This window comes from Bacillus cereus group sp. BfR-BA-01349, assembly GCF_022663795.1.
Lineage (GTDB): Bacteria > Bacillota > Bacilli > Bacillales > Bacillaceae_G > Bacillus_A > Bacillus_A cereus.
Window position 1 is genome coordinate 1 of record NZ_JAKUGE010000043.1, and the last position, 46,488, is coordinate 46,488.

The following is a 46,488-nucleotide window of genomic DNA, read 5'->3' on the forward strand; positions in this document are numbered from 1 at the left end:
AAAACTAAAAGGATTGTCCCCTGTGCAATACAGAGTTCAATCCTTAGTAGCTGCTTAATATATTTGTCTAATTTTTTGGGTTCAGTTCAATCGGAAGAGGTCTTTTGTTATTCATTAGAAAAAGGTTGAAACTAGGGAGAGATGGTACTTTGAAAGAAACGAGAGAAAATGGTTTAGCTTTATTACCACTTGGGATATTTTTGGCGCTATTTATTGGTTCTGGAATTATTACAGGTGATTTCTATAAATTGCCGATACTTGTAGCGATTTCAATTGCTGTAGGAGTCGCTTTAGTGATGAATCGTAAAGAAAGTTTTAATGTGAAAGTAGAGCGGTTCGCTAAAGGTGCAGGAAATCCGGATATTATGATTATGGTATTAATTTTTGTGCTTGCAGGTGCATTTTCTGAAACTGCTAAAGGAATGGGCGGAGTAGACTCAACTGTTAATTTAGCGTTAACTATTTTACCGCCAGGATTTATCGTAGCTGGAATCTTTGTTATTGGTGCATTTATTTCATTAGCGATGGGAACTTCAATGGGAACAATTGCAGCATTAGCGCCGATTGCTGTAGGTATTAGTGGTCAAACTGATATCTCAATTGCGCTTGCAATGGCTACTGTTGTTGGCGGAGCGATGTTTGGTGATAATTTATCATTTATTTCAGATACAACAATTGCAGCTGTTCGTTCACAAGGAACAGAAATGAAAGATAAGTTTAAAACGAACTTTTTAATTGTGTTACCAGCGGCTATTATTACAATTGTACTATTAGTAATAGTTACTTCAGGAAGTGACACGCACATTAAAGCACATAACTTTGATTGGATAAAGATTTTACCGTACGCAGGAGTACTTATTACAGCGCTACTTGGCTGGAATGTACTTATTGTATTAACTGGTGGAACTGTACTATCTGGTGTTATCGGTCTTATAGATGGAAGTTACACGTTAGAAAGTTTCTTTAAAAGTGTAACGACTGGAATGGGCGGTATGATGGAGTTAGTATTACTTGCTATATTAATTGGCGGTATGGTTGAATTAATCCAATATAATGGTGGTATTCAATATTTGATGAATGTATTAACACGTAATATTCGTTCGAAAAAAGGAGCGGAATTTGGTATTGCTGGTTTAGTGAGTATGACGAATATGTGTACAGCGAATAATACGATTTCAATTATCTTTACAGGACCCCTTGCAAAAAATATTGCAGATCAATATGAAATAGACCCTCGTAAATCAGCGAGTGTATTAGATCTTTTCTCATGTTGTGTGCAAGGATTAATTCCGTACGGTGCCCAAATGTTAACGGCAGCAGGATTTGCAGCGTTATCTCCGGTTGAATTGTTGCCATATGCATTTTATCCAATGTTAGTTGGAGTATGTGGGATTGTTTCTATTTTAATTGGGTTTCCAAGGTTTTCGAAAGTAGCTGAGAAAAAAGAGTATCATAAAACAGCTTAATTTAATATGAATGTTAGTAATTAAAAAACGTGCAGAGAATAAATTCTGCACGTTTTTTTGCGTAAAGGGCTGAATATGACTCGGTCTTAAGTCTGAGTTAAAAACGGTTCTTAAGCTCGTTATGGGAAGACGAAAAATTAGTTAAGATAAGAGTATCAAATCGAAGGGAGGCAAGCACAAGATGAAACAATTTCTAGCGTTTATCGCAGCCGGTATTTTGGCTTTAATTGCTCTTGGTAGTCTTGCTGGTATTGTAGGATTCGCAATCGGAGCAGGAGTTGTATATTGGAGCTATAAATCATTTGTGCGAGCTAAATCATTTTTTGGAAAGTTAGCTTGGGGTATTGTTGGTTTAATCGGTTTATCCATTGCACTTTCTCATTCACCAGCATTAATCGGTATCGCTGCTTTAGTGGTTTTATACTACGGATACCGTGAGTGGAAAAAAGAAAAAGATGTAGTTGTTGAATCTGCTCCAGAAAGTTCTAAACCATATAGCAACTTTGAAGATGAGTGGAACAAATTAATGAAAAACTAAAACAATAAATCAAATTATAAATAAAGTAGAAGAGAGGAAGATTTATAATGAAACAATCTTTATTCGGACGTGTACGCGATGCAATTTTAGCTGATTTTCATAACGTGTTAGATGAGAAGGAAAGAAAAAATCCAATTGCGATGTTAAACCAATATTTACGTGATAGTGAGCGTGAAATAACAAAAATTGAGAAGTTAATTGGGCGTCATAAAACATTAAAATCTAATTTTGCTCGTGAGCTTGAGCAAGCACGTTATTTCGTTAATAAAAGATCAAAGCAAGCTATCATTGCTCAAGAAGCAGGCGAATTACAATTGCACGAACGTGCGTTAGAAGAGGTAGCTTATTATGAAGGGCAAGTAACTCGATTAGAAGAAATGTATGCAGGTGTTGTAGAGCAAATTGATGAGTTAGAGCGTCGTCTTTCTGAAATGAAAAATAAATTAAAAGAAATGCACGCAAAACGAATGGAACTAATGGCACGTGAAAATATGGCACATGCAAATCGTCGTATGAATACTGCGATGCATAAAATGGATGAAAATAATCCGTTCTTACGATTTGAAGAGATTGAAGATCATATTCGTGACTTAGAAACTCGTATGAATGAAGAGCATGAGCGTGACACGTTTGATATGAAAATTGCAAAACTTGAGCGTGAAATGAAAGAAAAGAATGATGTATCGTTAACGAAAGAGTTAACAAAATAATAGTGGTATATTATAAAACAGGCTTATGATATAGTGATAGGAGAAAAGGTGTTGGAAAGCAATGCCTTTTCTTCTATGTATATGTGACAAGAAGGGGGGAGCTGAAATGAAGAAACATTTTTCAAAGACACAATTAATGGGGATGCTCCTCATCATATTTGGATTCGGTCTTTTTCTTGATATGATACTTGGACATTTTGAACCAGGTGGTCTCATTTTTGCATTTATTATGCTTATGTTTGGAAGGCATTATCGTAAAAAGAATCGTTATGTACGGGGAAATGTATTTTTATTTGTTGGTGGTATCGTATTTTTATTCTTCTTATTTTCATCAGCAGCATTTGTTCTTGTCGTATTTGCTTGTTTAGCTTTAATAGGTTATCAATTGATTCAACAAGGACATCAGCAAAAAGCAATGAAGGTTGAAATTAAAGAAAAAGGGATTATAGACGAAGAGAAGCAAATATATCGTACAGAAACATATTTAAAAAATATGTTTGTAGGCAATGTACGAATGATGGATCATATTTATGAACTTGAGGATATTAATGTTCAATATGGTGCCTGTGATGTGGAAATAGATTTAACGACTGCTATGATTCCAGAAGGGGAAACGGTAATTGTTATTCGGGGTGTCGTTGGCAATATTCGTTTATATGTGCCATATGATATTGAACTTTCTTTAAATCATTCTGTTATTGTCGGACGTGTGCTCTTGCCAGGTCATGAAGAGACAGGGTTTAACCGCAATGTTATATTTAGAACAGAGCAGTATAAAGAGGCTCCTCGTCGTATTAAAATTATTTCTTCGCTTGTCGTAGGCGACACGGAAGTGAGGAAAGTATAATGAAGAAACAAAAAAATATTTCGTGGATGTATATTCGTTATTCTATGTTGTCCTCTGTTAGTATCGCACTCATTTGTACAATTGTATATGTATGGAAAAGCGAGCAACAAGTGTATGATTTATTATGGAAGGAATCCATCGCTTCTGTTCCAATTGGCTTGTTTATTATGACTACAAGTTTACTTATCGGGGGAATTGTAGGATATGCAATCGGTTACTATATAGAGCAGCGTATACAAGGATTAAATACGTTTCTATTTGAAGTAGAGCGAGGGAATTTTCCGAGCGATGTTTCGTTTACTGCAGATGATGAATTTCATGAAGTGGAACGAAAAGTAATCGTTCTGGCTCGTCGATTAGAGGAGCAAGCTGGACTCTTTCAAAAAGTAACGAATGAACGAGCTCATTGGAATGAAGAGATGAGACAAGAAGCGATTTCTCAAGAAAGGCATCGTTTAGCAAGGGAGTTGCATGATTCAGTAAGTCAGCAGCTTTTCGCAATGTCGATGATGATGTCAGCTATTAATGAACAAGTAGCTGAAATTCCAGAAACGACAAAAAAGCAGTTGCAGCTCGTTGAAAATATGGTTGTAAATGCACAATCAGAAATGAGAGCGTTGCTTCTTCATTTACGGCCTGTACAATTAGAAGGTAAGAAACTGACACAAGGTATAGAGGAATTATTGACGGAATTATCGCGAAAGCAACATATGAAAATTGAATGGCTTATTGAGCCAATAGAATTAAAAAAAGGTGTAGAAGATCATTTATTCCGTATTGTGCAAGAAGCGCTATCAAACACGTTGCGACACGCGAAGGCAAAGAAAACAGAAGTGCGCCTTCGAAAAATTGATCAATATGCGATTTTAAAAATCATTGATGACGGCGTTGGGTTTGAAGTAGGGGTTAATAAGGCTGGTTCATATGGCCTAAGATCGATGCAAGAGCGTGTTCATGAAATTGGTGGGACACTCAAGGTACTTAGTTTCCCAGCAAAAGGTACACAAATAGAAGTAAAAGTACCGATTATGATTGAGAGAGGGGGAGAAGTATGATAAAAGTATTGCTTGTCGATGATCATGAAATGGTTCGTATGGGTGTATCGGCATATTTATCTACACAGCCAGATATTGAAGTAGTAGGAGAAGCTGAGAATGGAAGAAAAGGATCAGAATTAGCATTGCAATTAAGACCGGATATTATTTTAATGGACCTTGTTATGGATGAGATGGATGGTGTCGAAGCAACACGTGCTATTATTCAAGAATGGCCAGAAGCAAAAATTGTAGTTGTAACAAGCTTTTTAGATGACGAAAAATTGTATCCTGTTATTGAGGCTGGGGCGACCAGTTACTTATTAAAAACATCAAGGGCAAGTGATATTGCTGATGCTGTACGAGCTACTTATGATGGAGAAACAGTATTAGAGGCAAAAGTTACCGGGAAAATGATGTCCCGTATGCGTCAAAAGAAAGAGCAACCTTTGCATGATGATTTAACGGAAAGAGAGTTTGAGATTTTGTTATTAATTGCAGAGGGGAAAAGTAATCAAGAGATTGCGGACGAGTTATTTATTGCACTGAAAACGGTAAAGACACATGTGAGTAATATATTAAATAAATTGAATGTAAGTGATCGTACTCAGGCGGTTATTTATGCATTTAGGCATCAATTAACGAAGTGATAAAGTGAAACTTTAATCAGTGGGAGGGATTCATCCCCCACTGATTATCAGCTCTCACCAATCGGGTTTTTACGGGCAGTTAATGCGGGATAAAGTGAAGCTTTAATTGGCGGGGAATTCCTCGCTGATTATTGGCTCGATACAATATAGATTTGGCGTTAAAACAATTGAATGTTTTTATTGACGATAAATAATGTAAACGTTATCATTGAGGTGTTAACAGTACATATAAAGGGGAGAATGTATATGTTAGTTCAAACTATATTCGGAATGGATAAGTCTAAAAAATTAGGGGATTATGTGAACGCATTACAAGCGCTTTGTGAACAATATAATGTTGAAACAGATAAAATTGCGATTATTGAGGCAACAGAGGAATACTATTTATTTTTAGTAAAGCAAGAAGAGCACTATGATGTTGTCAAGGTAGAAACAGTTGATACGAATATTGAATATTATACGAAAGCTTATAAAATAAGCAGTTTTAATCATGCTGCGTATCAAATGTAAAAAAACTCCCTTTTGGGAGTTTTTTTAGGAGGCTTTTACTTCGTGAGAGTCGGTTACTAATGGAACTTTTTTCGTACCGCTTAGCTTAGCCATTGCAAGACCAATAAGAGCTCCTACTAATGCTGGTATTAGCCAGCCGATTCCTTCATTATATAAAGGGATAAATTCAAAATATGGTGTGATAAATGAAACTGAAATACCACCTTGTTTTAATCCATCAAATACGCTTACTACAGCTGCTCCGATTAAAGCACCTACATAAACAGAGCGATATCCACCGAAGTATTTATGAAGCAATGATAGTAGTACGAGTACAATTGCAATTGGATACACAACAAGCAGAATTGGAACAGAGATTGCGATAATTTTCGTTAAACCTAAGTTGGCAACTAGTAATCCTAATGCGCAAATGATACTCGCGAACGTTTTGTATGAAAATGTAGTCAATAATGTTGAAAAATATTGGCTGCACGCAGAGACGAGTCCAACGCATGTCGTTAAACAAGCGAGTGTAACGATAAGAGATAATAGGAGCAAACCATATGGACCGAATAATTGTTGTACGATAACAGTAAGTAGCTGTCCGCCATTTTTTGCATATCCGAGCGAGACGCTAGTTGCCCCAAGCCAGCCGAGTGCACCGTATACAAGTACGAGCCCTGTAGCGGCAATAAGCCCTGCTTTTGCTGTGGCGATGGCAATGGACTTACGATCATTCACACCTTTAGAGCGAATTGCATTTACAACGATAATTCCGAATGCAAGTGCTGAAATGGTGTCCATTGTTAAGTAGCCTTCCATAAAGCCTTTGAAGATTGGAGAAGTTTGATACTCTTGCATTGCTGGTCCTGATTGTCCAAGTGGTGTAAATACACTTTTAACAAACAATAAGAAAATAGAGAGTAATAAAATAGGTGTTAATACATTTCCAATACGATCAACAAGTTTAGATGGATTCAAACTCAGCCAAAATACGATAGTAAAGAAGATGATTGTATATACAAATAGTACTAGGCTGCTAGAGCGGATTGTTTCTGGCAAGAAAGAACTAACACCCATTTCATAAGCGACATTTGCAACACGTGGGATGCCCATGGATGGACCGATGGCAATGTATACAACCACTGTAAAGAAAATTCCGAATAATGGATGAACATGACTTGCAAGTTGTTGCATTCCATTTCCTGATAGAGAAATTGCGATAACAGTAAGTAGTGGTAAGCCAACTCCTGTTAGTAAAAATCCAATCATTGCTGGCCAAAAGTTTTCACCTGCGTTTTGCCCAAGCATGGGAGGGAAAATTAAATTACCTGCCCCAAAAAATAAAGAAAATAGCATAAGACCCGTGAAAAAAATATGTTTTTTTGATACAGTGTTCATTGTTTTTCCTCCTTTTTCATTCATTTGTAAGAACACAAAAAACTCGTCCCTAAAGAAAGGGACGAGTTATATTTACCCGCGATACCACCCTAATTTACACATGTAGAAATAAATCTATATGTATACGGCTTTGCAACGTACAACATGATACGTGTTCCTTGTAACGGGGGACGGCCGGTAAGAACTTACTGTAACATTCGGTTCTACTTCTCGGAGATGATTTTCGGTTACGCGCTGAACGTTGGCTTTCAGCAAATCGCCAACTCTCTGGGGAACAGTTCTATAACGTACTCGTTCTCGTCAATGAATTTTTATTCAAGTATTCTGACAGTATTGTTGCATGTTTTTTTTAGAAAGTCAATATGTTTTTTGAAAGATATATTTATATACGGAAATATCGAAAGTGATATTCGTTGTTGCAAAAGGAATAATGAATTGTAAAATGGAAGTAAAAATTTGCGGAGAATTGTAAAATTTATAGAGAAAGTTGATATTTATAGGAGTAAAGAAGGGATTGTTTGAATTTACAGAGAATAATACAACAATCCACTTGCTGGAAAGAACAAACCAAAAGAGGTGACTGAAATGCTTGCGATGGGAGTATTATTTGGCATTATTGCTATAATTGGTTTTATGTGGTTATATTATTCGCGTTCGTTTAAACAAGCAGAAGTTTTACTCTTTCAAAAAGGTAGTTTGTTGACAAATCAGTCTAGATATTTAGTATGTCCGAAGTGTGGAAGTGCACAGGCCAGAAGTGGAGGATATCAAGAGTGTTGCAAAATTAGGTTATGAAAAAAGGAAGCCTCACATTATTTTGTGAGGCTTCCTTCCTTACAACTTCATCGCGCTCCAAATTGTCCATCGATCTCTTTCAATAATAGGAGAGACGTTTTGTAATGCGGTCTGTATATGTTGTAGAAGTTGAGAAAGTTCATCATCTGTTAACTCATATAGAATGGATCGACCTGTTCGAGGAGATAAATCTTGCAATAATGCTTCTACAGAATCATGTATTTTTCGTATTTCCCATTGTGTTTGTGTGGGAAGTACATGAAGAGAATGTTTTTGCAATTCAGTCTGTATAGTGTTGGTTTTTGGACGTCTTTTTGACTCTATTTCAATAAGTTTTGGAAATAAAGAGAAAAAATATCCGCGAATATGTTCGGGGCTTCCTGGAATTGTACAATCTTCAATTGTTCGATCTTGTAAAATAAGTACACCGTTTTTATTTAATATACGAGAAGCTTCACGTAAAAATGTAGGAATGTCTTGTAAATGATGAATAACTGCACGCGAAATAACTATGTCAAATGTTTCATTAGGGTATGGGATATTATGTGCATCACCGTGGATGAATGAAATGTTTGGAAAGTTGTTACAATTTTCTTTTGCAGCTTGTAATATTTCTTTTGAAAAATCAAGTCCCACAACATTATTGGCTCCCATAAGAGCGAGTTCTTTCGTATAAATCCCACCACCACAGCCGATATCAATTATTTGCTTGTTTTGTATTTCTGTAATGTTTTTTACCATTTCAGCCCAAGAAATATGAGCGTTTCTTGTTGCATATGTGTACTTATTATTTTCATCATGAAAATTAATGGACATGATAAAGACCTCCTTTCAATGATTAGTATAGCGTATTTAATAGGATGTCACGTTTTTGTTTTATGTATGAAGGTTATAAGGATTTCTTATCGTAAGAGGAGGATTAATTTGAAAGGGAAATATGTATTGGTGTTGTTGTTTGTTATGTTACTAGCAGCTTGTGGTCAAGTTGAGCCGAAAAAAGAAACAAAAAAAGTAGAAGAGACGGTGAATGAAGTGAAAGAAACAATAGGGGTAACCGTTATACAAAAAAAACATAAAGAGAAAAAGTTGCAGGAATCAGAAGCGAAGTTAGTAATAGACATTTTGAGTAAAGCTGAGAAACAAGAAATAACAGGAAGCTTCGGTGAACCTGAATATGAAATACAAATTAGTAGAGATGGAAAAAAAGAAACTTATTATGCATGGTTAAGGGGAGAAGATAGACGAGGATGGGTGCAATATAAGAAAGCTATGTATATGTTGAATGAAAAAGATACGGAAAAGCTTTTGGATATATTTCCAAATGTCTCAGAACAAAAAGAAGATGAGATGCAGGTAAGCCCTTTAACGGAAGTAACAAAAAAAGATTTGCAGATTACCGCGTTTCATATTAAAACAGGCGATCAAAACGTGAATTATACGGTACGGTATACGATTTCACAATCACTATACAATAAGTTAGTGAAGGAGCAAGAATATTATTTGCAACTCAATTTTCCAGAAAAAGTTCAAAAATTAATTGGAGCAAAAGAGAGTGAAATGATTTTAGGTGAAAAAGTAAAGGAAGGGTATAAGCAATATGAATTACATGCTACTGTTCCGATAAAAAGCGCTTCAGAATCACAATTAAAATCATTAGAAACATATTACGAAAATTATGATTTGAAAATATTAAACAGTGAAAAAGAAAAAATAGGTGTGTTTCAAAATATAATTCAGATTGTTAAAGATTATGGTGAAAAAATGAATTTTCAAAGATAAAGTGAGACTTTAATTAGCCCTTACGGATTGGAATGAATGTAAACTCGTCAAATCTATATGACCTTTCCTAGGAAATGATAATAGAGAGGGGAAAGCACCCCTCTCTATTACTTTGCTTTTGTAGATGGCTCATTCATTGATTTTCGTGTAATAAGAAAAGAAATCATAAGAGCGGAAAGGATGACAAGGGCAATAAATACGTGATTGGGCAACAAATCTAATAATAATACGTAACTAACGGTATAAAAAATAAGAGTTGAAGCTAAAAACGATAGAGCACCTATTATAAGAGATTGTAAATTCATTTGTGTACACCTCCTTTTATTTATATTTTTGGCTGAAAATGGATTATATAAACATTATTTCTAACAATAGAAAAAAATATGTCATAATAGAGAAAAGAACAAGCTTTGATGAATGATATGATTCATTAATGAGAGATAAAGGAGAGGAATATGAAAAATAATAAAAAAGGATTATGGGGAATTATTGTTGCGATAGGTCTATTTTTACTGTCTAAGTTAAAGTGGGTATTTGCAATTTTTAAATTAGCAAAGTTTTCAACGGTATTTAGTATGTTTCTATCGCTTGGCGCATACGCAGTTCTATATGGTTGGAAATTTGGAGTGGCGCTCATTTATTTGTTGTTTGTTCATGAAATGGGCCATTTATGGGCTGCGAAAAGAAAGGGGATCCCAACATCGCCAGCAATCTTTATTCCATTTATGGGGGCTCTTATTGGAATGAAAGAGATGCCGAAAAATGCGAAAGATGAAGCTTACATTGCATATATGGGTCCGCTTTTCGGACTTCTGTCATTTTTACCAGCGATACCGCTTTATATAATGACGAAAGAGCCATTTTGGGCGCTTGTTATTTTGCTTGGAAGTATGATTAATTTCTTTAATTTAATTCCCGTTTCGCCGCTAGATGGTGGGCGAATTATTTCAGTTGTCAGTACTAAAATTTGGGGAGCAGGCCTTATTTTATTACTTGGCTATTCAATTTACTTTAAAAGTATTTTGGGAGGATTTATTGTTATTATCGGTTGTATGGAGTTATATAGAGTAATAAAGAGAGATGAGCCGATTAAGGAATTAGGGCATAAAATTGATGGAATGAAAGAATATGTTACTAGGCTTGAAGAGGAATTAAAAGAAACGGGTGCTGTACATCGGACTATATACGTGATGCATCATGAGATGAATGCATTAAGACAAAGAAAACGGGAAAAAGAGTTACAAATAGGTGAACTTCAAAAAATGGAAGTGTTAGAGTATCTTTTACCGAAGTTCGAACCGTTAGATTATGTTCCATATGAAGATGAAAAAGATGAGTATACAATTCACATAAGGGAAGCATTTGAAGCGTCAGAAAGAAAATTAAATGAATGGAAAACAGAAAAGGAACAACAAGAAAACTATTATAAAGTGGATGCGAAAACGAAATGGACAGTATTTGCTTGTTATATTGGATTAATGGCTATACTCGGTTACACAGCTTATGAAGGATATATTGTTTTACAAGAACATTTGCCAACGAGAAATGTATAGAAAAATATTGTCGAAATGATAGGAAGAATTAATACAGGAATTATATTTCTACAAGAGAATGTTACAAGTATAGTCATACGTTGTAATATTTTTAGTAGAGAAGGAGTTCTGTATATGAAGAAATTGTTAAATGTATTAGGTATTATTATCGTGATGATTATTGCGAGTTATAGTCTTATGAATGTGCTGTTACATTATGCGAATAAGCCTGCTGAGGTAAATACAATAGCTCAAATAGAAGATGTGCAAGAAGAGACAAAAGTGCTAGATTTTATTCGAATGACACATGAAAGCTATAATAATTTCTTAAATTACGGTAAAGCAGAGAATTATACAGATGGGGATTGGAATCAATTTAAGCAATGGTTTCAACAGCAAGAACAATCTTTAAAAAATATACATATGGAAATAAAGAATGAAAAAATAAAACGCGATGTAAATAGAAGCTATGAAATTGTAAAAAAAGGTGTGGAACTTCAAAATATTGAGTATGTAGTGTATGCCCACCGTGTATATCATGACTTGGATATCATCGTAAATAAATATAGAGGTGAAACGAATATCTGGGGGTATACGGAGTTTGGCGATGGGAAAGATATAAAAGTAATTGAACAAGCTATACAAACAAAATAATAAGCTAGCTAGAATTCTAGTTAGCTTATTTTCTTTTGTAAATATAATGTTCATATATTATTCACAAAAACACCGTGTTAATAGTGATTAAAATCACAATCTGCATTATAAGATTCAGCTAAACTAAAAATAGTTAAGGAAATAGAGGAGTGGGATACAATGTTAAGTGCAAAAACAATTGAAATCGTAAAGTCAACAGTACCATTATTACAAGAAAAAGGCGTTGAAATTACAACGAGATTTTACGAAATTTTATTTTCGGAACATCCGGAGTTATTGAATATTTTCAACCATACAAATCAGAAAAAGGGAAGACAACAACAAGCGTTAGCGAATGCTGTTTATGCAGCTGCAACGTACATTGATAATTTAGAAGCTATTATTCCAGTTGTAAAACAAATTGGTCATAAGCATAGAAGTTTAGGTATTAAAGCAGAGCATTACCCGATTGTAGGTACATGTTTACTGCGTGCCATTAAAGAGGTCGCAGGTGCACCTGATGAAGTTTTAAACGCATGGGGAGAAGCATATGGTGTCATTGCTGATGCATTCATTAGCATTGAAGCAGAGATGTATGAAGAAGCTGCACATAAAGAAGGTGGATGGAAAGACTTCCGCAACTTTGTGATTGTTAAAAAAGTGAAGGAAAGCGATGTTATTACGTCATTTTATTTGAAACCTGAAGATGGAGGGAAAGTTTCTTCATTCATCCCAGGTCAATATGTAACGGTTCAAATCAATATTGAAGGTGAGACATATACACATAATCGTCAATACAGTTTATCCGATGCTCCTGGGAAAGAATATTATCGTATTAGTGTAAAAAAAGAAAAAGGTGTAGATACACCAGACGGTAAAGTGTCTAATTACTTACATGAACATGTAAAAGAAGGAGATGTTTTACCAGTAAGTGCACCAGCGGGAGATTTCGTGTTAAATATGGATTCAACATTACCAGTTGTACTAATTAGTGGTGGAGTAGGGATTACACCGATGATGAGTATGTTAAATACGTTAATTGAACAAGATTCAAAACGTAATGTATATTTTGTTCATGCAGCAATAAATAGTAATACACATGCAATGAAAGAAGACGTTAAGGCAGTAGAAAATGAATATGAACAAGTTAAAGCATATACTTGTTATTCTGCACCGACTGAAAAAGATTTAGAAATGAAGAACTTTGATAAAGAAGGTTTCATTGAAAGTGAATGGTTAAAAACTATTATTCCGACAACTGAAGCAGAGTTTTATTTCTGTGGTCCAGTAGCATTTATGAAGCATATAAATGCTGCACTAACTGATTTAGATGTAAAACAAGAGCATATTCATTATGAATTTTTCGGCCCAGCAACAAGCTTACAATAAGCAAAAAAACGAGGTATTTATTTTACCTCGTTTTTTATTTGTTCTCGTAATAAACGGTTTACTGTTTCACGGCGTATACCTATCAGTTGACCAATTTCGGTTTGTGTTAATATTTCATATATAGGAATGTCACCTAAATATAGGGTGAACCATTCTTGTAAACGATGAAGACGTTCTTTCGGAGAGACGGTTGTCAATTGATCAATTCGTTGTTGCATCATTCTTAATTTAGATTGTAATTGCATAGCGATGTTAGCATACGATTCGGGATTTGCTTGAAGTCTCTCGTACCATTCACTACTAGTGATCGGTTCCACTTCTGTTTTTATTAAAGCGATAGCTGTACCGTGATATTCTTTCGGTGAAATTAAAGAATGATGAGGTATCGTTTCACCTGGAACGATAATGTTGAATAAAAATGGTGTTCCGTCTTCTTCTAGCCGAACTACTTTTAATAAGCCTGTTTTTATAAAGTATAAAGGACCGTCCTCGCCTTGACGGAATAGTACATCTCCTTTGTGTAGAATCAATGTTAGCCCCCCATTAATATGTTTCTATTTCTTCTATTTTAGCGTATATGTATATAGACAATATGCTATTTCAACAGCAATTTCATTGACGAAATGTATGCTATTACAGTAGTATACTATTTAGTGTGTAATAGTACTAGCAATGAATACGCTGTAGGGGGTTTAGTATATTGTTAGATGCGATGAGAATGACGGATATGAGAATTCCGGCGAATGCTATCATTCATGTAGAAGAGATGAAAGGTGGAGTCGTTTTATCCGTTGAAGTAGACGGCCAAATTATTTATACGATGGCTTATGATGAAGAAACAGATAGCTATGCTGAATTATATGATCGAAACGATAAGAGGGCGTGCCAAGTACATGAAGACTTCATGGGGTGGTCACTTCTTCATTAAAAAAGATGTCAATATGACATCTTTTTTTATTAAATCGATAGAATATACAAAGAAATGAAATATAAGGATAAAATTTGTAATAATTGATTTTGCATTGTTAGCACTCTGTAACTGCAAGTGAACTATTTTTTCGCTATCATAAAGATAACAGTCGCAGTTATAGGAGTGGTCAACTTGAAGAAAGTACATATTTCAAATTATATGTTATTATGTGTTTGTTTAATTTTATTTGTTCTCCTCGGAGGATTTTTATATTCATGTGTATAAGAAAAACGCATTCTAAAAAGAATACGTTATAAAAGGGAAATAATGATTAATCTAGTTCCAAGAATAATCAACGTAATACGTAATAAATTAATTACGGCGTTACCACTTAGTTTTGTATTAATGTAAGCCCCGATTTTTCCGCCAATCCATGCACCCGGAATCAGGATTAATGCATAAATCCAGCTGACATTTCCAAGTGAGATGTGAGTTGCAGAACTTACAATTGCTGATAGAAATACGATGAACATTGAAGTTGCTACTGCAATATGTGCTGGGAATGCAAAAAGAAGCATCATTGCTGGAACAAGTAAGGCACCGCCACCAATTCCAAATAATCCAGATATAAACCCAACTATAAAGGCGATAAAGATAGCAAGAAACGGTGGGAATTGGTAGTGTACAGTATTTCCATCATTATCTGTAAAAGAACGCTTAATTACAGACGTATTTGAGAGGGAAAGAGGTTTTAATTTGTCTCGGAGCATAAGTAGAATTGAGACGAATATAAGGAAAATCCCAAAGTATAAAGAAAATGTGTCTTGGTTTAAAAATTTATTTGCCCATGATCCGATAATACCACCAGGGCCGCTTCCGATAAATAAAATAAGTCCACTTTTATAATCTACTCGCTTATGCTTCATGTAAGTAAGGGTGGAAGATAGTCCTGTGAAAACGACTGTTACCATAGAAGTCCCTACTGCAAGTTGTGGTGATAAACTGTGTAATCCAATTAATAACGGAACAATAATAATTCCGCCTCCAAGCCCAACTAGGCTGCCGACTGTTCCGGCGATTAGTCCGATGAAAAGTAACATGATGTATTCCAAAATTGCCAACTCCTCTAAATAACTTATCCATCAATTATTATACACGCTTTTTAATGAGAAATAGGCTTGTTCACAAAAAAGTCGTCTTCCTAGAAAAATAAGGAAGACGACTTTTGATTAGAAAACAAAATGTAATAGGTAGTAAAACAGAGCAGCTAAAGAAGCTGAAATAGGAAGTGTAATAACCCATGTAATTAACATACGTTTTGCAGTTCCCCATTTTACTCCTTTCACACGGTGAGAAGCACCAACCCCTAAAATAGAAGAAGAGATAACGTGCGTCGTACTAACCGGTAAGTGAATGAATGTTGCACCGAAAATAACAAGTGATGATGATAAATCGGCAGCTACACCATTTACAGGACGAATTTTCATAATTTGTCCACCGACAGTTTTAATAATTTTCCATCCACCGACAGAAGTACCAAGCCCCATTGCGACAGCACAAGATAATTGTACCCAGAACGGGATATCGCTAGAAGTATGATAGTTATTAGCCATAAGTGCCATCGTAATGATCCCCATTGCTTTTTGTGCATCATTCGTACCGTGTGTGTAGGCTTGTAATGCTGCAGTGAAAATCTGGAATATACGGAAGTTCTTATTCGTTTTCGTTAAGTTAAAGTTTTTAAATACTACTTTAAAAATACTGTATACGATATAACCAATAACAAAAGCGATAATCGGTGAAATGATTAAAGCTTCAATAATTTTAATGAATCCTTTAAGATTTAGCGAGCTAATCCCAGCGGCCGCAATTGCAGCACCTGCGATTGCGCCGATAATTGCATGCGAAGAACTACTTGGAATACCGTAGTACCAAGTAATTAAGTTCCAAGCTATTGCCGCAAGCAAAGCAGCTAAAATTACAAGAGAACCATTTTGTAAGGCGAATGGATCAACGATATCTTTTGTAATCGTTTTTGCTACACCTGTAAATGTCATTGCGCCTAAAAAGTTCATAATAGCCGCCATAATAATGGCATGTCTAGGCTTTAGAGCTTTCGTTGAAACAGCCGTTGCAATAGCGTTTGCTGTATCGTGAAATCCATTGATAAAGTCAAAAGCTAAAGCGCAAATGACTACTAAAACGGTCAGTATCAAGAGTGTATCCATGATCAAACTCCTTACGCGTTCTTCATAATAATTGTTTCTAATACGTTTGCAACGCTTTGACAGCTATCAGCTACTTCTTCAAGCTCTTCGTAAATCTCTTTAAATTGAATAATCTTAATCGGATCTTTTTCACGAGAGAATAAGTGCTTAATCGCATGACGGCGAATATCATCACACTGTGATTCATAATCCTTAATCTTAATCGCATTTGTACGAATGTCGACTAATTTTTTGTTAGACATTAATTCAACAGAGTTTGCAATCTCAATCGCACATTGATTAATTGCTTCTACGAATTTAATCATGTATTCATCAGCTTCTGTAATAGAATACATTTCGAACAGACCAGCACTGTGATCTAATCCGTCTAATACATCATCCATACTCATTGCAAGTTGTAGGATGTCCTCACGCTCAATCGGAGTGATAAACGCTTTGTTTAACTCCATAATGATTTCGTGAATAAATGAGTCACCTTTTGACTCATACTCTTTCATGCGCATAGAAAACTCTTTTAAATCGCTAGCATTTTTAATTTTATACTCCACGAAAAACTGCGCGCCTTCTTTTAAATTTTCGGAAACATTCATTAACATTTCAGAAAATTTATCTTTTTTTGATTTAAAGACCATTATTGTTACCCCCACAAAAGTAATATATGTAAAATATATTGGCTAATCAATTCTAACAAAAAACTGTCGTTTTTTAAAACATTTTATCGAAAAGTTTACAAAAACTTAACATAACTCTCGTTGTTCTATTAATAATATTAATATCCAATAGTGAATATCTTACTTGTAGAATGTCCTTTTCTTGCAAAAAGTATGAATGCAAAAGAAAAGCTTTACACTATAGGAATGACTACGTTATTATAATAAATTTAAAAGGCGGTGTATTCTTCCTTTTAAAAAGAAGAGTGTAAATAAATGAAGGAAGTGAACGAATGAAATTGAAGAACACTCATTTTAAAAAAATGCTTGAGTGGTTCAATAAGAGGAAGAAACTTCGTAATTCATTAATTGTATTGGGAAGTGTACTCGTTACTCTATTTATTGCTGTAAATATAATAATTTCCATTCAAGACATATCTGAATTAAAACAAGCTGTTCCACAACCGACTTTAATTTATGATGCAAATAATGAGGTCGCAACTAAATTAGCTTCTTCGAAAACAGAAGGCGTTAAAAGAAAAGATATTCCTGATATTATGGTTCAGGCAATTGTTGCAGTAGAAGATAAGGAATTTTTTAACCATCATGGTATTTATTATAGTGGAATTATAAGTGCGGTTTTTAAAAATATTACAGCAGGAGAAGTTGTAGCAGGGGGAAGTACAATTACACAGCAGCTTGCGAAGAATGTATTTCTGACACAAGATCGTACATTTTCTCGTAAAATAAAGGAATACTTTTTAACAAAAAAAATAGAACGTACTTATACAAAAGATGAAATTATTGAAATGTATATGAATCAAATTTATTTTGGGGAAGGTGCTTGGGGTATAAAAAGGGCAGCAAAATCTTATTTTGATAAAGATGTAAAAGATTTATCAATTTCAGAAGCTGCAACGATTGCAGGCTTGATTAAAGCACCATCTGCATATTCACCTTATAAAAACTTTAACAAGTCAATTGAAAGACGTAATGTCGTATTAAGCTTAATGAAAGAGCAAGGGTATATTTCTGACGAACAGTATAATAAAGAAAAAGAGAGTGGTCTTGTATTAAAACGTGGTGTGGATGATAAATACAAGGGAAAATATTCTCAATATGTAGACTATATTGTTAGAGAAGCGATGGACAAATACGAATTGACACAAAATGAAATTTTAGCGGGTGGTTATCGTATTTATACAGAGCTTGACCCGAAAAAACAACAGGCTGTAGAAGACGTTGTGAATAATGATAGTTATTTCAAAGATAATGGCTCAGACCAACTGATGCAAACGGGTGTAGTTCTTATGAATCCAAAAACAGGTGGTGTACCAGCTTTAGTTGGAGGGAGAGGACCGTACCAGTTTTTACAGTTTAATCATGCAACCCAATTAAAAAGACAACCTGGCTCAACGTTAAAGCCTTTAGCTGTATATGTACCCGCGTTAGAGCAAGGGTATGAAGTATACGATATATTGAAAGATGAACCATTTAATATTAAAGAATATAAACCACAAAATAGCGATCATACTTTTCACGGTGATGTGACAATGTATGAAGCTGTGGCAAAGTCGTACAATGTTTCGGCTGTTTGGCTATTGGAACAGATTGGATTAGATAAAGGATTGAAATCTTTAGAGCGATTTGGTATTCCATTAGTGCCAGAAGATCGTACGTATCCAATCGCTTTAGGCGGTATGCATGTAGGAACATCCCCATTTGTAATGGCTCAAGCGTATAGTACATTTGCAAATGATGGTGTTCAAGTGGAAGCTCATGCGATTAGAGAGATACAAAATGCGGAAGGTGAAACGATTGGAAAGTGGTATAAGAAAGAGACACGAGTGACAAGCGAGAAAACTTCTCAAAAGATGACATATTTATTAAAAGGCGTTGTCGAAAAGGGAACGGGCGAAAAGGCGAAAGTTAATAATGTTGATACGGCCGGTAAGACAGGAACTACTCAAATTGTAAATGGCCCAAGCACCGGCGCAAAGGATTCATGGTTTGTTGGATACACACCAGATTTGGTAGGTGCGATTTGGGTAGGATATGATAAAACAGATAGCGATCATTATGTTCCGGGTGGTAGTCAAATTACGACGACAATGTTCCGGGATATTATGAAAAAAGCGAACGCAAATCCAGCTCAAAAAGCATTTCAGTTATCGCTCATATCTGAGGCTGATTATAAAAAACAATTGACTACAATAGAAGAGGAAAAACGAAGAAAAGAAGAAGAGAAGAGAAGGAAAGAAGAGGAACAACAAAGAAAAAAAGAGCAACAAGAGTGGATTGATAAAGTGAAAGAATGGATTCCTTCATTTTGGTAAAAGAAAGAGGCGAATAATGAAATTCGCCTCTTTTTTGTATGAAAAACAAAATGGAATTTTAAACGATTGAAATTATCCCTTCTCCGTACTAGTTACTACTCGTTAAGTATAATGTTCGTATTGCCAAAGGATTGAGAATCGTATGTGACAATTATTTTTCCTTTACTAATAGGTTCGTAAGGTAATTCTTCTTCGTAATTACCATTATTTTCATTGTGGATAGAAAGTGTAATTTCATCGATTTTTTTATTTGTATACTGATCTTTAATCGTTTCAGCAATTTGAAGTAACGCTTCGGAACTAGAAGCTTTCGTAATAAGCATTCCCGTTATAACTTTCTTTTCATTTTTTGTTGCATTGGAATAAGGGATGTTGCTTTGTTTCGTATACAAAATTTTGTATGGAACAGTTTTTCTATCTGCTTTTGAAATAGTGGAATATTTTAGAGTTAAAAAAAATCCTACACATAAAATAATGCATACCATAAGAGCAATCCAAATGCGTATTAGTGACATAACTCTCATTTTCATCCCTCTTTCATATCTTTGACTTCACTATTTATCATACAAAATGAGGATTAAGATAGAGTAAATTTGAGGTAAAGAAACGTAAAGAAGGAGCACTTATCCTCCCAAATAAGTGCTCCTTTCTATATAAAGAGAGATTTAATGCACGGTTAATCAATACATACAATTATCAATATACTTATTGAGTGAAAATTAGTAAATTCGGAATATAGATAGTGTTGCAGTTGTATCGCCTGTGTTAGGAATAGAAATAGTGTTTGCCGTAGGCTGTATAGAAATTGTTGTACCAGCTTGTAAAGTAACGATTGTAGAGAACGAAACAGCACTACCGATAACATTAGTTGAGAAATTACGAGTAGGTGGTTGACCATTGAATGAAATACCGAATCCAAATGGTGAAGATCCTGGGAAAGTTGTAGACGCTGAGAAACTAATATCATATACTCCTGTTTCTAAAATTGTTAAAGTATCTGAAGTATCGTTGAAAGAGATATTAGTTAATTCAAAAACTTGATTGAATTGGAGGTTTGTTCCAGGAGATATAGTTTGTGGATTGGAGTTTCCAATTGCAGCGATAGTTACAGGAATTGGAGTACCCGCTGGTCCTTGAGCACCAGTAGCACCTGTTGCGCCCGCTGGCCCTTGAGGTCCAGTAGCACCAGTAGCACCTGTTGCTCCCCCTCCAAGGCAACCTGATCCGTATTGAACTAGGATAGTTTGGATTTCTGTTATAAGTTTAACTAATTTGTCGATCGTACAACAATCTACTTTGAATAATTTAGCGATATACAGTAAATAATTAAGCAGACTTTGTAGCTCAACGTACAATGCTCCGCATGAGAAAGGTGTTGTTCTTAAAATAGTTAATAGATTAGCAATAATAGAATTTCCAATTTGTTTTTGTGCTGGAGATAAATCTAAGCAATTAAGGAATTTTTGTAGATTATTTAGGGCCGCGATTAAGTTGTCGATATTATTTTGAGAAGGGTTTTGAAAGACAGCTTGAATAGCTTGACCAAGAGCTTGAAGAAGTCTAACAAATTCTGTAAGTTCTGACTTAGGGATGTTAATATGGCTACATGCTCTTACTTCGCAACAATCATTACCATAAAATACTTTTCCTTTATTTTTATTGTTCATCTTTTCATTCTTTTCTTTCATAGAATCATTAGTCATTACTATATATTAAAATGAAATTTATACTAAATTCGTGATGGACAAACTACCATTTCTAAAAAAATAAGAAATTGGCCCACCTACGAAAGAAATAAGTAAGATATAGAGAAAGGTTTATATAATGTAAAGAAGAAAAGTGCAACATAAAAAACTACATGCTAATTGTTGGGAGTGTTTAACAATTGGCATGTAGTTCGTGGATTAGTCCTCTATTTACATTGATTTAATTTTTCAAGGGTTGTTTTAGGTAAGATTGGAATTGAAATAGTGAAAGTTGTACCATCTTCATTACTAGTCATTTTTAATGTGCCGTTATGATTTTGGATGATTTTTTTTGTTACTGACAAGCCTAGTCCTGTTCCCGAATCCTTCGTTGAGAAGAATGGGTCAAAGATATATTCTGGAATAGCTGGAGGAATACCAATTCCATTATCTGTGAAAGTAATCCGAATGAAGTTATTAAGGCGATAACTAGTAATTTGAATAGAAAGAGGTTTGTCGCCTTGAGCATCGACGGCATTTTGAAATAGATTTAAAAACACTTGAACAAGTTCATGTCGATCAATATTGACTAAAATATCATCTAATTCATTAGAGAAGTTATAATCAATTGAAATATTATGCAAGGAAACTTCACTAGCTAGTAACTGTTGAATATAGTCACGTAAAAATGTATTGATGGGAAACGGTTCTCTTGTAAATTCCCGTGTTTTTGAAATGGCTAAAAATTTTGTAATAATATTATTTGCACGATCTAATTCAGGGATAAGCAAGTTTTTAAATAACTCTTTATTTGATGGAGAAACGCTTTCTTGTAAAAATTGTAAGTATCCTCGTACTGTTGTAAGAGGATTTCGTACTTCGTGTGCAATTCCAGCTGCGATTCGCCCTGCTAACGAAAACTTCTCTGCATCACGTTCTGTATTTAAATAATGAAAGACACTAATAACTCTAAAAATCTCCCCGTTATAATCGCGAATAATTCGGTTATTTATAATGCCATAGTTTTTGTCTAAAACTTCTTCATTATATATTTCTGTTCCCGTTTTTAATGTTTCAATCGCTTTAATTTTTTCTTCCGGCAAGTTTAGTAATTGTGGAATCGGTTTTCCGATAATATCATTTCGTATTATACCGAAATCATCTGCAGCAACTTGATTACATAAAGTAATATTCCCTTTACTATCGATAAAGGTTACATGATGTGAAAAGGCATCAAAAATATGTACAAAGTGTTTTTCAAGTTGTTCAAATAAAAATAATGAATCACAAGTAAGTTGAAAATGAGCCTCTTTATTCTCTTTTGGTATTTCTTGAATGGAATGAGTCGTTCTAGTTTTCTTTATTCGTAAACCAATATGTGGATTTTTGTATGTGAAATGATGTGGTAATTGATTCACAAGTTCTTCATAAAAACGTACTTTATTTTCTAGTTCTTCAATTCGTTTTTCATGAGATACAGTAGCATCGTTTGGAAGCATAAATAAATAACCCCTCATTTTAAAAATTCTTCCATATAGTATATCATATTTTTATAAGGATACCCTTAAAGAAAAGGCTACATGATGCAAAGTGAATAGAAGATGAAGTTAAAAAGGGAGGGGTATATGTGCTGTTTATTGGAGTGACAGGATGGGGAGATCATGATTCTTTATACATAAATCCCTATGAAAATAGAAATAAATTACGAACATACAGCGAGTATTTTCCTATTGTGGAAGTGGATAGTTCATTTTACGCAATGCAACCTGCACGAAATTATATAAAATGGGCAATGGAAACGCCGAAAGATTTTTCTTTTGTCGTAAAAGCGTATCAAGGAATGACAGGACATATGAAAGGTGAAATTCCTTTTTCTAGGTTCGATGAGATGTTTGATGTGTATAAACAGTCTATTCTTCCTTTAATAGAAGCTGATAAATTAAAAACAATTTTATTTCAATATCCACCATGGTTTGATTGCAAAAAGAAAAATGTAGATTTTCTTCGATATACGAAAGAAAAAATGGAAGGTTTACCATGTGCAATAGAATTTCGAAATCAAACATGGTTTTATCCAGAAATGAGAGATAAGACGTTACAGTTTCTAGAACAGGAGAAATGGATTCATACAATTTGTGATGAACCACAGGCTGGGATAGGTTCTGTGCCACTCGTGTTAGAGGTTACGAATTCAGACATGGCATTAATACGTTTTCACGGTCGAAATGTTCATGGTTGGCTTGAGAAAGGGGAAAATTGGAGAGCGGTTCGCTGTTTATATCGCTACAACAATAAAGAACTGGAAGAATGGGTTGAACGACTAGAGCAATTAAAAAAGAAAACAAAGGATATATATGTACTGTTTAACAACAATTCAGGTGGGGATGCAGCAGATAATGTGAAACAGCTTATGAAAATGATGAACATTACATATGGTGAGCCGAAGCCGGAGCAATTAAATTTTTTTGAATGATAATAAACAAGAAAGGCACTGTACAAACAGGGGGAATGTACAGTGCCTTTCTATATGAAAAAGAGGGGTAACAATGTTACTGAGTGTTTGGTTGATTCATCAATTGTTGGCTTCATAATAAATGATAATGGTTATCATTATCATTGTCAATGGTTTTTCTAAAAATATATAAAAAACTTTGTGTATTTTAAATAGAGATAAAAAAAGAACAGCGATTAATGCTGTTCTTTTCCATTGACGAATTGTTGTAAATCAAAAGGAGTTATCGCTTGGATAAATTCTTTTGAGATAAGTGTTTGAACGAGAGTGCTCTCAGAGATAGAAGCACCTGTTTTCTTTTCATAAGCTTGTTTTAATAAATCAAGTTTTTCAGCCGTTTCTTTTGGTAATTCAATTGTAAGTGTGTTCATAATTTCTCCCCCTTATTATTAGAGTACCACTACAGTATAGGAGAGACAAGAAAAGAGAATACGAAATATAAAAAAGGTTACCAAATTTTAAAATGGTAACCTTTTTTATGTATAAGAGTTATTAAGCAATACCGATATACTTTAAAGTTTTTGATGGAGTACTGTGATCAAAGAAGTGTTGTAAAAACGCAATATCAACACCTGATTTGTATGCACAATAACCCCAAGTTTTTCGAAGTGTATGTGAGCTAATCCCTTCTAATCCAACTTCTTTTGCGGCTTTGTTTAAAATGTACCATGCATGTTGTCTCGTAATAGATTTTGTTCCTTTTTGAGATTTTAACAATGGTTCATTACGTTTCCAAGTTTTACGTTCTTTCATGTAGTCTTCGATTGCGTGCTGTAAGTCTTCATTTACAGCAAACCATTTATGTTTCTTCACTTTTTCATTGTAAAATAAAATGGAATGGCGAACATTTTCATTTTCATCGATTACATCACTAACTTTTAATTGTAAGATTTCACTTACTTTTAAGCCAGAATTTACAGCTAATACGAATAATAAGCCATCACGTTTCGAAGATTGTAAAAGTATATTTTTGATAGTTTCTAATTGTTTTTCATTTTGAATAGGTTGTCCTGCTTGTTTCATTTCACGCACTCTCCTCTTTTATATGTGTAAAGGAAAGGATTAACTTGTTTCTTACTATAAAGGGAGAGTGTGAATTTCATGTGAACTCCTAGTGAAATTAAGACAAATTATTTGACTTCTTTTACTTTTTGTAAATTGAAATAGAATACAACACTGTTAGTCGTATTATACACACCATACTCGGCATGATGGAGGTCTAAAATGTTTTTTACAATAGATAATCCGAGACCGGTACCTCCGGTGTGACGGCTACGTGATGCATCTAGACGATAGAAGCGATCCCAAATTTTTTCAAGACTTTCTTCAGGGATAGGGTTTCCTGTATTCTCGATTTCGACTTTTACGGTATCTTCTGCTTCTATAATGGAGACTTGTATTTTTTCTCCCTCTGGCGTATAACGGATTGCATTACTTAGTAAGTTCACAACTACTTGTTCAATGCGACTGCGATTTGCTGTAACAAGTATAGAAGGGTCTGCATCGATGTTCACTTGTAAATGTTTTTCTTCCATGCTAAATAATAATTTTGTGTAGACTTGTTGCGTTAATTCACCGATTGAGAACGTCGTCATATCTAGTTTGTAAGTACCAGATTCCAACTTTGCTAATTCTAACATTTCAACAATCAGCCTGTTCATATTTTCTGTTTCTTCTAAAATAACATCAGTATAATACGAAGTATCCTTACTAACACCATCTTTAATTCCTTCTGCAAAACTTCTAATTACACTTAGCGGTGTTTTTAATTCGTGTGATACGCCAGAAATGAATTCTTTTCTTGTTTTTTCTAATTGACGTTCACGTTCAATATCTTGTTGTAACTTTGTATTAGCAACATTTAATCGATCGATTCGATCTTTTAAATTTACAGATAATGTATTGATACTGCCAGAAAGCCCGCCAATTTCATCGTCAGCTGTAACAGGTAATTTCTCGCTGAAATCAAAATTAGCCATTTTTTTTGTAACACGATTTATTTTAATTAATGGCTTTACAATAATTTTTGAGTAGTAGAAGGATAACAAAATAATTACGAGAAACACGATGATTAAGGCATAGACATAATAATCTTTTAAAACGAGCATCGCTTCATTAACAGGCTGCAAAGATGCTATCGCAAAAGCATATTCTGTAATCCTTCCATTTTCTATAATCGGTTTTACAAAGATACTATTTTTTATATTTTCTCCACCATCTAATATGAAAGTACTTAATTGGTTCGAGTTAGAAGTGCCCTCTCTAATCATATCAGCAAAATATTGAACGGCTTGTAATGTTTCAATATCATTTGCAAGACGAACCTCAGCTTTGGATGGGAGCTGTAACTTAGTTATAACACCTGTAAAGACGATTCGAGTTGTAGATTTGTATCGGCTTGCAAGTCTGTTCTTAGAAGGGTTACCATTAATTGACTGAAAATCCGAATAGAAATGTTCGTTCTGCCATTGATTATAATTCGTTCCTAATTTTTGTGGTGTGATTATATTATTCTCTTGTACGACTCCATCAACATTGATTATTACATCTTTTTTTAAACCTAAATTTTCGAATTTATTATATTCTTCTGGTGTTAAAAGATTATTGAGTGGAATGGAATACTGTTTATTATTGTTGGGATTAAATACATCGATATAGTAATTGTTATCACTTTTAATAATACCGTTAGAGTCCAAAAACTGCATATCGGCATTTGTTTTATCATGAAATTCTTGTTTTAGTTTTCTAACCTGCTCATAACTTTTATCACTTTTATCATAATTATCTACGAATTTTTCAAAAGCAGTTTGGACTGTTTTTACTTTCTTATTAATATAAAATTTCTCTAAAAATAGAGATTGTCCTAGGAAAAAAAGTAGGAATATGATTGTAAATAAAGTGGATGTTAATAAAAATAGTTTAAAGACGATACTTCTGTTTTTCACTACGTCACCTCTTATGAGAAATACTGTAAATGATTTCTTTATCCCGCTTTAACGGGCAATAAGACTCCCACTTCAAAATTCGGCGAATACAAGGGAGTTAAGTGGGAAATCAATTGCCCGTAAAATCCGATTGGTTCAACTAATAATCAGTGGGGGATGGAAAAAACCTCCACTGATTAAAGTTTCACTTTATTATAACAAACGTTACAAGAAAGTAGAGGGGAGAAATCTGTCTCTTTATAAAGTAGTTATTTATAAAAAGTCACATAAAAAGAACTCGCCAGACGTATGACAAGTTCTTTAGTGTATTATTGTTGAATTGCTGCATCTAAAGCGATTTCAATCATTTCGTTAAATGTAGTTTGACGCTCTTCAGATGTTGTTTCTTCGCCAGTGAAGATGTGATCGCTAACTGTTAATACAGATAATGCATTTACACCGTATTTCGCTGCTAATGTGTAAAGAGCAGTTGTTTCCATTTCTACTGCTAATACACCGTAATCTCCAAGTTTTTTAACCATGTCCATGCTTTCACGATAAAACACATCTGCTGTTAAAACGTTACCGACACGAACGTGTAATCCTTTTTCAGTTCCAGCATCATAAGCTTTCTTTAAAAGGTCAAAGTTTGCAGCTGGTGCAAAATCAAATCCTGGGAATGTTAAACGGTTCATATTAGAATCAGTACAAGCCGTCATTGCGATAATAACATCACGAACTTTTACATCTTTTTGAATTGCACCGCAAGTTCCAACGCGAATTAAATTTTTAACTCCGTAGCTTTGGATTAATTCGTTTACATAAATAGAAATAGAAGGAACACCCATACCTGTACCTTGAACAGATACACGTTTTCCTTTATAAGTTCCAGTGAAACCTAACATACCACGCACATTATTATAGCAAGTAACGTCCTCTAGAAATGTTTCAGCGATATATTTTGCACGTAATGGATCACCAGGTAATAGAATAGATTCAGCGATTTCGCCTTGTTTTGCTTCGATATGTACACTCATAAAAAAGTCCTCCTTATAATGTATTGATAGAAATCAATATCATTTGCATTATACACTATGAATCCTTTCAATTAAAATCTTTTTATTATTTGTAATATGTGCAAAATAGGAGGATTTCATAAATCATAATCTAGAATATATATCTTAAGAAGTTTTGTATGAATAGAGACAATAAAAATGGTAGGTGATGTTTTGAAAAATCTTGTCATCGGGCTTATTGCGTTAGTACTTATTGTGGCAGGAGGATTTTACATAAAAAAATATCAAAAAAACGAAGAGACTGTAGGAGATGTTCAGGAAGTAAAGTGGGATGTTTCAAATGGAAAGGGAAATGAGAAAGTAGATATTGTATTTCAGTTGTTAAACAACAAGAATAATGAAATTCGTGGTGTAAATGATCAAATGCGGGCAGTGATTGTAGATGGACAGTTAAAAAACATACAACAAATTAAACCCACATTTGCAGGGAACGGGTCATATAAGTTATCTTCCAAAATAGCGAAAGACGAAGAATATACAATATTTTTATACGAAGATAAAAATAAGTCCGTAGAGTCATTCGCTAGGAAGAATTTTGGTAGAACGAAAGAGGAGAACAATAAGAAAAAAGTGAAATTTCCAATCGACAGTGTACTTACAAAAAAAATAGGAGAGTATGAAGTTTCTCTTTTATTTGGCGCATTACATCCGAATGAACCAGTTACGTTAACATTTCAGTTTCAAGCGAAAAAGGGTGAAAAATTGAAATTGCATTCAGAGAGAGGAGAAGTAGAGTCACTCTATATAGTGGATGAAACGAAGGAGAATTTTTTATACGCTATGCCTGTAGATACGGATGAACAATTACAATACCGAATTACATTTCCTGCCGAGGGCACGTATAAAATGTGGGGGAATTTCTATATAAATGGTAAGAAGTATGAAAAAGAATTTATTGTACAAGTTCAAAAAAGAAAAAACAGCTAAGAATTTAGCTGTTTTTTCTTTTTCCTATTAATTTTGTTACAGAGAGCATTGTAATTGGTAAAGAATGATTCTTTCTAAATGCTAAATATTTACCGCTCCATGCTGGTTTATATTTTTCTTTAAAATGTCGTAATCCGCTGAAACTATACGTATAACGAACGTTATTAAAGATTGCAGCAGCCACTCGTTCAGACCAGAAAGACTGTGTGGATAAACCAACATTTGAAAGTGGTGCCATACCGATATTAAAGGAGTGGTATTCATTTTCTTTTGCCCACTGGAATAAGTGGATGAAAATTGCGTCCATAATGCCGCTAGGCGCATCTGGATAATATCGCATTAAATCGACAGATAATGATCCGTTTTGATATACAGGCATGAATGTTGTGAATGCAATAATTTTTCCATCCGAATCAGATAATGTTGCGATAGGAGCGCGACTAATATATTCACGATCGAAGTATCCGAGTGAAAAACCTTTCTCTTTTTTTCCACCAAGCCATGCATCTGAAACTTTTCTTAACTCTTCATATAATTCGTCGGAGAAAGGTGGCTCATGAATAGAGAATGTATAGCCTTCTCTTTCAAAACGGTTGAAAGTAGCTCGCATGCCAGCGCGTTTCTTTCCTGTTATTGTAAAGGTATTTAAATCAACAACAGCTTCTTCACCAAGCTTAAAGAAGTTATAACCAAAATCGTGGTATAAACTCATCCATTTACTTTCAATTTGATAGAATACACAAATGTATCCAAATCGATCAGCCTCAGCTAAAAACTCTTGCAATACAGTACGATAGGAGGAAGGGTCCCCAATTGGATCACCTAGTACAATAAGTCGTTTTCCAGTTATTGAGAAGAGAATGAGTGCTTTTCCATCACTACTGAAAAAGAACTGTTTATCTCCTAAAAAACCTAAATGACTAAGTACATTTCCACCATGTTTATCTAAGAAGTTTTGTAATCGTTTATCATTAGCTGGTTGCCCGGGAAATTCATTTCGATAACGATTTGCAATGAGTGAACCAATTAGTAAAAAAGTAGGAACAAAAAAGGCAGCTGCTAATGCACTTCGTTTCACTTGTGTAATATTACGAACGACAAAATCAGGTTTGAAAGCTTCTTTTGCACCTGCAAATAAAATACCTAAGTTTTTATATAAATATAACGTTACAAGTAGGAATATAAAAACTTTTACGATATCGGAAAGTGAGACTTCCATTTTCTCACGTACAAACCTTTTACGAAGCATATACAATACAGCGAGTACGATTAATAAAATAAAAGTTTCTTCAACATCAATTCCTTTTAGTGTGTTAAAAATAGCCGCTCCAATTAAAGAAACAATCGTCATATAATAAGAACGTTTTGTTCCGTAATATATCCCCCGCGAAAGAATGAGGAGGAGAATACCGAATGTTAGCGATAAGCTAAAAGAAAATTGAATAAGATGTTTTGGAGCTAGAATATGTAAGGCGTGTGCCCGATTTATACTTGTCGGTAGAATGGTTGATAAAATAACCATTAAGCCAGCAAATACTGTTAAAGCAGCAGATGCCCAAGAACCTAACTTTCCTAGAAAGTCACGCTGCAAAGTCCATATAACACCAGTTGTCTCTAATGCAGGCGCAATAAAAGGTTTATCTTCAAACTTTTTAATGGCTACTCCTGTCATTTCAAAAGCTGCAAAAATGAGACCAAGGCAGAAGGGCAAGATGTAATAGACGAGACGATATAATAACATAGCAGGGAGTAAAACACCTGTATCGATGCCGTATTGCCCAAGCCCAGTTAAGAAGACAAGATCAAATGATCCAAGGCCACCAGGAACAAGACTAACGACACCAGCTAAAGCAGCAATAACATATACGCCTAAAAACTTTTGGAATTCGATTTCAATGCCAAATAATAGTAATATGACGTACATAACAATACCAGCGGATACCCACTCGACTAATGAAACTAATGAGTATAAAACAGTTGGGTTTTTCTCCTCTTCTTCTTGTTCCTCTGTTTGCGTCGCTTTTCTATTTTTTAATTTAGAAAATCCGATATATATAGGGACGAAAAGAGCGAAGAAGATAAGAACAGGCCATAGCCATGGTTTTTCATGCAAAATAAATCTCGTGTCTAATATTCCGATGAGACCAAGAAATGAAAGAATGGCTAATCCATTAATAAAGGCAGTTGTCATCCAAGCGATACTTTTAATAAGTTTTCCATTTTCTTTTATATATGGACGATAAAGCATTGTGCGTACGCCGGCTCCAACAAGACCACCAAACCCGATAAATCCATTTAAAGTATTAGCAATCCACGAGATACGGAAAATCTTTTGGACAGGGATATCAGCTTTTAAGTAACGAAGCATAACATAGTCATAAAAGAACATTGTTGATACAGCGAATGCACCAAGTGTAATTGCTAAAAAGACTCCTCCAGTTGGAATGTTTTTAATTGTATCAATCGCTTCTAAAAAAGAAATGCCCGCTAATTCTTTTTTTGCTTGAAAGAATACAATTGTTAATACAACAAATGGGAAGACAATTTTCCCGATTTGTAAGAAACGTTTCCATGAAAACGACATAAATACAACTCTCCTTGTATAAGAAAACTGAGACAATAATATTATTATGACAAACTTCAAGAAAAATAAAAAGGTAAATTCCTGTATAGGCGAGCTATTTTTTATATAGGTATATTTAAAAGAATATTTTGTTTATCAGAAAATTAAGTTAGAATAAGATGAAAGAGGGGGAGGGGAGTATATGATTATAAAAGGTTACGTAGGATATGAGTTAGAAAAAGCGAAACCTAATACATCAGAAGATTTTTTTAACAGATCTGAAGTGACATATATATTAAATGGTAAAGAGAAAACTTTTTCGGTTGTATACGTTCGATATTTTGAAGAAGTTTTACAAGAAATTACTCCTTTTGAAGGAAATCCAGTGTATAAAGTAGAAGAACAAAACATATATTTGCGTGATATTGTAGCGATATGTTGTTTAGTGAAAGATAAGGAGCTTCGTGCGCAAAAACGTTTGTATTTAAATAATATGGAAGAATTTCAACAATATTTTGATGAGGGAACGGTGTCGAAAGTACAAGAAATATTGGCTGAATTACATAAAAATAAAAGAGTAGAAATAGCGTGAAATGGCAAAGGAGAGAGAAAAATGTCTAATTTGATGGTTGAAAATCAAACAGAACAAGTTTCTATATTTTTAGAAGATGCTATTAATTTGATAACTAATTATGTAAATTATCATACGTTACCTTCTTTATTAGAGGAAACACCAGCAGGGAATGAGCAATATTATAAAGGGGTATTAGCATCAATGAGACGACTTCTCGTTTTTTGCGAAGAAGGACAGGATGCATGTTTTGTTTTGTTGAATAGCCAGCCATTTCGAAAAACAGCAGCTGAAAAAATTTTATATAAGATTTACCATCAAGTAATTGCAGAGTTTTTTTCACCGAAGAGTGATCATTGGTATGAAAATAGTCGGTCTGCATATACAGGGAAAAATTCTATCGTTTTTCAACAAACACCACCTGCATCTTTGGAGCAGGTGATGAAGAGTTTAGAAGGTAAATTTCAATTGATGCGTGAAGAACTAGAATATTATGAGACGGATTATCAGACAAAGATGTTACACAAATATTGATTGAGGAAAAGAAGCTAAGGTGACTTAGCTTCTTTTCCTTTTGTACAGTTATATAAGGGATTTTCATTGAATATAGTTAAGTGGATAGCATTAGGGAGGTGCAACATGAATCAGCAAGGTGTATTTACAGATTACTTTCATGAAGTAGAAAATTGGTGTGAAAGTGTTCTTCACGTATTAGATAGCCGCGCAATGGAAGTGTATGATGTCCATATGCTTGCTTATAAAATTCAGACGTTATTAGAGCGTATGAAAGAGCATGAGTATGAAACAGATGCAGAGTTTATGTATGAAATAAGCGATGATGTAGAACATATTCAGCATCACTTGCAGGAAGTATTTATGCAAGAAGAAGAGGAATATGAATTATATGAAAGAGGGGATAGTGAACGAGCTGTCCCAATTGGAGGACATACACTCCCGCCATTACCTTATCCGTATAATGCATTAGAACCGTATATTTCTAAAGAAATTATGATGTTACATCATGATAAACATCATCGGAGTTACGTGGAAGGGTTAAATAAAGCAGAGAAGATGATGGAAGAAGCGAGAAAAACAAATAAATTTGATTTAATTAAGCATTGGGAAAGGGAAGCGGCTTTTCATGGGTCAGGTCATTACTTACACACGATATTTTGGAATAACATGAAAAAAGACGGTGGTGGAAGTCCAAGAGGAGATTTTTCACAACAAATTGAACAAGATTTTGGGAGCTTTTTACGTTTCCAAAAACATTTTACAGAAGCGGCCTCTAAAGTAGAAGGTTCAGGCTGGGCAATTCTCGTTTGGGTACCCCGGTCTGGAAGGTTAGAAATTTTGCAAAGTACACTTCATCAATTATTTACACAATGGGATACGATACCGCTCCTTGTACTAGATGTCTGGGAACATGCGTATTATTTACAATACCAAAATCGAAAAGATGAATATATTAAAAACTGGTGGAATGTTGTAAATTGGCCTGATGTAGAAAAAAGGTTTGAAACTGCGAAACAAATTGAATGGACACCATATTAGACGCAAATTCTCTGCGTCTTTTTTAATGGAAGTAGAAGGAAGATTTCGTTCATATTTTAAAAGGCCAAGCATACACTTGTACAAAAAGTGCCAAAAGGACGTGGGGGGAAATATGAGACGAATTTGTGTAATCATTACGCTTCTTATGATGTATGCAAGCGTTATGCCGATTCCTACATATGCAAAGATGAACAGCAATGTCAGTGCTCGAAATGCTGTATTAATGGAGCAACAGTCTGGTCGTGTATTATACGGAAAAGCAGAACATGAGCCTCAAAAAATTGCTAGTATAACAAAAATTATGACCGCCTTATTAGCTGCTGAATCAGGGAAGATGAAAGAAATGGTATCAGTTAGTAATGAAGCGGTGAGGGTGGAAGGATCGGCAATCTATTTAAAGCCTGGACAAAAAGTGAAGTTAGAAGATTTAGTATACGGACTCATGCTTAGATCTGGTAATGACGCAGCGCAAGTAATTGCTGAAAGTGTGGGTGGGAGTATAGATGGATTCGTATATTTAATGAATCAAAAAGCGAAAGAAATTGGAATGAAAGATACGCACTTCTCAAACCCTCATGGCTTAGATGGAGATGGATCACATTATTCGTCGGCTTACGATATGGCATTATTAACGAAATATGCAATGGGAAACGAGACATTTAAGAAAATCTTTGGAACCAAAACATATAAATCAGATTCTTGGGATTACCCGTGGAAAAATAAACATAAGCTGGTAACGTCTTATTATGAATTTGCAACAGGAGGAAAAACAGGCTTTACGAAGAAAGCTGGGCGAACGCTTGTGACAACGGCATCAAAAGATGGACTAGATTTAATTGTCGTAACTTTGAGTGCCTCTAGTGATTGGGATGATCATATGAATTTGTTTGATAAAGGTTTTGAACGTTTCAAACAAACGAAAGTTTTAGGACAAGGAGCAATTGCTGAAATAAATGAAAAGAAGTATGCCAACCATGTTTATACGAAAAATAGTTTTTCGGTACCGTTAACTGAAGAAGAAAAAAAGAACGTAGTATTAAAAGTTGAACTCCATAAAAGTACAAAACTTACGGATGGAGTAAAGGTTGGGAAGACAGACATTTATGTTGGTAATGAAAAAGTTGGAGAACGGAATTTATTTTATAGTAAACGGAAGTTAGTAGCTACAACGGGACTTTACTGGAATAATGTGAAAGAAATTTTTTCTTACATGATAGGTGTTGGGAACGATGGTTAATCTCGTATGGGTAGCGATGGCTGTCATTGGGATTGTATACGCCATGATAAATGGCACGATGGAAGAAGTGAATAAAGCTGTATTTGACGGAGCAAAAGATGCGGTAACGATTTGTATAGGACTTATTAGTGTTTTAGTATTTTGGCTCGGTTTAATGAAAATTGCAGAGGAAGCCGGATTGTTAAAAAAATTAGTTACACTTTTTATGCCGATAGTAAAAAGGTTGTTTCCAGAAATACCAAAGGATCATCCGTCCATGGGATTTATTCTATCAAATATGATGGCAAACTTTTTTGGTCTAGGTAATGCAGCAACCCCTCTTGGTATTAAAGCGATGGAACAACTGAAAGAGTTAAATGGAGGAAAGGATTCGGCGAGCCGTTCTATGGTGACGTTTCTAGCATTAAATACATCAGCCATTACATTAATTCCTACGACAGTCATTTCCATTCGAATGACGTATGAATCAGCGAATCCTACTGAAATTGTTGGGGTAACATTTATTGCACAAGTACTTTCTATGATTGGAGCAATTTGGATTGACCGCTATTTTTACCGAAGAAGGAGTAGAAAGGGGCGGAAAAAATGAGTATTGTAAATACAATTTCTTTATGGGTAATTCCTTGTGTAATTGGTTTTATCCTTTTATATGGCACAATAAAGAAAGTACCGACGTATGAATCGTTCGTTGAGGGAGGAAAAGAAGGGATTCAAATTGCAATTTCCATCTTACCGTTTATGGTTGGAATGCTTGTGTCTATTTCTATATTCCGGTCTTCAGGTGCGTTAGATGCAATGATATCGGTAATGAAGCCAATGTTAGATTTGATCCATGTTCCAGCAGAAATTGTTCCACTAGCACTTATACGCCCTATTTCAGGCTCTGCTGGTTTAAGTATTACGACCGATTTAATTGCCACATATGGGCCAGATTCGTTTATTGGGAGATTGGCTTCTACGATGCAGGGAAGCACAGATACGACTTTCTATATTTTAACTGTATATTTTGGCGCGGTCGGGATTAGAAAAATGGGTGATGCACTAAAAGTAGGACTTTTTGCAGATTTAATAGGGATTATATGCTCAATTGTGTTCGTTTCTTTATTGTTTCAGTAATACTATTCATTTTTTACGCTATTTCGCTTATAATACGTATACGACCACTATTAAGGTGTAGCTTAATAGTGGTTTTTTTATGTGGTATTTTTGACAAAATGATGAACTTTTATTGTGAGAAATATGAAAAATATGGACAATAATAAAGGGTAAAAACATGATTTGACCTTTATATGTTTATTATCATCGCTATGTTGTTTAAGTAAGATGAAGCGAATAGCCGTAAAGCGTATGCGGTTGCCAAGTCTTTCTAATGTAAGGTAAGATAAATTCGAGGTGAAAAAAAGAAATGGAACGATTACAAAAAGTGATTGCGCAAGCAGGTATTGCATCGAGAAGAAAGGCTGAGGAATTAATTCAGCAAGGAAAAGTGAAAGTTAATGGAAAAATAGTGAAGGAGTTAGGGACAAAAGTAACTCCTCAAGATAAAGTAGAAGTAAATAACATCCCTCTTGAAAAAGAAGAACCTGTTTATTTTTTACTATATAAACCAACTGGCGTAATTTCAAGTGTATCAGACGATAAAGGAAGAAGTGTTGTAACGGACTTTTTCCCGGAAATTACACAACGTTTATTCCCAATCGGACGCTTAGATTATGATACGTCTGGCGTATTATTAATGACAAACGATGGGGACTTCGCAAACGTATTAATGCATCCTAGATATAAAGTTGAAAAAACATATGTTGCAAAAATAAAAGGTCCATTAACAGGTGAGAAAATTCGCATGTTAGAACGCGGTGTTACGTTAGAAGACGGTAAAACAGCGCCAGCGCGTGTGAAAATTATTTCTTGGGACAAGCGTAAAGAGATGGCTATTGTACAGTTAACAATTCATGAAGGACGTAATCGTCAAGTACGTCGTATGTTTGAAGCGTTAGACTGTAAAGTAGTGAAATTAAAACGTGAACGTTATGCTTTCTTAGAAGTAGGAAGCCTGCGACCTGGTGATGCGAGAGAATTGACACCACATGAGGTGAAACAATTACGCGCACTTGCTTCTACAAAGCCAAGATAAGCTATAGAGTTAAAAATTCACCAGTGGAGTGCTCTGCTGGTGATTTATTCAATACAACATTTACAGAAGATAATACATAACATTTATCGAGGAGAGGAGAGGTAATATGAAGAAAAATCGCTTATTATTTCGCGTTATTATTCTACTCATTTTATGTGGTGCTGTAGGATTTACCCTTTATCAAGGATTCTTTGCTAATAAAGAGAAAATGCAAATCGGAAAAGAAGCACCTAACTTTGTTGTGACGGATTTAGAAGGGAAGAAAATTGAACTAAAAGATTTAAAGGGAAAAGGTGTATTTTTAAACTTTTGGGGCACGTGGTGTAAACCTTGTGAAAAAGAAATGCCTTATATGAATGAATTATATCCAAAGTATAAAGAAAAAGGTGTTGAAATCATAGCGTTAGATGCAGATGAAACGGATATTGCAGTAAAGAACTTTGTGAACCAGTATGGTTTGAAATTCCCAGTTGCCATTGATAAAGGACAAAAGATTATAGGAACATATGGAGTAGGTCCATTACCGACAAGCTTTTTGATTGATAAAGATGGAAAAGTAGTGGAGCAAATTATAGGTGAACAAACGAAAGAACAGTTAGAAGGGTATTTAAAGAAAATTACTCCGTAATAAAGAAAGCCTTTACATAAGGGGTGCGTGTCTATAGTGCCTCTGGTTTAAAAATTCTGAGTATTGTGGTAACTTGAGGTTAGAATATACAATAGTACATATAGATACAGGGGCGGTGAGAGTGTTGAAAGAAATTAAATGTGAATGTGGACATGTTAATCCGATAGGAACCGTTTTTTGTGAAGCTTGCGGGAAACCATTTGAAAGCAATGAAAATGCAAAACTATTGGATATGCGCTATGAGGGGAGTGCACGGAGATCTCTCACGCAGACAAAAACGATAGTCGATAAAATTTGGAGCTTTTTCTCTTCTGTAAAAGTGGGTGTATGGCTAATCGTAATAACGTTAGCTGCATCAGCGATAGGAACTATTTTTCCGCAAGAAATGTACATAACTCCAGGGATTGCACCAGCTGAATATTATAAACAAGAATACGGATTTTTAGGACAATTATACTATCAATTAGGATTTAATAATTTATACGGTTCATGGTGGTATATGATTTTGATTGCTTCTATCGGTATTTCACTTGTGATATGTAGTTTAGACCGCGTTATTCCACTTTATAAAGCTTTAAAAAAGCAAGGTGTAAAAAGACATCCTAGCTTTTTAAAGAGACAGAGATTATATGGGACTGGTACACCGCAAGATGGTGACCTGGAAAGAGTGCAAAAGAATTTAAAGAAAAGAAACTATAACGTGAAAGTGGAAGACGGAAACGTTTTAGCAGAAAAGGGACGCTTCTCGCGTTGGGGTCCATATGTAAATCATATCGGCCTTATTATCTTTTTATTCGGTGCGATGCTTCGTTTTTTACCGAGTATGTACGTAGACGAAGCACTTTGGTTACGTGATGGTGAAACGAAAGAAATACCAGGGACGGATGGACAGTACTACTTAAAAAACGAGAAATTTATAAAAGAAGTTTATGATAAAAGTAAGGACAAAGAAGTTTTTGAGGAAGCGATTGATCGTGTAGGCGATAAAATGATTGCGAAAAACTTCCAAACGAATGCCGTATTATATAAAGCAGTAGGAGAAAATATAGCAGGACAAAAACCGAAATTAGAAAAAGTAAAAGAAGCGGAAATTCGAGTGAATGAACCACTGAAATTTGATCAATTTGCAGTGTATCAAGTGGATTATAAAGAAAGTGAATTTAAAAGTATGTCCTTTAACTTGCAAAATAAAGAAAATAATCAAAAGTGGGGACCGATTAAAGTAGATTTAACGAATCCTAAGGAAAAATATGATTTAGGAACTGGTTATTCTCTAGAACTATTAAGCTATTTTCCTGATTTTTATTTTGATGAGAATGGAAAACCAAATACAAAAACGAAATTACCAAACAATCCTGCATTTGTATTTAAAATGTTTACACCTGAAACACCAGATGGTGAAGTGAGTTTTGTTGGTATTCAGCAAAATATAGAACCAGATGGAAACAACAAATATAAAATGTCGTTTGCAGGTGTTGAAATGCAAAATGCAACAGCACTTACTGTAAGAAAAGATTTAACGCTTTGGATTCTCGGTATTGGAGGATTTATATTTATGGTTGGTGTCATTCAAGGTATGTATTGGAATCATCGCCGTATTTGGATACAACGTGTTAATGATGAATGGTGGATTGCAGGGCATACAAATAAAAATTGGTTCGGTTTAAAGAAAGATATTGAAAGAGTAATAGAAGGTACAGCAATTCCACAGCCAAATGATAAAGTAATTGATAAAAAAATTAGTTAAGGTGGGGAAACGATATGGTGCAAATAAGTAGTAACTTTCTCTTTACCGCATTTATTTTATATTTAATTGCGACTCTATTTTTTGGGGGAGCCATTAAAGAAAAGGGTCATAAATGGGCAAATGTAGGAATAACGATTACAATTTTAGGGTTTATAGCACAAACAGTATATTTTGTTACAAGGTGGATTGCATCAGGGCATGCGCCAGTTAGTAACTTTTTTGAATTCGGTACATTTTTCGGCATGATGCTTGTAGGAGCATTTATTGTCATGTATTTTATGTACCGTGTAAGCATAATCGGACTATTTGCATTACCAGTTGCGCTTTTATTAATTGCCTATGCAAGTATGTTTCCGAGGGAAATATCTCCGCTTATTCCATCTTTAAAAAGTAATTGGTTACATATTCACGTGACGACTGCAGCAGCAGGACAAGCCATTTTAGCGATTAGTTTTATTACAGGCGTTATGTATTTATTGAAAAATGTAGATCAATCGACGAGAAGTAAACGTACATTTTGGCTAGAGACGGTAGTATTTACACTTGTTTGTACAGTTGGATTTATTGGAGTAACAACGGTATTTTCTAGTATGAAATATGAAGCGAAGTTTCAATGGATTGATAAAAATGAACAACAACTGGAAATGAAGTACAATCTTCCGGCTTTAGTTGGACCGCATGAAGGGAAGTTACTGACAGAAAATAAATTAGAACCGGCAGTTGAAGTTCCAGCAATTGTAAATGCAAAAAAATTAAATACTGTTATTTGGTCAGTGTTAGTTGGAACATTGCTGTATATTGTATTAAGACTCGTTTTACGGAAGCGAGTATCGGCGGCACTTCAGCCGTTAGTAAAGAATACGAATAGTGATCTACTAGATGAAATCGGATATCGATCTATTGCAATTGGATTCCCAGTTTTCACATTAGGTGCATTAATTTTTGCGATGATTTGGGCTCAAATAGCGTGGACGCGCTTTTGGGGCTGGGATCCGAAAGAGGTTTGGGCACTTATAACGTGGCTCTTTTATGCTGCAGTACTACATTTACGATTATCTAAAGGGTGGCATGGAGAGAAATCAGCTTGGCTTGCAGTAATTGGTTTTGCAATCATTATGTTTAACTTTATTGTAGTAAACTTAATTATTGCCGGTTTACATTCATATGCATAGAGAAATAAAATAGGAGAGTGTATGTCACTTTCCTATTTTATTTTTGTCAACTTTTCTTCTTTTTTGAGAAAAACATGACAAAGTAGCGGTTGATTTTGTAAAATGATGTCGAGGACATTATATACAGTTCAAAAAAAATACATAGTTTTGGAAAAAAATTGAACAAAATTTATTATTCTTGTGAAGCATAATATGGGAAGTGAAACATTTAGAAGATTGCTTAAATAAACGAGAATAGCGCAACATAATAGTTAAAGAAGGGTAGGTGTGAACCGCTGAGGTGAGAGTACGCAGCGGGTAGAGATGGCAAATGAATCAAGAATTTTAATTGTAGATGATGAGGATCGTATTCGTCGTTTATTGAAAATGTACTTAGAAAGAGAACAATATACGATTGAAGAAGCAGATAATGGTGATACAGCTTTAGAAATGGCGTTGCAAAATGATTACGATTTAATCTTATTAGATCTTATGATGCCTGGTAAAGATGGCATTGAAGTATGTAAAGGGGTTCGTGAGAAGAAAGCGACACCAATTATTATGCTGACAGCAAAAGGTGAAGAAGTAAATAGAGTACAAGGATTTGAAGTTGGAACAGATGATTATATTGTAAAGCCGTTTAGTCCACGTGAGGTCGTGCTACGTGTGAAAGCGGTATTACGTCGTGCTGTACCAACAACATTCTTTACACAAGATACAACGACAAAAGATGTTACTGTATTCCCTCACTTAACAATTGATAACGATGCACACCGTGTTACTGCAGATGGCAATGAAGTAAACTTAACGCCGAAAGAATATGAGTTACTATTATTTTTAGCGAAAGCTCCTGATAAAGTATTCGATCGTGAGCAGCTGTTAAAAGAAGTATGGCAATATGAATTCTTCGGAGATTTACGTACAGTTGATACACATGTAAAGCGTTTACGTGAGAAGTTGAGCAAAAAATCACCAGATGCAGCGAAAATGATTGTTACTGTTTGGGGTGTAGGTTACAAATTTGAGGTTGTGAACGACTGATGCTTTGGAGAAGTGTAGTAGGGAAGTTATGGATGACCATATTACTTCTCGTTTCGTTTGTTCTTGGATTTGTTGCGATTTTACTTTCACAATTTTTTAGAACGTATTATGTTGATATGAGTGAAAATAGACTTCAAAAAGTCGCAACAAGTGTTACGGAATTAATTGAAGAAGGTGCCGATGTAAAAACGATTGAGAACATCGCGTACAAATTCTCTGATCCACTTTCAAGGATTATTATTGTAGAAGATGGCAAGGAAATCTCTTCTTCACCGAAACAAGAAGGGTTAGTCACTCTTACAATGGATGATTTAAAAGAAGATAAAGAATTAGCCGCTGTTTTTACGGACAAAAAAGAAATTAAGAACAACATTAGAAAAGCTTCTGATAGTAGAAAGAATAAAAGCACTGAAAATGATATTGTGATCGTTGGGAAACCAGTGCAATCAAAAAATCAAAGCGCAGTGTTCGTATATGAATCTTTACAAGTGCCAATAAAAGATATGGAGAGAACGACTGATTTCATTTTCTTAGCCGCTGGGATTGCGATTATATTAACAACTTTCTTTGCGTTCTTCTTATCTACTCGGATTACAGCACCGCTTCGTAAAATGCGTGAGGTTGCTTTTGAAGTGTCACGTGGGAAATTTGATGCAAAGGCTCCTATGGTATCTCAGGACGAAATTGGTGAGCTGGCAACGGCCTTAAATCAAATGGGTAAACAGTTGAAGTTTAATATGAATGCTTTGCAGCAAGAAAAAGAACAGTTAGCCAGTATTTTGAGTAGTATGGCAGATGGAGTTATTACGTTAAATCAAGAAGGTGAAGTCGTAGTTATTAATCCACCGGCTGAACATTTCTTACAAGTTTGGCAAGAAGAAAAAGAGATAGAGTTAAGAAAAAAATTACCTTCTGAACTTGTGGAACTATTCCATCTCGTTGTAGAAAGCGAGCAACAACAAGTTGTTGAAATTAATTTACAAAAAGGGAACTATGTAGTTCTTATGACACCACTTTACAATCAAACGAAAATTCGTGGGGCTGTAGCGGTACTGCGAGATATGACGGAAGAACGTCGTCTTGAGAAAATGCGTCAAGACTTTATTGCGAATGTATCACATGAACTTCGTACACCGATGGTCATGCTGCAAGGGTATAGTGAAGCGATTTTAGATGATATTGTGCAAACGAAAGAGGAAATAGATGAGTTTGTTCAAATCATTTATGATGAATCCGTTCGTTTAGGTAAACTTGTAAATGAATTGTTAGATTTAGCTCGTATGGAAAGCGGTCACGTAGAGTTACATATTGGTGAAGTCGACATACATCCATTTGTGGAAAAAATTGGTCGTAAATTCCAAGGGATTGCAAAGGATAAAGAAGTTGAACTAACAGTTGATTTCCGGAATCAGATTGAAGAATATGCGTTTGATGCAGATCGGATGGAACAAGTGTTGACGAACTTGATTGATAACGCAATTCGTCATACGAATGCGGGTGGACATGTAACGCTTGTAATTGATACAAAAAATAATGGCCTCATTTTTGAAGTACAAGATTCGGGTGCAGGCATTCCAGAAGAGGATATTCCATTTTTATTTGATCGTTTCTATAAAGCTGATAAAGCAAGAACACGTGGGAAAAAGGGTGGAACAGGACTTGGGCTTGCGATTGCGAAAAATATTGTTCAAGGCCATGACGGTAAAATTTCTGTATCAAGTGTTGTTGGAGAAGGAACTACATTCTCTGTATATTTACCGAATCGTATAATTTAGATATGTGTTTTTAAAGTTGATAATGAATAAAGTTCTGCTGTTTTTTATTTTTTTGTAAACTCAATTAAATAAAGAATGGTAGAACTTTTTTCTATCTTGATCGAATCAAGAATAACAAGAGAGGGTGCTGTGAAGAAATGAAATTATATACAAAAACAGGAGATAAAGGAACGACAAGTGTAATAGGTGGCAGGGTTGATAAAGATGATATCCGTGTGGAAGCGTATGGAACAATAGACGAGGCAAATTCTCATATTGGATATGCAATGACTAAGGTTCAAGGCGGGGCTTTTAGAGATATTTACAATGAGCTCGAAAATATTCAACATGAACTATTTGATTGCGGAGGAGACTTGGCAATAGTGGAACAAAAAATTCCTTATAAAGTGACAATTGAGATGGTTGAAAGTTTAGAAAGAAAGATTGGTTTATATATAGAAGAAGCCCCGCCATTAGAACGCTTTATTTTGCCAGGTGGTAGCGAGGCGGCGGCTACTATTCATATTGCACGTACTGTTGTAAGGAGAGCAGAACGCTCTATAGTATCATTGCAAAAAGAAGTGAAAATAAATGAAGTTGTCTTAAAGTATGTAAATAGATTATCTGATTATTTGTTTGCGATAGCTCGAGTAATAAATGCCCGATTACAAGTGAAAGATGTGGAGTATAACCGTAGTGCATTAGTTTTTCGTGATAAGAAAGAGAAGGAAGTGGAGTAATTCACTTTCTTTTTTTGTATACTTTTTTCTGTAATATACCAAAATAGAGAAGGTATGGTGGTAATTAGAAAACGGAGGATGTATATGAAAGTTTTAAAATGCGGCGTCATGTTATTGAGTATACTGTTTGTATCTCAATTACATGTTTATGCAGAAGAAAATCGATGGACATGGCCTGTTGAAGGTCAGATAAGTGATTATTTTGGGACAAGGCATGGAAAACACTATGGTATTGATGTAGCTGCGCCGATTGGAACGCCTGTGGCAGCTATTCAAGATGGTAGGGTAACGAAGTCTTATTATTCAAGTAGTTATGGAAATGTTGTATTTATTAAACACGGAGAATATGAGGCTGTATATGCACATTTAAATAAGAGATATGTGGGGCAAGGAGATTATATTTCCAAAGGAGAAAAAATTGGAGAAGTAGGGAACACGGGAGAATCGCGAGGTGCACACTTACATCTAGAACTTCATCAAGGAAGATGGACGATGGCGAAAAAGAATGCGATGAACCCATTGCTTGTTTTAAATGAACAAAGAAATGAAGTTGTTTCTTCATCATTATATGTCGTACAAAAAGGGGATACTTTAGTTAGTATTGCACGGAAATTTAGTATGACACTTAAGGAAATTAAAGAAAAAAATGGATTGCAGCAAGAGCTAATTTATCCTAATCAACAATTATATGTTAAGTGAAGGAAACATCTCAAAAATTAAACTTTGAACAAATTTATGTTCTTCTTAAATAAGGTTCAATGTAAATGAAATTATATGGGCGCTTTTGCTAGAACTATTGAGTGAATCAGAGCATCTATATCTAAAAGAAAACCGTCCCAAAATTTATTTTGGGACGGCTTCTTTTACCAAAAAATAAAGACACATATAAATCCAGAAATAGCTAAATAGCTATATAAGTAAAAAACTTTTGTTCTTGTTTTCTCTTTTGTTCGAAACAGTACGATAGTCGGTTCAATTAAACCGATTGTCAAACAAAGTAGGCCAAGAAGCATACAACCAATCGAAATAGAATACAGGGCGATTTGTGGTGCTTGAAATGGAATCATCCATTTTAATAAAAATGCAATAAGTGCAGTGTAACAAATACTACCGATGTATTTATTCAGTGGTGTATTAGAACGAAAACCAGGAAGTTTTTTTAAGAAAGAGCGGGAAACAACTTCTGTTTGTAAAGATGTATGCTCTTCAATAATTTTTTGAGCTTCTTTTCCTTTTTGAAAAAGAGATAAGATCCAATTTCGCTCACCCTGAAAAATAAATTGAGAAGTTGTCAAATAGTGATCAATCTTCACTTTATTCCAACTCTTCCACGGATGACGCTCACACAATTTTAATTTACTTTCTGTTTTTTTATCATACTGATAAATACTGATGCCATCTTCATCGAAAGTAGCATAGTATGTCTCGTTTGAGAATGTGCCTAAATCAATTGGGCAATAGAAAAGTAATTCTTTTTTTAAGTAAAAGTATTCTTTTCTTAAGTTTTTTTTCATTGCTTCTCGAATAGAATGTCTCTTGTCTTTTTTCATGACATTTCCTCCATAACTCAGAAAATGTTCTTATCTTAACAATTCAATATCTTATCACTTTTAATTATATATGACTAGGTAATTCAAAAGAGAAATGCCGAATAATAAAAAATATGGATTGTATTGTAAAATATCTCGCAATTTATTTTTTGTTACGAAAAATAAATAACTAATTTTAAATAAGTTACAATTTTTTAGTTCACAATGTTATGAGGTTGTTGTATAATGAAGGGGAAAATAGAATATCGGTCTATCTTCGGGGCAGGGTGAAAATCCCGACCGGCGGTGATGAACTATTTATGATTTTGTTCTAAGCCCGCGAGCCGTTAAGGCAGGATTTGGTGTGATTCCAAAGCCGACAGTATAGTCTGGATGGGAGAAGATGGAGGTTCAAGCGTTCAAAAAAGATATGGATTTGAACGTCTGTTTGATGTGCCTTAAATTCTCCCTTTGTGTAAAACACAAAGGGTTTTTTCGTTCTATGAAAAAATAGGCATAGCAGAACCTTTCCACTTTCCATGAGATGATCGATGGAAAAGGAGAGAGAAAGATGAAACAAAAAAACAGTGTAGTGCAGATGGTGAGTGTAGCGATGCTAAGTAGTATTGCATATTTACTAATGATGTTAGATTTCCCGTTCCCAGGGCTTCCGCCATTTTTGAAAATTGATTTTAGTGATGTACCAGCTCTAATTGCAGCAATTATCTTTGGACCAGTAGCAGGAGTGATTGTAGAGGCGATAAAGAACATTTTACATTACGGGATTCAAGGAAGTTTAACGGGAGTACCAGTTGGAGAAATTGCAAACTTTATTGCAGGATGTTTATTTATTGGACCAGCAGCTTTCTTATTTAGAAAGTATCGTACTGTGAAGAGTTTAACTACAGGATTAATGCTAGGGACAATTACAATGGCACTTATTATGAGTGTATTAAACTACATCATCATATTCCCGGCTTACACTTGGTTTTTAAATTCACCGGCTATGTCTAGCGAAGCTATAAGAACAACGGTTGTAACGGCAATCTTACCATTTAATTTAATTAAAGGGATTGTTGTAACAATTGTATTTGTAGCATTATTCTCACGCCTGAAAGTATGGGTGTTTGCAAAAATGAAAAATGCATAATATATATTAAAACCATTAGTAGTGTGAAACTACTAATGGTTTTTTATTAAGGAAAATAAAATTTAGATACAAAAAATGCCCCTCATCAATTGAACTGAACCCAAAAAATTAGACAAATATATTAAGCAGCTACTAAGGATTGAACTCTGTATTGCACAGGGGACAATCCTTTTAGTTT

At 34.7% G+C, this 46,488-nt stretch carries 47 protein-coding genes, 1 riboswitch and 1 other annotated feature; of the genes, 31 read left to right on the top strand and 16 right to left on the bottom strand.

The window, feature by feature from the left end; genetic code table 11:
* Positions 1–149: 149 nt before the first annotated feature.
* The 7 genes from MR169_RS20715 to MR169_RS20745 all read left to right on the top strand — a co-directional run bounded on the left by MR169_RS20715 (position 150) and on the right by MR169_RS20745 (position 5,755).
* The gene (locus MR169_RS20715; RefSeq protein WP_000665465.1) at positions 150–1,466 is read left to right on the top strand and encodes a Na+/H+ antiporter NhaC family protein; all 1,317 of its coding nucleotides are present in this window, start codon (positions 150–152) and stop codon (positions 1,464–1,466) included.
* A gap of 181 nt (positions 1,467–1,647) precedes the next feature.
* The gene (locus tag MR169_RS20720) at positions 1,648–2,004 is read left to right on the top strand and encodes a lmo0954 family membrane protein (protein WP_000808640.1); all 357 of its coding nucleotides are present in this window, start codon (positions 1,648–1,650) and stop codon (positions 2,002–2,004) included.
* A 47-nt stretch (positions 2,005–2,051) separates the two neighbouring features.
* Entirely contained in the window at positions 2,052–2,714 is a 663-nt protein-coding gene (locus MR169_RS20725) for a PspA/IM30 family protein (RefSeq protein ID WP_000814133.1), read from the top strand.
* Between the two features lie 106 nt (positions 2,715–2,820).
* Positions 2,821–3,561: a cell wall-active antibiotics response protein LiaF gene (gene liaF / locus MR169_RS20730; RefSeq protein ID WP_144574726.1), complete on the top strand. Its 741-nt coding sequence runs from the start codon at positions 2,821–2,823 to the stop codon at positions 3,559–3,561.
* Positions 3,561–4,616 (top strand): sensor histidine kinase, encoded by a 1,056-nt coding sequence (locus MR169_RS20735; RefSeq protein ID WP_044796643.1) that lies wholly within the window; start codon positions 3,561–3,563, stop codon positions 4,614–4,616. The genes liaF and MR169_RS20735 overlap by 1 nt, the downstream gene beginning before the upstream one ends.
* Positions 4,613–5,245 (top strand): response regulator, encoded by a 633-nt coding sequence (locus MR169_RS20740; protein ID WP_242319957.1) that lies wholly within the window; start codon positions 4,613–4,615, stop codon positions 5,243–5,245. The genes MR169_RS20735 and MR169_RS20740 overlap by 4 nt, the downstream gene beginning before the upstream one ends.
* Before the next feature lie 171 nt (positions 5,246–5,416).
* Positions 5,417–5,755 carry a DUF3922 domain-containing protein gene (locus tag MR169_RS20745; protein WP_118043415.1) on the top strand — a complete coding sequence of 113 codons (339 nt, stop codon included), beginning with the start codon at positions 5,417–5,419 and terminating at the stop codon, positions 5,753–5,755.
* A 24-nt stretch (positions 5,756–5,779) separates the two neighbouring features.
* Here MR169_RS20745 and brnQ3 read toward each other — a convergent pair whose 3' ends face one another.
* Complete coding sequence (gene brnQ3 / locus MR169_RS20750) at positions 5,780–7,135, bottom strand: branched-chain amino acid transport system II carrier protein BrnQ3 (RefSeq protein WP_001099175.1); 1,356 nt, start codon at positions 7,133–7,135, stop codon at positions 5,780–5,782.
* 54 nt (positions 7,136–7,189) lie between these two features.
* Positions 7,190–7,448, bottom strand: a binding site (T-box leader).
* A 272-nt stretch (positions 7,449–7,720) separates the two neighbouring features.
* On the opposite strand from brnQ3, the gene MR169_RS20755 reads away from it, so the two are divergent.
* Positions 7,721–7,930 (top strand): hypothetical protein, encoded by a 210-nt coding sequence (locus MR169_RS20755; RefSeq protein WP_000880630.1) that lies wholly within the window; start codon positions 7,721–7,723, stop codon positions 7,928–7,930.
* Positions 7,931–7,969: 39 nt separating this feature from the next.
* Here MR169_RS20755 and MR169_RS20760 read toward each other — a convergent pair whose 3' ends face one another.
* Complete coding sequence (locus MR169_RS20760) at positions 7,970–8,746, bottom strand: class I SAM-dependent methyltransferase (RefSeq protein ID WP_000026283.1); 777 nt, start codon at positions 8,744–8,746, stop codon at positions 7,970–7,972.
* A 108-nt stretch (positions 8,747–8,854) separates the two neighbouring features.
* On the opposite strand from MR169_RS20760, the gene MR169_RS20765 reads away from it, so the two are divergent.
* The gene (locus tag MR169_RS20765; RefSeq protein ID WP_044796641.1) at positions 8,855–9,709 is read left to right on the top strand and encodes a YhfM domain-containing protein; all 855 of its coding nucleotides are present in this window, start codon (positions 8,855–8,857) and stop codon (positions 9,707–9,709) included.
* 107 nt (positions 9,710–9,816) lie between these two features.
* Here MR169_RS20765 and MR169_RS20770 read toward each other — a convergent pair whose 3' ends face one another.
* Entirely contained in the window at positions 9,817–10,014 is a 198-nt protein-coding gene (locus MR169_RS20770) for a hypothetical protein (protein WP_001053357.1), read from the bottom strand.
* Positions 10,015–10,164: 150 nt separating this feature from the next.
* Here MR169_RS20770 and MR169_RS20775 point away from each other — a divergent pair, with 150 nt between their 5' ends.
* The 3 genes from MR169_RS20775 to hmpA all read left to right on the top strand — a co-directional run bounded on the left by MR169_RS20775 (position 10,165) and on the right by hmpA (position 13,263).
* A complete protein-coding gene (locus tag MR169_RS20775) occupies positions 10,165–11,262 on the top strand; it encodes a site-2 protease family protein (protein WP_242319958.1) in 1,098 nt (365 codons plus the stop codon).
* Between the two features lie 114 nt (positions 11,263–11,376).
* The gene (locus MR169_RS20780) at positions 11,377–11,895 is read left to right on the top strand and encodes a hypothetical protein (RefSeq protein WP_000735229.1); all 519 of its coding nucleotides are present in this window, start codon (positions 11,377–11,379) and stop codon (positions 11,893–11,895) included.
* A gap of 159 nt (positions 11,896–12,054) precedes the next feature.
* Positions 12,055–13,263, top strand: coding sequence for an NO-inducible flavohemoprotein (gene hmpA, locus MR169_RS20785; protein ID WP_242319959.1), 1,209 nt, complete (start codon positions 12,055–12,057; stop codon positions 13,261–13,263).
* Between the two features lie 17 nt (positions 13,264–13,280).
* Here the strand turns inward: hmpA and MR169_RS20790 are convergent, their stop codons facing one another.
* Complete coding sequence (locus tag MR169_RS20790) at positions 13,281–13,793, bottom strand: Crp/Fnr family transcriptional regulator (RefSeq protein WP_000600585.1); 513 nt, start codon at positions 13,791–13,793, stop codon at positions 13,281–13,283.
* 170 nt (positions 13,794–13,963) lie between these two features.
* Between MR169_RS20790 and MR169_RS20795 the strand changes: the two genes are divergently transcribed.
* Positions 13,964–14,191 (top strand): hypothetical protein, encoded by a 228-nt coding sequence (locus MR169_RS20795; protein WP_000883009.1) that lies wholly within the window; start codon positions 13,964–13,966, stop codon positions 14,189–14,191.
* Between the two features lie 293 nt (positions 14,192–14,484).
* Here MR169_RS20795 and MR169_RS20800 read toward each other — a convergent pair whose 3' ends face one another.
* The 3 genes from MR169_RS20800 to MR169_RS20810 form a co-directional block, all read right to left on the bottom strand.
* Entirely contained in the window at positions 14,485–15,285 is an 801-nt protein-coding gene (locus MR169_RS20800; RefSeq protein ID WP_000455762.1) for a sulfite exporter TauE/SafE family protein, read from the bottom strand.
* A 117-nt stretch (positions 15,286–15,402) separates the two neighbouring features.
* On the bottom strand, positions 15,403–16,401 hold the full coding sequence (locus MR169_RS20805; protein WP_000380270.1) for an inorganic phosphate transporter: 999 nt from the start codon (positions 16,399–16,401) through the stop codon (positions 15,403–15,405).
* An 11-nt stretch (positions 16,402–16,412) separates the two neighbouring features.
* A complete protein-coding gene (locus MR169_RS20810) occupies positions 16,413–17,033 on the bottom strand; it encodes a DUF47 domain-containing protein (RefSeq protein WP_000231447.1) in 621 nt (206 codons plus the stop codon).
* Positions 17,034–17,344: 311 nt separating this feature from the next.
* On the opposite strand from MR169_RS20810, the gene MR169_RS20815 reads away from it, so the two are divergent.
* Positions 17,345–19,387, top strand: coding sequence for a transglycosylase domain-containing protein (locus MR169_RS20815; RefSeq protein WP_242319960.1), 2,043 nt, complete (start codon positions 17,345–17,347; stop codon positions 19,385–19,387).
* Between the two features lie 95 nt (positions 19,388–19,482).
* On the opposite strand, the gene MR169_RS20820 is transcribed toward MR169_RS20815, so the two are convergent.
* From MR169_RS20820 to MR169_RS20830, 3 genes are all read right to left on the bottom strand, one after another.
* Entirely contained in the window at positions 19,483–19,911 is a 429-nt protein-coding gene (locus MR169_RS20820) for a hypothetical protein (RefSeq protein ID WP_001265577.1), read from the bottom strand.
* A gap of 195 nt (positions 19,912–20,106) precedes the next feature.
* Positions 20,107–21,090: a Gly-Xaa-Xaa repeat protein gene (locus tag MR169_RS20825; RefSeq protein ID WP_240853202.1), complete on the bottom strand. Its 984-nt coding sequence runs from the start codon at positions 21,088–21,090 to the stop codon at positions 20,107–20,109.
* Between the two features lie 209 nt (positions 21,091–21,299).
* Positions 21,300–22,571 carry an ATP-binding protein gene (locus MR169_RS20830; protein WP_242319961.1) on the bottom strand — a complete coding sequence of 424 codons (1,272 nt, stop codon included), beginning with the start codon at positions 22,569–22,571 and terminating at the stop codon, positions 21,300–21,302.
* A gap of 128 nt (positions 22,572–22,699) precedes the next feature.
* Between MR169_RS20830 and MR169_RS20835 the strand changes: the two genes are divergently transcribed.
* Positions 22,700–23,545 (top strand): DUF72 domain-containing protein, encoded by an 846-nt coding sequence (locus tag MR169_RS20835; protein ID WP_242319962.1) that lies wholly within the window; start codon positions 22,700–22,702, stop codon positions 23,543–23,545.
* A 215-nt stretch (positions 23,546–23,760) separates the two neighbouring features.
* On the opposite strand, the gene MR169_RS20840 is transcribed toward MR169_RS20835, so the two are convergent.
* The 4 genes from MR169_RS20840 to deoD all read right to left on the bottom strand — a co-directional run bounded on the left by MR169_RS20840 (position 23,761) and on the right by deoD (position 27,545).
* Positions 23,761–23,955: a DUF3924 domain-containing protein gene (locus MR169_RS20840; protein WP_001094860.1), complete on the bottom strand. Its 195-nt coding sequence runs from the start codon at positions 23,953–23,955 to the stop codon at positions 23,761–23,763.
* 121 nt (positions 23,956–24,076) lie between these two features.
* Positions 24,077–24,607, bottom strand: a complete 531-nt coding sequence (locus MR169_RS20845; protein WP_000806236.1) for a tyrosine-type recombinase/integrase — start codon at positions 24,605–24,607, stop codon at positions 24,077–24,079.
* A 107-nt stretch (positions 24,608–24,714) separates the two neighbouring features.
* Positions 24,715–26,529, bottom strand: a complete 1,815-nt coding sequence (locus MR169_RS20850) for a sensor histidine kinase (RefSeq protein WP_000797517.1) — start codon at positions 26,527–26,529, stop codon at positions 24,715–24,717.
* Positions 26,530–26,837: 308 nt separating this feature from the next.
* Positions 26,838–27,545 carry a purine-nucleoside phosphorylase gene (deoD, locus tag MR169_RS20855; RefSeq protein ID WP_000110707.1) on the bottom strand — a complete coding sequence of 236 codons (708 nt, stop codon included), beginning with the start codon at positions 27,543–27,545 and terminating at the stop codon, positions 26,838–26,840.
* A 177-nt stretch (positions 27,546–27,722) separates the two neighbouring features.
* Between deoD and MR169_RS20860 the strand changes: the two genes are divergently transcribed.
* Complete coding sequence (locus tag MR169_RS20860; RefSeq protein WP_242319963.1) at positions 27,723–28,511, top strand: hypothetical protein; 789 nt, start codon at positions 27,723–27,725, stop codon at positions 28,509–28,511.
* Positions 28,512–28,515: 4 nt separating this feature from the next.
* On the opposite strand, the gene mprF is transcribed toward MR169_RS20860, so the two are convergent.
* Complete coding sequence (gene mprF, locus MR169_RS20865; RefSeq protein ID WP_242319964.1) at positions 28,516–31,095, bottom strand: bifunctional lysylphosphatidylglycerol flippase/synthetase MprF; 2,580 nt, start codon at positions 31,093–31,095, stop codon at positions 28,516–28,518.
* A gap of 181 nt (positions 31,096–31,276) precedes the next feature.
* On the opposite strand from mprF, the gene MR169_RS20870 reads away from it, so the two are divergent.
* The 14 genes from MR169_RS20870 (at position 31,277) to MR169_RS20935 (ending at position 44,330) form a co-directional block, all read left to right on the top strand.
* Positions 31,277–31,666: a hypothetical protein gene (locus tag MR169_RS20870; RefSeq protein ID WP_000584365.1), complete on the top strand. Its 390-nt coding sequence runs from the start codon at positions 31,277–31,279 to the stop codon at positions 31,664–31,666.
* 21 nt (positions 31,667–31,687) lie between these two features.
* Complete coding sequence (locus MR169_RS20875; RefSeq protein ID WP_000067556.1) at positions 31,688–32,179, top strand: YpuI family protein; 492 nt, start codon at positions 31,688–31,690, stop codon at positions 32,177–32,179.
* Between the two features lie 105 nt (positions 32,180–32,284).
* Positions 32,285–33,199, top strand: a complete 915-nt coding sequence (locus MR169_RS20880) for a superoxide dismutase (protein ID WP_242319965.1) — start codon at positions 32,285–32,287, stop codon at positions 33,197–33,199.
* A 112-nt stretch (positions 33,200–33,311) separates the two neighbouring features.
* Positions 33,312–34,436, top strand: coding sequence for a D-alanyl-D-alanine carboxypeptidase family protein (locus tag MR169_RS20885; protein WP_001252637.1), 1,125 nt, complete (start codon positions 33,312–33,314; stop codon positions 34,434–34,436).
* Complete coding sequence (gene spmA, locus MR169_RS20890) at positions 34,429–35,025, top strand: spore maturation protein SpmA (protein ID WP_000247811.1); 597 nt, start codon at positions 34,429–34,431, stop codon at positions 35,023–35,025. The genes MR169_RS20885 and spmA overlap by 8 nt, the downstream gene beginning before the upstream one ends.
* Positions 35,022–35,552, top strand: coding sequence for a spore maturation protein SpmB (spmB, locus tag MR169_RS20895; RefSeq protein WP_000029514.1), 531 nt, complete (start codon positions 35,022–35,024; stop codon positions 35,550–35,552). The genes spmA and spmB overlap by 4 nt, the downstream gene beginning before the upstream one ends.
* 289 nt (positions 35,553–35,841) lie before the next feature.
* On the top strand, positions 35,842–36,570 hold the full coding sequence (gene rluB / locus MR169_RS20900; protein WP_000440556.1) for a 23S rRNA pseudouridine(2605) synthase RluB: 729 nt from the start codon (positions 35,842–35,844) through the stop codon (positions 36,568–36,570).
* Positions 36,571–36,676: 106 nt separating this feature from the next.
* Entirely contained in the window at positions 36,677–37,198 is a 522-nt protein-coding gene (gene resA / locus MR169_RS20905) for a thiol-disulfide oxidoreductase ResA (RefSeq protein ID WP_000742194.1), read from the top strand.
* Between the two features lie 121 nt (positions 37,199–37,319).
* A complete protein-coding gene (gene resB, locus MR169_RS20910; protein ID WP_016117480.1) occupies positions 37,320–38,945 on the top strand; it encodes a cytochrome c biogenesis protein ResB in 1,626 nt (541 codons plus the stop codon).
* A 14-nt stretch (positions 38,946–38,959) separates the two neighbouring features.
* Complete coding sequence (resC, locus tag MR169_RS20915) at positions 38,960–40,117, top strand: cytochrome c biogenesis protein ResC (protein WP_000250081.1); 1,158 nt, start codon at positions 38,960–38,962, stop codon at positions 40,115–40,117.
* Between the two features lie 303 nt (positions 40,118–40,420).
* On the top strand, positions 40,421–41,137 hold the full coding sequence (gene resD / locus MR169_RS20920; protein WP_001262938.1) for a DNA-binding response regulator ResD: 717 nt from the start codon (positions 40,421–40,423) through the stop codon (positions 41,135–41,137).
* Positions 41,137–42,912, top strand: a complete 1,776-nt coding sequence (gene resE, locus MR169_RS20925; RefSeq protein WP_000964695.1) for a sensor histidine kinase ResE — start codon at positions 41,137–41,139, stop codon at positions 42,910–42,912. The genes resD and resE overlap by 1 nt, the downstream gene beginning before the upstream one ends.
* Positions 42,913–43,049: 137 nt before the next feature.
* The gene (locus MR169_RS20930) at positions 43,050–43,631 is read left to right on the top strand and encodes a cob(I)yrinic acid a,c-diamide adenosyltransferase (protein WP_242319966.1); all 582 of its coding nucleotides are present in this window, start codon (positions 43,050–43,052) and stop codon (positions 43,629–43,631) included.
* An 84-nt stretch (positions 43,632–43,715) separates the two neighbouring features.
* Positions 43,716–44,330, top strand: coding sequence for a peptidoglycan DD-metalloendopeptidase family protein (locus MR169_RS20935; protein ID WP_000866120.1), 615 nt, complete (start codon positions 43,716–43,718; stop codon positions 44,328–44,330).
* A gap of 164 nt (positions 44,331–44,494) precedes the next feature.
* On the opposite strand, the gene MR169_RS20940 is transcribed toward MR169_RS20935, so the two are convergent.
* The gene (locus MR169_RS20940; protein WP_000710837.1) at positions 44,495–45,181 is read right to left on the bottom strand and encodes a hypothetical protein; all 687 of its coding nucleotides are present in this window, start codon (positions 45,179–45,181) and stop codon (positions 44,495–44,497) included.
* 248 nt (positions 45,182–45,429) lie between these two features.
* Positions 45,430–45,569: riboswitch (FMN riboswitch) on the top strand.
* A 162-nt stretch (positions 45,570–45,731) separates the two neighbouring features.
* On the opposite strand from MR169_RS20940, the gene MR169_RS20945 reads away from it, so the two are divergent.
* Positions 45,732–46,310 (top strand): ECF transporter S component, encoded by a 579-nt coding sequence (locus MR169_RS20945; protein ID WP_000810856.1) that lies wholly within the window; start codon positions 45,732–45,734, stop codon positions 46,308–46,310.
* Positions 46,311–46,488: the final 178 nt, after the last annotated feature.

Bases quoted from the DNA above. Each gene is read 5' to 3' on its own strand.
- MR169_RS20820 (WP_001265577.1), bottom strand. From the start codon at position 19,911: ATGAGAGTTATGTCACTAATACGCATTTGGATTGCTCTTATGGTATGC.
- MR169_RS20725 (WP_000814133.1), top strand. From the start codon at position 2,052: ATGAAACAATCTTTATTCGGACGTGTACGCGATGCAATTTTAGCTGAT.
- MR169_RS20745 (WP_118043415.1), top strand. From the start codon at position 5,417: ATGTTTTTATTGACGATAAATAATGTAAACGTTATCATTGAGGTGTTA.
- MR169_RS20775 (WP_242319958.1), top strand. From the start codon at position 10,165: ATGAAAAATAATAAAAAAGGATTATGGGGAATTATTGTTGCGATAGGT.
- resD (WP_001262938.1), top strand. From the start codon at position 40,421: ATGGCAAATGAATCAAGAATTTTAATTGTAGATGATGAGGATCGTATT.
- MR169_RS20740 (WP_242319957.1), top strand. From the start codon at position 4,613: ATGATAAAAGTATTGCTTGTCGATGATCATGAAATGGTTCGTATGGGT.
- spmB (WP_000029514.1), top strand. From the start codon at position 35,022: ATGAGTATTGTAAATACAATTTCTTTATGGGTAATTCCTTGTGTAATT.
- mprF (WP_242319964.1), bottom strand. From the start codon at position 31,095: ATGTCGTTTTCATGGAAACGTTTCTTACAAATCGGGAAAATTGTCTTC.
- MR169_RS20815 (WP_242319960.1), top strand. From the start codon at position 17,345: ATGAAATTGAAGAACACTCATTTTAAAAAAATGCTTGAGTGGTTCAAT.
- MR169_RS20945 (WP_000810856.1), top strand. From the start codon at position 45,732: ATGAAACAAAAAAACAGTGTAGTGCAGATGGTGAGTGTAGCGATGCTA.
- spmA (WP_000247811.1), top strand. From the start codon at position 34,429: ATGGTTAATCTCGTATGGGTAGCGATGGCTGTCATTGGGATTGTATAC.
- MR169_RS20805 (WP_000380270.1), bottom strand. From the start codon at position 16,401: ATGGATACACTCTTGATACTGACCGTTTTAGTAGTCATTTGCGCTTTA.
- resE (WP_000964695.1), top strand. From the start codon at position 41,137: ATGCTTTGGAGAAGTGTAGTAGGGAAGTTATGGATGACCATATTACTT.
- MR169_RS20770 (WP_001053357.1), bottom strand. From the start codon at position 10,014: ATGAATTTACAATCTCTTATAATAGGTGCTCTATCGTTTTTAGCTTCA.
- MR169_RS20860 (WP_242319963.1), top strand. From the start codon at position 27,723: ATGGTAGGTGATGTTTTGAAAAATCTTGTCATCGGGCTTATTGCGTTA.
- MR169_RS20780 (WP_000735229.1), top strand. From the start codon at position 11,377: ATGAAGAAATTGTTAAATGTATTAGGTATTATTATCGTGATGATTATT.
- MR169_RS20930 (WP_242319966.1), top strand. From the start codon at position 43,050: ATGAAATTATATACAAAAACAGGAGATAAAGGAACGACAAGTGTAATA.
- MR169_RS20845 (WP_000806236.1), bottom strand. From the start codon at position 24,607: ATGAAACAAGCAGGACAACCTATTCAAAATGAAAAACAATTAGAAACT.
- MR169_RS20840 (WP_001094860.1), bottom strand. From the start codon at position 23,955: ATGAACACACTTACAATTGAATTACCAAAAGAAACGGCTGAAAAACTT.
- liaF (WP_144574726.1), top strand. From the start codon at position 2,821: ATGAAGAAACATTTTTCAAAGACACAATTAATGGGGATGCTCCTCATC.
- MR169_RS20825 (WP_240853202.1), bottom strand. From the start codon at position 21,090: ATGACTAATGATTCTATGAAAGAAAAGAATGAAAAGATGAACAATAAA.
- MR169_RS20940 (WP_000710837.1), bottom strand. From the start codon at position 45,181: ATGAAAAAAGACAAGAGACATTCTATTCGAGAAGCAATGAAAAAAAAC.
- MR169_RS20760 (WP_000026283.1), bottom strand. From the start codon at position 8,746: ATGTCCATTAATTTTCATGATGAAAATAATAAGTACACATATGCAACA.
- MR169_RS20880 (WP_242319965.1), top strand. From the start codon at position 32,285: ATGAATCAGCAAGGTGTATTTACAGATTACTTTCATGAAGTAGAAAAT.
- brnQ3 (WP_001099175.1), bottom strand. From the start codon at position 7,135: ATGAACACTGTATCAAAAAAACATATTTTTTTCACGGGTCTTATGCTA.
- rluB (WP_000440556.1), top strand. From the start codon at position 35,842: ATGGAACGATTACAAAAAGTGATTGCGCAAGCAGGTATTGCATCGAGA.
- MR169_RS20830 (WP_242319961.1), bottom strand. From the start codon at position 22,571: ATGCTTCCAAACGATGCTACTGTATCTCATGAAAAACGAATTGAAGAA.
- MR169_RS20735 (WP_044796643.1), top strand. From the start codon at position 3,561: ATGAAGAAACAAAAAAATATTTCGTGGATGTATATTCGTTATTCTATG.
- resA (WP_000742194.1), top strand. From the start codon at position 36,677: ATGAAGAAAAATCGCTTATTATTTCGCGTTATTATTCTACTCATTTTA.
- deoD (WP_000110707.1), bottom strand. From the start codon at position 27,545: ATGAGTGTACATATCGAAGCAAAACAAGGCGAAATCGCTGAATCTATT.
- MR169_RS20935 (WP_000866120.1), top strand. From the start codon at position 43,716: ATGAAAGTTTTAAAATGCGGCGTCATGTTATTGAGTATACTGTTTGTA.
- hmpA (WP_242319959.1), top strand. From the start codon at position 12,055: ATGTTAAGTGCAAAAACAATTGAAATCGTAAAGTCAACAGTACCATTA.
- MR169_RS20870 (WP_000584365.1), top strand. From the start codon at position 31,277: ATGATTATAAAAGGTTACGTAGGATATGAGTTAGAAAAAGCGAAACCT.
- MR169_RS20875 (WP_000067556.1), top strand. From the start codon at position 31,688: ATGTCTAATTTGATGGTTGAAAATCAAACAGAACAAGTTTCTATATTT.
- MR169_RS20810 (WP_000231447.1), bottom strand. From the start codon at position 17,033: ATGGTCTTTAAATCAAAAAAAGATAAATTTTCTGAAATGTTAATGAAT.
- MR169_RS20755 (WP_000880630.1), top strand. From the start codon at position 7,721: ATGCTTGCGATGGGAGTATTATTTGGCATTATTGCTATAATTGGTTTT.
- MR169_RS20885 (WP_001252637.1), top strand. From the start codon at position 33,312: ATGAGACGAATTTGTGTAATCATTACGCTTCTTATGATGTATGCAAGC.
- MR169_RS20720 (WP_000808640.1), top strand. From the start codon at position 1,648: ATGAAACAATTTCTAGCGTTTATCGCAGCCGGTATTTTGGCTTTAATT.
- resC (WP_000250081.1), top strand. From the start codon at position 38,960: ATGGTGCAAATAAGTAGTAACTTTCTCTTTACCGCATTTATTTTATAT.